Genomic DNA, 46200 nt, shown 5'->3' with positions numbered 1-46200 from the left:
CCAACGCATGGCAGGATCAAAACCTGCTGCCTTACCGCTTGGCGACGCCCCTGTAGAGTTGACGCTAATGCACGATCCGGTTCACGAAACCTCTGGGAGGTTATGGCAGGGGCGGCTGGATTCGAACCAACGCATGGCAGGATCAAAACCTGCTGCCTTACCGCTTGGCGACGCCCCTGTATCGTATAACCGAATGCTAGGCATTCCCTTCCGTTGCTAGTTTTTCGAGCTGCAGATGAGCCGGAGACCGATTGCAACCACGCGCGACGAAACTTGGCAGGGTGGCCGGAAGTTGGCGCGAGACTTTATCAGCATCGGCCCGATTTGGGAAGCTCCCAAATACACAAGCTCCGGTCCCGGTCATCCTGGCGTGAACAAAATTGTTCAGCAAGTTCAAAGCGTTACGCACTTCTGGGTAGCGCTTCTCGACAACCGGTTGGCAGTCGTTATGACCACCCCCCGCGGGAAGGCTGCGAACTGTAATGGCCGGGGTATTCCGTGTCAACTCGGGGTCGGCAAAAACTTCGGCGGTGCTGATGCTGACTTGCGGCACGGCCACCAGGTACCAGGGTTCGGGAAGCGTGACCGGCTGCAGGCGCTCGCCGACGCCTTCGGCAAAGGCCGCGCGGCCGCGCACGAACACCGGCACGTCGGCGCCCAGGCCCAGGCCCAGGGCGGCCAGGCGCTCCTCGTCCCAGCCCAGCCGCCACAGGTGGTTGAGGCCGAGCAGGGTGGTTGCCGCATCCGAGCTGCCACCGCCGATGCCGCCGCCCATGGGCAGGCGTTTGTCCAGCCAGATATCGGCACCCAGCGAGCAGCCGGCTTGCTGTTGCAGCTGGCGCGCGGCGCGCACGATCAGGTTGCTGTCGTGGGGCACGCCGGGAATCTCGCTGTGCAGGCGGATCTCGCCATCGCTGCGCGGGGCGAAACCCAGCAGGTCGCCGTGGTCGATGAACTGGAACAGGGTCTGCAGCTCGTGATAGCCGTCGGCGCGGCGCCCGAGGATGTGCAGCATCAGGTTGAGCTTGGCCGGGGCCGGCAGGATCAATTGTGCGTCATGCATGGCGGTGGCCTTACTGGCCGAGCTGGCGCGGTTGCCAGTCCTTGATCACCAGGGTCACGTCGAGGTTTTCGCCGTGCAGCTTGATGCGCTGGGGTAGGCTGTAGCCGTTCTGTTCGGCGTAGCTCAGGTACTCCACCTGCCAGCCATCCTGTTCCAGGCGGGCCAGCTGGCTGTTGGCGTCGAGGGTCACCCGGCTCCTGCTGTCCGGAGCGGGCAGGCCGCGTACCCACCACAGCAGGTGGGAGACCGGCAGGCGCCAGCCGAGCTGTTCTTCCAGCAGGGCTTCCGGCGATTCGGCTTCGTAGCGGCCCTGGTTGGCCACTTCCAGCAGGATCGCCCCGGGGCGGCCGGTCAGGCGCGCGGCGCCGCGGCCGAGCGGGCCGGACAGGCGGATGTCGTAGTAGTCCTGGCGCTGCAGCCAGAACAGCGTGCCGCTGCCGGAGTCCTTGGGCGCGCGGATGCCGACCTTGCCGTTGATCTGCCAGGCATCCAGGGCGCTGATCTGGGTCTTGTGGGCCTTCCACTGGGCGGCATTGCCCTGGCCTTCGATGGCTTCGCGGCTGGTGAAGCTGGTGCAGCCGCCGAGCAGGGCGAGCAGGGCGATGGCGATGAACTGACGGAGCATGGATCAGAGGGTCTCGGAGCCGGTGAGGCGCAGCAGGGTGCTGCGCAGGATGGCGCTGTCGGGCTGGGCCTTGAGGGCGGCGCCCCAGACCTTGCGGGCCTCGCGCTGCTTGCCCCGGGCCCAGAGGACTTCGCCCAGGTGGGCGGCCACTTCGTGGTCCGGGTATTTCTCCAGGGCCAGGCGCAGGTAGCACTCGGCTTCCTCCAGGTTGCCCAGGCGGAAGTTGACCCAGCCCAGGCTGTCGAGGGTGGCCGGGTCGTCCGGGTTGAGCTGGTGGGCCTTCTCGATCAGCGCCTTGGCCTCGGCGTAGCGCGTGGTGCGGTCGGCCAGGGTGTAGCCGAGGGCGTTCAGGGCGGTGGCGTTGTCCGGCTCGCGCTCGATGATGCTGCGCAGGTCCTTCTCCAGGCCGGGCAGGTCGCCGCGTTTCTCGGCGAGCATGGCGCGGGTGTAGATCAGGTTGGTGTCGCCGGGGAACTGCTGCAGCGCCTGCTGGATCAGTTGCCAGGCCTTTTCCAGCTGGCCGCGGTCGGCCAGGGCCTCGGATTCGATCAGGTACAGCTGGATGGCGTAGTCGGGCTGGCTTTCGCGGGCCCGGGCCAGGCGGCTGGCGGCTTCGTCGGCGCGCTGGCTGTCGAGCAGGATCTCGCTCTGCCGGGACTGGGCGGCGAGGTAGTCGTCGCCCGGGCCGACCAGGCCGTATTCGATCAGGGCGCTTTCCGGGTCGTCATTGCGCTCGTAGATGCGGCCCAGGTTGAAGTGGGCGGCGTCGGCATGGCTGCCGCGGGCGACCAGCTCTTCCAGGTAGATGGCTGCCTCGTCCCAGGCTTCGGCTTCGAGGCAGACCAGGGTCAGGGAGTAGCGCAGGTCGTCGTCGTCCGGGAACTGCTGGAGCAGGCCGGCGAACTCGGACTTGGCTTCTTCCAGGCGGCCCAGCTCGACCAGCTGGCGGGCGTAGGCCAGGCGCAGGCGCTTGTCGTCGGGGTGCTGCTCGATGCCTTTTTCCAGCAGCGGAATGGCCTCTTCGCCGCGCTGCAAACCTTGCAGCAGGCGCGCGCGCAGCAGCAGGGGCGGCACTTGCGTTTCGCTGGCGGCGTGGGCCTCAAGCAGCTCCAGGGCTTCCTGCGGGCGGCCGTCCTGGTGCAGCAGCAGGGCCTTGCCGAACAGCAGCTGGCCGTTCTCCGGGTGCTTCTGCAGCAGGCGGTCGAAGCTCTGCAGCAGGCCGCTGCGGGTGTCCGGGTCGGTTTCCGCGGCGGACAGGGCGAGGAAGTCGAAGTGGGTGTCGCCCTGGGCCTGCAGGACCTTCTCCATATACTGCATGGATTCGTCATAGCGCCCGCCGCGGGCCAGCTGCACGGCGGCGGCGCGCTGGGCGTCGAGGTTGTCCGGGGCGTTCTTGGCCCAGATCAGCGCGCTATCCAGGGCCGCCTGCTCGGCGCCGAGGTATTCGGCGATGCGGAAGGCGCGCTCTGCAACGCCGGGGTCCTGGGTCGCATTGGCCTGCTGTACATAGTTGCCGAGGGCGATGTCGAAGCGGTTGCGCTGCCCGGCCAGTTCGGCGGCGAGCAGCGAATACAGGGTTTCCTCGTTGAACGAGGCATACGCCTTGGGCTTTTCCGGGGCCGGGCTGGCCGCCGCGTCTTCGACCGGCGGAGCGCCATCGGGAGCGGAAGGGGCGAGGGTCTGGCAGCCGCCGACAAACATCAGGGCGGTCAGCAACGCTAAGGATTTATTCATGGGAAAGGGCGACTAACCTGCGGTGTCGGCATCATGACACAAGCGCTCTGGCAAGCCCAATGGGCCATGTCGGTTCCGCGAAGCGCTGGGCGCTAAGAATCTGTTTAGGCTCTTTTGAGCCAGAGCCAGGCAAGGCGTAACGACCACCAGGAGTAACAGCCGCAGGCTGGCCCGAAGGGTGAGCGCCAGCGAATCAATTGGGCGAGGGCGCGGAGTTTACGAGGTGTAAATGAGCAGTCCGAGCCCGATTTCAACACTGCATGGCCGACGATCAAGAGAGCCGAGGCAGGTTCTAGGGCGATGGGGGCAATGACCTGCGACAGTTGTTCTCGCCCCGGTGACGTAGGACAATTGCGCGCTTCCCCTATCCATTAGCGACCCTGCATGGCCTTCATTGCCCTCGGCATCAACCACAAGACCGCCTCGGTGGACGTCCGCGAGCGCGTGGCCTTCACCCCCGAGCAGCTGGTCGAGGCCTTGCAACAGCTGTGTCACGCCACCCTCAGCCGGGAGGCGGCGATCCTCTCCACCTGCAACCGCAGCGAGCTGTACCTGGAGCAGGAGCAGCTGTCGGCCGACGAAGTGCTGCAGTGGCTGGCCGACTATCACCAGCTGAACCTCGCCGAGCTGCGCGCCTGTGCCTATGTGCACCAGGACAACGAGGCGGTGCGGCACATGATGCGTGTCGCTTCCGGGCTGGATTCCATGGTTCTCGGCGAGCCGCAGATCCTTGGCCAGATGAAGTCCGCCTATGCCGTGGCGCGCGAGGCCGGCACCGTCGGCCCGCTGCTCGGCCGCCTGTTCCAGGCCACCTTCAGCACCGCCAAGACCGTGCGCACCGACACCGCCATCGGCGAGAACCCGGTGTCCGTGGCCTTCGCCGCGGTCAGCCTGGCCAAGCAGATCTTCGCCGACCTGCACCGCAGCCAGGCCCTGCTGATCGGCGCCGGCGAGACCATCAGCCTGGTCGCCCGCCACCTGCACGACCAGGGCATCAAGCGCATCGTCGTCGCCAACCGCACCCTGGAGCGCGCCAGCTCGCTGGCCGAGCAGTTCGGCGCGCATGCCATCCTGTTGGCCGATATTCCCGACGAGCTGATCAACAGCGACATCGTCATCAGTTCCACCGCCAGCCAGCTGCCGATCCTCGGCAAGGGCGCGGTGGAGCGGGCACTGAAGAAGCGCCGGCACAAGCCGATCTTCATGGTCGACATCGCCGTGCCGCGCGACATCGAGCCGGAAGTCGGCGAGCTGGACGACGTCTACCTGTATACCGTCGACGACCTGCACGAAGTCATCGAGGAAAACCTCAAGAGCCGCCAGGGCGCCGCCCAGGCCGCCGAGGAGCTGGTCAGCGCCGGTGCCGCCGACTTCATGCAGCGCCTGCGCGCGCTGGCCGCGGTGGATGTGCTCAAGGCCTACCGCCAGCAGGCCGAGCGCCTGCGCGACGACGAGCTGGCCAAGGCCCAGCGCCTGCTGAGCAATGGCGCCCCGGCCGACGAGGTGCTGGCCCAGCTGGCCCGCGGCCTGACCAACAAGCTGCTGCATGCGCCCAGCGTGCAGCTGAAGAAAATCTCCGCCGACGGCCGCCTCGATGCGCTGGCCGTGGCCCAGGAACTTTTTGCCCTCGACGAGGGCGAGCCGAAATCATGAAAGCGTCACTGTTGAACAAGCTGGACATCCTCCAGGACCGCTACGAGGAACTCACCGCGCTGCTCGGCGATGGCGAGGTAATCAGCAACCAGACCCAGTTCCGCGCCTATTCCAAGGAATACGCCGAGGTCGAGCCGGTGATCCTCGCCTACCGCGCGTTCTGCAAGGTGCAGGGCGATCTCGAAGGCGCCCAGGCGCTGCTCAAGGACAGCGACCCGGACCTGCGCGAAATGGCCGAGGAAGAAGTCGCCAGCGCCCGCGCGCAGCTGGAAGAGCTGGAGGGCCGCCTGCAGCGCATGCTGCTGCCGAAGGACCCGAAGGACGGGCGCAACGTGTTCCTCGAAATCCGCGCCGGCACCGGCGGCGACGAGGCGGCGATCTTTTCCGGCGACCTGTTCCGCATGTATTCGCGCTATGCCGAGCGCCAGGGCTGGCGCGTCGAGATCCTCTCGGAGAACCCGGGCGAACACGGTGGCTATAAGGAAGTGATCGCCCGCGTCGAGGGCGACAACGTCTACGCCAAGCTCAAGTTCGAGTCCGGTGCCCACCGCGTGCAGCGCGTGCCGGAAACCGAATCCCAGGGCCGCATCCACACCTCGGCCTGCACCGTGGCCATGTTGCCCGAGCCGGACGAACAGGCGGCGATCGAGATCAACCCGGCCGACCTGCGTGTCGACACCTACCGCGCTTCCGGGGCCGGCGGCCAGCACATCAACAAGACCGACTCGGCCGTGCGTATCACCCACCTGCCCACCGGCATGGTGGTCGAGTGCCAGGAAGAGCGCTCGCAGCACAAGAACCGCGCCCGCGCCCTGGCCTGGCTGGCGGCCAAGCTGCAGGACCAGCAGGACGCCGCCGCGCACAAGGAAATCTCCGAGACGCGCAAGCTGCTGGTCGGCTCCGGCGACCGCTCCGAGCGCATCCGCACCTACAACTTCCCCCAGGGGCGGGTCACCGATCACCGCATCAACCTGACCCTCTACGCCCTCGACGACGTACTGGCCGGTGGCGTGGAAGCGGTGATCGAGCCGCTGCTGCAGGAATTCCAGGCCGACCAGCTGGCCGCCCTGGGCGATTGAATCTGGGTGCCGGCCGTGGCGGCCCAGCCGCCGGCCCGTGCCACGTAGGGTGCGCCGCGCGCACCAGCGGGAACCACCGATGGCCACCATCGAGCAGTTGCTGAACCACCCCGACCTGCCCGACTCGCCCAGCGCTCGCCTGGACGCCGAACTGCTGCTGGCATTCGCCCTGGGCAAGCCGCGCAGCTACCTGCGCACCTGGCCCGAGCGCGAGCCGGCTGCCGAGCAGCAGGATGCCTTTGCCGCCATGTTGCAGCGCCGCCGCGGCGGCGAGCCGGTGGCCTATATCCTCGGCCAGCAGGGCTTCTGGAGCCTGGAGCTGGAGGTGGCGCCGCACACCCTGATCCCCCGTCCCGACACCGAACTGCTGGTGGAGACCGCCCTCGAACTGCTGCCGGCCACGCCGCTGCGCGCCCTCGACCTGGGCACCGGCACCGGCGCCATCGCCCTGGCCCTGGCCAGCGAGCGGCCGGGTTGGCGGGTCACCGGGGTGGACCGGGTGGCCGAGGCGGTGGCGCTGGCCGAGCGCAATCGCCAGCGCCTCAAGCTGAACAATGCCGAATTCCGCCCGAGCCAGTGGTTCAGTGCCCTGGCCGGCGAGCGCTATGGGCTGATCGTCAGCAACCCACCTTATATAGCCGCCGATGACCGTCACCTGGGCGAGGGCGATGTGCGCTTCGAGCCGGCCAGCGCCCTGGTCGCCGGCGTCGACGGCCTCGACGACATTCGCCAGATCATCGCCCAGGCGCCGCGGCATCTCGAACCGGGCGGCTGGCTGCTGCTGGAACACGGCTATGACCAGGCCGCGGCGGTGCGCGAGTTGCTGGCCGCCGCCGGCTTCGCGCGGGTGCACAGCCGCCGCGATCTGGGCGGGCATGAACGGATTTCCCTGGGGAGCCTGGGCACATGAGTGTGGAACTGAACGACGACGAACTGCTGCGCTACAGCCGGCAGATCCTCCTGCCGCAGATCGATATCGCCGGGCAGCTGCGCCTCAAGGGCAGCCGCGCGCTGATCGTCGGCCTCGGTGGCCTCGGCTCGCCGGTGGCGCTGTACCTGGCCGCGGCGGGGGTGGGCGAGCTGCACCTGGCCGACTTCGACACGGTCGACCTGACCAACCTGCAGCGGCAGATCATCCATGACGGCAGCCAGATCGGCGTGAGCAAGGTCGATTCGGCGATCAGTCGGCTGGCGGCGCTCAATCCGCAGATCCGCCTGCTGGCCCATCGCTCTGCCCTGGACGCCGACTCCCTGGCCGCCGCCGTGAGCGCGGTCGACCTGGTGCTGGATTGCTCGGACAACTTCACCACCCGCGAGGCGGTGAATGCCGCCTGCGTGGCCGCCGGCAAGCCGCTGGTCAGTGGCGCGGCGATCCGCCTGCAGGGCCAGCTCGCCGTGTTCGACCCGCGCCGCCCGGACAGCCCCTGCTACCACTGCCTGTTCGGCCATGGCGACGAGAGCGCGCTGACCTGCAGCGAGGCCGGCGTGGTCGGCCCGCTGGTCGGCCTGGTTGGCAGCCTGCAGGCGCTGGAGGCGCTCAAGCTGCTGGCCGGCTTCGGCGAGCCGCTGGTCGGCCGGCTGTTGCTGGTGGATGCCCTCGACTCGCGCTTTCGCGAGCTGCGCATCAAGCGCGACCCGGCCTGCAGCGTGTGTGGCGGGCGGCCGTGAGCAGCAACGCGGCGGTCGGCGTATTCGACTCCGGCGTCGGCGGCCTATCGGTGCTGCGCGAGATCCGAGCGCGCCTGCCGGACGAGTCGCTGCTGTATGTGGCCGACAGCGGCCATGTGCCCTATGGCGAGAAGAGTGCCGAGTTTATTCGCGAGAGAAGTCAGCGCATTGCCGAATTCCTCCTCGCCCAGGGCGCCAAGGCCCTGGTGCTGGCCTGCAACACCGCCACGGCGGCGGCAGTGGCCGAGCTGCGCGAACGTTATCCGCAGTTGCCCATCGTCGGCATGGAACCAGCGGTCAAGCCGGCGGCGGCCGCCACCCGCAGCGGCGTGGTCGGCGTGCTGGCCACTACCGGCACCCTGAAGAGCGCCAAGTTCGCCGCCTTGCTCGACCGTTTCGCCCATGATGTACGGGTGATCACCCAGCCCTGCCCAGGCCTGGTCGAGCAGATCGAGGCCGGCGAGCTGAACGGCCCGCGCACCCGCGAGCTGCTGCGCGGCTGGGTCGAGCCGCTGCTGGCCGAAGGCTGCGACACCCTGATTCTCGGCTGCACCCACTATCCGTTCATCAAGCCGCTGCTGCGCGAGCTGGTGGGCGAGGGCGTAAGCCTGGTGGATACCGGCGCGGCGGTGGCACGGCGCCTGCAACAATTGCTCGACCAGCGTCAGCTGCGCGCCGAGCCGGGCCGTGCCCTGCCGACCCGCCTGTGGTCCAGTGGCGACCCGCAGCAGTTGCAGCGGGTGCTGCCGGTACTGTGGGGCGAGGCGCTGAGCGTGCAGGCGTTGCCAGAGGCAGGCAAGGCTGAGTATTAATACTTAAGCCGCCTTCCACTGATAACAGCTGTTTCTATACTTCTGAATGAGCGTGGTTCAGCCCCATCATTCTTGGATACAGGACGTTTGTATGAACAAGATCCTCACCCTGGCTGCCGCTGCAGCCCTTGGCCTGAGCAGCTTGGCTGCGCAGGCGGTCGATTTCAGCGCCGCCGTTGGGCGCAGCGGCGAGTCCACCAATGTCTATCGCCTGGGCGCCCAGTGGAACTGGGACCGCAGCTGGATGCAGAGCGACGTCGGTCGCCTGACCGGCTACTGGGATGCCGGTTATACCTACTGGGACGGTGACAAGGCGGCCAGCAACCACAGCCTGTCGTTCACCCCGGTGTTCGTCTACGAGTTCGCCGGCGAAACGGTCAAGCCCTACCTCGAAGCCGGCATCGGCGTGGCCTTCTTCGACAGCACCGAGCTGGAAGAGCACGATCTCGGCTCCTCCTTCCAGTTCGAGGACCGCCTGGGCGCCGGCCTGCGCTTCTCCGGCCAGGAGATCGGCATCCGTGCGATGCACTACTCCAATGGCGGCATCAAGGAGCCGAACGATGGCGTGGAGACCTACACCCTGCATTACCGCCTGAGCTTCTAAGAACCTGTTTACGATCTGCTGCGCGTCGGCCATACCGCGTTATAACTGGCCTCGGGATGCTCATTTACAGCTCGTAAACTCCGCTCCCTCGGCCAGTTTTGCCTTGTCTGGCTCTAGCTCGCGAGATCGTAAGCAGGTTCTAACGGCTGGCGGGCATGAACAAACCGGGCCGATGGCCCGGTTTTTTATGGGCGCACATCGGGGCTAGCGGTAGATCGCGCCCATCCCGCGGCGCTCGTCGATGCACTCGGGGGAGCCCGTTTCGAACTCGCGGCAGATCAGCGGGCGCAGTTCGTAGATGGTGCAGCGCATGCTGTCGCGATCCAGCGCCGCGCACCAGCCATCGTCCAGACGGCGCATGACTTCGCCGCCCCAGTCGTCGGTGTCGATGAAACGCTGCGGCACGCCGGTATCGGTGATCAGCATGACCTCCAGCTGGCAGCAGCAGGCGGCGCAGTTGGAGCAGCTGACGCTGGGTTCGTTGGGGAGTTGGGTGAGGGGGATCTGACTCATGCCGTGGAGTTTACGGCAGGCCGGGATAGATGGCTCGCCTGGCCGACCGACGTGGTGCTGGGATAGTGCTGGGGCGTCAGGCTTTGCGATCGGACGCAGCACTTTCCTCGGCTTTGAACTACAGGTTTCGCCTCTCACGGCGAGTCACTTTTGCCAAACGCGGCAAAAGTAACCAAAAACGCTTGCCCCCTGCATCCGGGTCTCGCTGCGCTCGACTTCCCTCACTCCATCATCGTTCCAGGGGCCCGCCGCGAAGGGCCATCCCTGGCCCATCGCGGCTCTCGCGACATCCATGTCGCTCAACCCCTTGCACGATGATTGCGTTCGGCCTCCTGAAAGGGGGCGCTTGGAGTTGCCTGAAGGCTCGTATCAATCCAGGGGAGGACGCGAGCAAAAGCCGACAACACGCATCCTCTCGTAACTCGAAAGCCTCATGCGCGCAGACTCCCCGTCAGGAGGCCGAGCGTAGGTGTTGCGTAGGGGGACGAGCCGCATGGATTCGGCGAGAGGCTTAAAGGGCCAGGGATGGCCCTTGTAAGCCGGCCCCCGGAGCGGCACCGGAGGGAGGGGAGTTTCGCGTAGCGAAACCCGGATGTCGGGCGCGCTTTCTCTTTGGTTACTTTCTCTTTGCGCGCGCAAAGAGAAAGTGACTCGCCGTGAGAGGCGAAATCTGTAGTTCAAAGCCGAGGAAAGCGCTGCGATAAAAGTGCACTGCTAGCGCCCCCCCACGGCGGGGCATACCGATGAAATGCACAGACTCCTCGTAAGAAGGCCGAGCGTAGCGAAGTGAGGCAACCGGTAGGGCGAAACCTGTGGCTGAGCGCATCTCGGATTTTTGCTTCAATGTGAAGCTTTGGCTCGATACATCCCCGCAAACCCATTCACCACCACCATCACTCCCGCCCAGATCCCCGCCAGCAACAGCAGGGTCGGCCACAATCCCAGCGGCATGCCCACGCCCGCCAGTTTTGCGCCGCCCAGATAGGACAACGGCCCGGCCACCGCGCCGAGCAGGCTGCCCAGCCACCAGGGGCGGGCCGTCCAGGCCAGGCTGTGATTGAGCGTGGTGGCGAACAGCGCCCACAGCAGCGCCAGCCAGGCGGGGAGCAGCAGGCTGTCACCGGCGAAGTCGAAGACCCCCAGGTTGAGCAGGAAACTGTCCAGCGCCGCGCCGAACAGCATCACGCTGGCGACCAGGCGGCCTTCCTGGCGCCAGCTGGCAATCCAGAGGAAATGCGCCGCCAGGCACGCCAGGGCGACCAGCAGCAGCCAGGGGCGTTGTGCACCGAACACGCAGGCGAACCAGCCGATCTGGAACAGCGTGGCATTCAGCAGCAGCAGCGAGCGGGGCGGTGACAGCGGCATGGGCAGACCTTGGGCAAGGTGGTTAGTGTCGAAACGATAGGCCGTAGGGTGCGCCGCGCGCACCAGGGGCGCCAGTGCAAGGCTGTCGGTGCGCGCGGCGCACCCTACGGATCAGGCTCAGGCGTTGAAACGGCCGAGCAGCGGCGCCGGCACGGCTTTCTCCTTGGCCAGCAGCAATTGCGCGGTGCCGATGGTGCGTTCGAGGAAGCCGCCTTCGCAATAGCACAGGTAGAACTCCCACAGACGATAGAAATAATCGTCGTAGCCCAGCTGCTCCAGGGCCGGGCGGGCGTGGCGCAGGTTGTCGTGCCACAGGCGCAGGGTCTTGGCGTAGTGCAGGCCGAAGTCCTCCATGTGGTGCAGGTTCATGTCGGTCTCGCGGTTGATGATTTCCAGCATCTTGTGCACCGAGGGCAGCGCGCCGCCGGGGAAGATGTAGCGCTGGATGAAGTCCACCGAACGCTTGGCCTGCTCGTAGCGCTGGTCGCGGATGGTGATGGCCTGCAGCAGCATCAGCCCGTCGTCCTTGAGCAGGCGCGCGCACTGTTTGAAGTAGGTGGGCAGGAAGCGATGGCCGACCGCCTCGATCATCTCGATCGACACCAGCTTGTCGTACTGGCCGGTCAGGTCGCGGTAGTCCTCCAGCAGCAGGGTGACGCGCTCCTGCAGGCCCTGTTCCTCGATGCGCCGCTGGGTGTAGGCGAACTGCTCCTTCGACAGGGTCGTGGTGGTGACCTTGCAGCCGTAGTGGCTGGCCGCATAGATGGCCATGCTGCCCCAGCCGGTGCCGATCTCCAGCAGGTGGTCGCCGGGCTTGAGCTGCAGCTTCTGGCAGATGCGTTCGAGCTTGTTCAACTGCGCCTGTTCCAGGCTGTCGTCTTCACCCTCGAACATCGCCGCCGAGTACATCATGGTCGGGTCGAGGAACTGCTCGAACAGCGCGTTGCCGAGGTCGTAGTGGGCGGCGATGTTCTTCTGCGAGCCCTTGCGGGTGTTGCGGTTGAGCCAGTGCAGGCCCTGGATCAGCGGACGACCGAGGCGGGCCAGGCCGCCTTCCATGGCATCCAGCACATCGAGGTTGCTGACGAACACGCGGATCACCGCGGTCAGGTCCGGGGTGCTCCAGTAGCCGTGGATATAGGCCTCGCCGGAACCGATCGAACCGTTGCCGGCGACCAGGCCCCACACGGCCGGGTCGTGCACGTGGATCTCCGCATGCAGCGGTGAGCCGGCCTGGCCGAACAGCAGGCGCTCGCCGTTTTCGAAGACGGCCAGTTGGCCATGGCGCAACTGGCCGAGCTGGCGCAGTACCGCGCTGCGCAGCAGGCTGGCGCCCAGGCCGCTGCCGGCACGCACGCTGGATTTTGCAGAGGTCAGGCTAGGGCTTTTCATGGCGAGGCTCCTGATCAGAGGGGCTGGCTACGCGGTATTCACCTTGCGCGGCTTGATGGGAAAATATCGGCAGGCGTTTGAGCAGCAGGCGCAGGGCCTGCCAGTAGATGCCGAGCACGGTTTTGCCGGTCATCCAGGGAAAACTCAGCAGGTGGCGGTGCAGGCTGGCGCGGCTGAGGGCCTGGCGCTGCAGGCCGAGGCTGGCGACGAACAGGCGCTCCTCGCCCTGCCAGTCTTCCATCTGGATGCTCAGGCGCTCGTCCGGCAGGTTGAAGCGCATGCGGTATTCCAGCTCGCGCGGCAGGAACGGCGAAACGTGGAAGGCCTTGGCCACGGCGAAGTGTTGAACCCCTTCACCGCCGGCCGGCAGCACGTAGTGATAGCGCTCGCGCCAGGGCGTGTTGCTGACCTCGCAGAGGATCGCCGCCAGGCGCCCGTCGGCTTCGTAGCAGTAGTAGAAACTCGCCGGGTTGAAGGCCAGGCCCCAGCTACGCGGCTGGGTCAGCAGGCACACGCGTCCGTCCGGCACGCGGCCGAGGGCCTCGCCGATGCGCTGGCGCACCGCGTCGATCAGGCGCATGCCCTGGCGGGTGAACTGTGGCAGGTAGTCGGTTTCGCGGAAGGCGAACGGGGCGAAGCGCCCGCGCCCGGCCAGGGGTGACAGGGCCAGCACGGCGTCCTGTTCGTCGAGGTCGAGAAACAACATGCCCATGCGATAGCGGAAGTCGTGGCCACGCGGCAGGAAGCGCCGGTGGCCGACCCAGCCGCTGTACAGGGCGCTGTTCACAGGCGCTCCCCGAAGGCTTCGGCGACGCGCAGGGCACTGACCACGCCGTCTTCATGGAAGCCGTTGGCCCAGTAGGCGCCGCAGAAGTGGCTGTGCTGCACGCCGCTGATCTCGCTCCAGCGTGCCTGCGCGGCGATGCCGGCCAGGCTGTACTGCGGATGGGCGTAGCGGTAGCGGCCGAGGATCTTCGCCGGGTCGATGGCGGCGGTCTGGTTGAGGCTGACGCAGAAGGTGTGCGGCGCCTGGATGCCCTGCAGGATGTTCATGTTGTAGGTGACGGCGGCAGGTTGTTCTGCCGGGCCACCCAGGCGGTAGTTCCAGCTGGCCCAGGCCAGCGGGCGGTCGGGCAGCAGGCGGGTATCGGTGTGCAGCACCACGTCGTTGTCGGCGTAGCGCAGGTCACCGAGGATCTCCCGTTCGGTCTGGCTCGGCTCGGCCAGCAGGGCCAGGGCCTGGTCGCTGTGGCAGGCGAACACCACCTGGTCGAAACGTTCGGCACCAAAGGCGCTGTGTACGGTAACGCCCTCGGCATCGCGCTCGACGCGTTGCACCGGGCAGTTCAGGCGGATCTTCTCGGCAAAGCTGGCGCTCAGCGGCGCCACATAGCTGCGCGAGCCGCCGCTGACCACGTGCCACTGCGGACGGTTGCTGACCGACAGCAGGCCGTGGTTCTTGAAGAAGCGCACGAAGAACTGCAACGGGAAACCGAGCATGTCGGCCAGCGACATGGACCAGATCGCCGCGCCCATCGGCACGATGTAATGGTCGATGAAGCGCTGGCCGTAGCCGCGCTGCTGCAGGTAGGTGCCGAGGGTGGTGTCGGCGGCGATGCGCTGTTCGGCGAGGTCGCCGAGGGCTTCCTTGTTGAAGCGCAGGATGTCGCTGATCATGCCCCAGAAGCGCGGCGACAACAGGTTGCTGCGCTGGGCGAACAGGCTGTTGAGGGTGTTGCCGTTGTACTCGCTGCCGGTCGCTGGGTCATGCACCGAGAAGCTCATTTCGGTGGGCTGCGAGGCGACGCCGAGCTGGCCGAGCAGCTTGATGAAGTTGGGGTAGGTCCAGTCGTTGAACACGATGAAACCGGTGTCGATGGCGTAGTCACGCCCGTCGACCTGGACGTCGACGGTGTGGGTGTGGCCGCCGACCCAGTCGCTGGCCTCGAACACACAGATGTCGTGCTGGCGATTGAGCAGGTAGGCACTGGTCAGACCGGCGATACCGCTGCCGATGATGGCAATTTTCATGCATTGGATTCCGCGTTGGAGGTACGTGCCATGCGCTTGCCGATGGCCAGTTGCAGGCCCTTGGGCAGGTGACCCAGCAGTTTCAATGTGGCGATAAACGGGCCGGGGAAGGCGATTTCGTAGGGCCGCTTGTCCAGGCGCTCGACGATGTGCCGGGCGGCTTTCTCGACCGGCCAGCGCATCGGCATGGGGAAGTCGTTTTTCTGCGTCAGCGGGGTGTCGACGAAGCCCGGGCTGACCAGGGTGACGGCGATGCCCTCGGCGGCCAGGTCGATGCGCAGGGTCTCGAACAGGTAGCGCATGGCCGCCTTCGACGCGCCGTAGGCTTCTGCGCGCGGCAGCGGCAGGTAGGTCACCGAGCTGCCGACGCCAACCAGGTGCGGCTGGGCGCTCTGCCGTAGCAGCGGCAGGGCGGCTTCGATGCAATAGCTGGCGGAGAACAGGTTGGCGCGCATCACCCGTTCGATCATCGCCGCCTCGAAATGGTGGGTGTCCACGTACTCGCAGGTGCCGGCATTGAGGATCACCGTGTCGAGCACGCCCCAGTGCTCGCGGATGCGCTCGCCGATGGCCATGACCTGTTCGGCATCGCTGAGGTCGCCGGGCGCCAGCAGCACTTGCTGCGGGAAGCGTTCGGCGAGGGCATGCAGGGCGCCGGCATTGCGCGCACTGACGGCCAGGTGATGGCCCTGGTGCAGGAGGATTTCCGCCAGGGCAGCGCCGATCCCGCTGCTGGCGCCGGTCAGCCAGATACGCTTCATGCCAGTCTCCCTTTCAGCCACGCAATCACCCGGCCGAGGATCGGCAGGTGTTCATAGAGCAGGGCGCCGGCATCGAAGTAATCGCGATGCTGGTAGACCTTGTCGCGCCAGCGCAGGTGCGAACAGCCTTCGACGCGGATCAGTTCGCCGCCACGCAGGCGCGGATGGCGATAGCTCATGGTCCAGCGCAGGTAGCCTTCGCCCTCGGCGCTCTGGTCGAAGCCATAGAAGTCGAAGCGCAGCTCGCTGACGTTGGCGTACAGCTCGCCGAAGTAGCCGCGTACCGCCGGCAGGCCGCGTACCTCGTGCAGCGGGTCGCGGAACAGGATGTCGTCGCTGTACAGCTCGCGCAGGCGGTCGAGGTTGCTGGCATCCAGGCCGGCGAAGCGTTCGGCGAACTGGCGGAGGAAGTCAGCCATGGGCGGCCTCCAGCTGCGGCAGGTTCTTGAAGGCGGCCAGGGCACGCTCGCGCGAGCGGGCCAGGTCGACGATCGGCCGTGGGTAGTCGGCCAGGCCGAACAGCCCGCCCATGGCCGCCGGGTTGTGGATGTCGCGCTTGTTCAGGCCGACCAGCTCCGGCACCCAGTGGCGGATGAAGCGCCCGTCCGGATCGAATTTCTGCGACTGGCTGAGCGGGTTGAAGATGCGGAAGTAGGGCACCGAGTCAGTGCCGGTGGACGAGCTCCACTGCCAGCCGCCGTTGTTGGCGGCCAGGTCGCCGTCGATCAGGTGGCGCATGAAGAAGCGCTCACCCTCGCGCCAGTCGATCAGCAGGTTCTTGGTCAGGAACATCGCCACCACCATGCGCAGGCGGTTGTGCATCCAGCCGGTGGCCAGCAGCTGGCGCATGGCCGCGTCGATGATCGGGATGCCGGTGCGGCCCTCCTGCCAGGCGGCCAGCTCGTCCGGTGCGTGGCGCCAGGGAAGCGCTTCGGTTTCCGGGCGGAAGGCGCGATGGCGGCTGACGCGCGGGTAGCCGACCAGGATGTGCTTGTAGAACTCGCGCCAGAGCAGTTCGTTGATCCAGGTGATGACGCCCTGGCTGCCGCTGTCGAACTCGCCGTGATTGTGGCGCAGCGCGGCATGCAGGCACTGGCGCGGCGACAGCACGCCGGCGGCCAGGTAGGCGGCCAGCTGGCTGGTGCCGGGCAGGGCGGGGAAGTCGCGCTGGTTGTGGTAGGCGTCGAGCTGTTCGTCGGCAAAGCGCGCCAGGCGTTCGCTGGCCGCGGCTGCACCGGCCGGCCAGAGCTGGCGCAGGCTGTCGCTGGGGCTGGCAAAACCCTCGACCGCGCTCGGCACGGCGTCGCTGGTGATATCCAGCGGCGCTTGCGCCGACGGGGTGCCGAGCAGGGCCGGCAGGGCCGTGTGCAGGCGCTGGTAACAGACCTTGCGGAACTGGCTGTAGACCTGGAAGTAGCCGCCGGACTTGGTCAGCACGCTGCCAGGCTGGAACAGCAACTGGTCGAGGTGATGGCGAAACTGCACGCCTTGCTGCCCGAGGCGCGCGGCCACGGCCTGGTCGCGCTGGCTTTCGTGGATGCCGTATTCCTCGTTGACCTGCACACAGTCGATGCGCCGCTCGTGGCACAGCTCGGCAAGTACGGCGGGGGCATCGCGCCAGTGCGGCGCCGAGCGAATCAGCAGCGGCACATTGAGCGTCGCCAGCTCGGCAGACAGCTCGCGCAGGTTGCGCAGCCAGAAGTCGACCTTGCACGGCGCGTCGTCATGCTCCAGCCACTGCTGCGGGCTGAGCAGGTACAGGGCGATGGTCGGCCCGGCGGCCATCGCGGCCGTCAGGGCGGTGTTGTCCTGTACGCGCAGGTCGCTGCGCAGCCAGATCAGTTGACGCATGGGCATTCCTTATTGGGGACCGAGCAGACCCAGCACTTGCAGACTGTGCTGGGCGGCGAGGGGATCGTTGACCAGGTGCAGGCCGAACTGGTCGTGCATTTCTTCGGCGTGGATCTGCGCCGCCGGCCCGGCCAGCAGCAGCGGTACGCCACAGGCACTGTTCAGGCGCGGCAGCTCGCGGCGCACCTGCTGGCTGTCGAGGGCCTGGCTGGAGTACAGCAACAGCCCGCGCGGGTCGATGGCTTCCACGGCCAGGGCCAGTTCGGCACTCGGCAGCGGCCAGTCGAACACTTCCACCGGGCAGTCGGCGCTGCTGGCCAGCCAGGCGCAGAGCCACAGGCCGGGCTCCATGGGCAGGGCCGAGAGGTTGACCAGCAGCAGCGGTGCGCCGCTCTGCTGGCGGTTGTTGTGGTAGATGCGTGCGCCCAGCTTGCTGCGCAGCCAGGAGTGGAAGAACACGCGCTCCAACTGGTGGCCCAACGCCGCTTGTTGCCAGCGCTGATCGAGATCAGCCAGCAGCGGCAGGATCAGCAGTTCGCACAGGGTCAATGGCGGGTAGAGCGACAGAGCCTGGTTGAACTGTTCATCGAGCTGGCGCTCGGCCTGGTGGCTGATGGCCTGCAGCAGCGCCTGGCGCTGGCGTTGCCAGTCGCTGCTGGCGTCGCTGGCTGGCGCGCTGCGGTTGTCGAGCAGCTCCTTGACCTGGCTGACTGCAACACCACGGCCCAGCCAGGTGAGGATGGCCTGGATCCGTGCGACGTGTTCCGGCGAGTAGAGGCGATGGCCCTTGGGCGTGCGATAGGGCACTACCAGGCCGTAGCGGCGTTCCCAGGCGCGCAGGGTGACCGGGTTGACCCCGGTGCTGCGGGTCACCTCGCGGATCGGCAGGTAGCCGCGGTCAATGGCCTCCAGGTAGGCGTCGAAACCATCGTTCATCAGATGGCGTTCCGCAGGCTGAGGTTTTCCGGGTGCGGCTGCAGGTAGGCCTGGCGCGCGATGTAGTGATGCGGGTGGCGGCGGAAATGGTGCTTGAGCAGGGTCAGCGGCACCACCAGCGGGATGATGCCGCTGCGGTACTGGGCGATCAGCTGCTGCATCTCGGCGCGTTCCTCGCGGCTCAGGGCCTGCTTGAGGTAGCCGGACAGGTGCTGCAGCACGTTGCTGTGGGTGCCGCGGGTGGCGCACTTCTGCAGCGCGGCCATCAGCTGGCTGAAATAGCGCGGGCCGATCTCTGCCGGATCATGCTCGCCCAGGTTGCCCAGCAACTGGCCGAGGGCCTTGTACTGCAACGGGTTGTTGGCCATCAGCTGGTATTTGTAGCGGGCATGGAAGTCGATGATCGCCTTGCGGGTCAGGCCGGCGGCCAGCAGGCGGCGCCATTCGGCGTAGGCGAATACCCGGGTGAGGAAGTTCTCGCGCAGTACCGGGTCGTTGAGGCGGCCGTCTTCCTCCACCGGCAGGTCCGGGTGGCGGGCGCAGAAGACGGCGGCGAACAGGCCGCGGCCACCGCCCTTCTGCGGCAGGCCCTTGGCGTCGTAGACCTTGACCCGTTCCAGGCCGCAGGACGGCGACTTCTGCATGAAGATGTAGCCGCACAGCTCGTCGTGCTGCTCGGCCATGCGCTGGCCGTAGTCGCTCAGCGCCTCGCTGACATCCAGCTCGGCGCGCAGGCTGCCGACCGCGCGCGGCGCCTGCGGGTCGCCGACCAGGCGGATCGGCTGGCGCGGGACGCCCAGGCCGATGGCCATCTCGGGGCACAGCGGGACGAACTCGAAATGCTCGGCCAGCACCTGGCTGCACAGCTGCGATTCCTTGTGTCCGCCGTTGAAGCGCACTTCGCTGCCGAGCAGGCAGGCGCTGATGCCGACTCTGGGCTTCTGGCTGCTGTTGTACATATCAGGCCCCTCGATGAATTAATTGTACAAGTTGGTTTATTTGTACAGCTTGGGTTCATCATAGGTTTTATGTTGTACAAGTCAAATAATTTGTACAGCTTTTCGTGAGGCTTATGAGGCTTATGAGGCTTATGAGGCTTATGCGACTTTGTTGCGGGCGCACGGCAGCGCGCGCACTGGCTGATGCAGGATCAGTCAGTGCCGCGGGTGCGAGGGGCGGAAGGAGAGCTGCTTGGGATCGGGCGATCCGAGCCGGGTTCTCAGGGGTAGCCGAGCAGGCTCTTGATCTGCGCCAGGTGGCTGGCCACCCAGTGCTTGTCGATCGGGCCCCAGGCCTGGATGGCGTAGTGCCCGGCGTTGTTGCGCGCGCCGTCGTGCTGGACGAAGTCGCAGAGGATATCCAGCTCGGCGAGGGCGGCCAGGGTGTCCTGGGCGGTGCGCCGCGGCATGCCGGTGGCCGCCATCAGCGCCGGCACCGTGGTGGCTCTGCCGCTGTCGATCAGCCAGGCCACGTACAGGCGGCGGTAGAAGCTGGTGCGGGTCTTGCTCGCTTCCACGGCTGTGGTACTCACAGGCTGGCCAGGCCGATATAGGTGGCGGCGCCGGCCAGGTAGCCGATCAGGGCCAGCCAGCTGATCTTCTTCAGGTACCAGATGAAGTCGATCTTCTCCATGCCCATGGCCGCCACGCCGGCCGCCGAGCCGATGATCAGGCAGCTGCCGCCGGTGCCGGCGCAGTAGGCCAGCAGCTCCCAGAAGCTGCCGTTGACCACGAAGTTGCCCAGCCAGCCGGCTTCGCTGCTTGCTGCCGCGAGCGTTTCGGGGCTGACCAGCGGGTACATCTTCATCGCACCGGCCACCAGCGGCACGTTGTCGACCACCGAGGACAGCAGGCCGATGGCTATGTTGATGGCGTAGACGTTGCCCAGGCTGTCCTTCAGGGCGCTGGCAACCTGGGTCAGGTGGCCGGCGGTGGCCAGGCTGGACACGGCCAGCAGGATGCCGAGGAAGAACAGCACGCTGGTGGTGTCGATCTTGCGCAGTACGCCGACCACCGAGAGCGGGTGCTTGTCTTCATCGTTCTTGCCGCGGTGGAGGATCTCGGTGACCACCCACAGCACGCCGAGGCCGAACAGGATGCCCATGTACGGTGGCAGGTGGGTCACGGTCTTGAACACCGGGACGAACAGCAGGGCGCCGATGCCGAGGATGAACACCAGGTTGCGCTCGAACGGGGTGGTCGGGTCGCGACGTTCTTCATCGGTTTCCAGCACTTCGGGGCGTTCGAACTCGCCTTTCATGCTCAGGCTGAGGACGATCAGTGGGACCAGCAGGCAGACCAGGCTGGGGATGAACAGCTGGGCGATGATGCCGCTGGCGGTGATCTGGTTGCCGATCCACAGCATGGTGGTGGTCACGTCGCCGATCGGCGACCAGGCGCCGCCGGCGTTGGCGGCGATGACCACGATACCGGCGTAGAACCAGCGTTCGTGCTGATCCTTGATCAGCTTGCGCAGCAGGGAAACCATGACGATGGTGGTAGTCAGGTTGTCCAGGGCGGCGGAGAGGAAGAAGGTGATGAAGCCGATCATCCACAGCAGGTGCACGCGCTTGCTGGTACGGATGCGCTCGGTGATCACCTTGAAGCCCTCGTGGGCGTCGATCAGCTCGACGATGGTCATGGCGCCCATCAGGAAGAACAGGATCTCCGAGACTTCGCCCAGGTGGTGGCGCAACTCGCTGCTGATGCCGTGGCTGGCGCTGTCCAGGGCCGGCAGAATGCTCTCGGCGCCCAGTACCAGTGCGGTCCAGCAGAATACGGCGGTGAGTATGGCCGAGGCCGCTTTGTCGATCTTGAGGGGATGTTCCAGGGCTATGCAGAGGTAGCCGATAACGAAAATGAGAGCCATCAAGGCGTACATGGTGCGATTCCGTCGAAGTTGTTATTAATTATTGCGCCGCGGCAGGATGCCTGAGTTGTCTGGTTCGGGGGAAGTGTCCTGATTGTCGCAAGCGCGATCATGACCGTGCTCAAGTTGCCTGCGCTTCTGTAAGGGCCGGATGCAACAAGCCCCGGCAGGGCCGGGGCTTGTCAGTACCATGCAGTCGCCATCAACCGACGAAGTTGAGCAGCACGCCAGCCGCCACCGCCGAGCCGATCACGCCGGCCACGTTGGGCCCCATGGCATGCATCAGCAGGAAGTTCTGCGGGTTGGTCTCCAGGCCGACCTTGTTCGATACCCGGGCTGCCATGGGCACCGCCGAGACGCCGGCGGAACCGATCAGCGGGTTGATCTTGTTGCTGCTGAAGGCGTTCATCAGCTTGGCCATCAGCACCCCGGCCGCCGTACCGGCGCAGAAGGCGACCATGCCCAGCAGCAGAATGCCCAGGGTCTTCATCTGCAGGAAGCTGTCGGCCGACAGCTTGGAGCCCACGGTCAGGCCGAGGAAGATGGTGACGATGTTGATCAGCGAGTTGCGCGAGGTGTCGGCCAGGCGCTCGACCACGCCGGCTTCACGCAGCAGGTTGCCCATGGCGAACATGCCGATCAGCGGGGCCGCATCCGGCAGCAGCAGGCCGACCAGCAGGCACAGCACCAGCGGGAAGATGATCTTTTCGGTCTGGCTGACATGTCGCAGTTGCTGCATGACGATGCCGCGTTCTGCCTGGGTGGTCAGGGCGCGCATGATCGGCGGCTGGATCAGCGGTACCAGGGCCATGTAGGCGTAGGCCGCCACGGCGATCGGGCCGAGCAGATGCGGCGCCAGCTTGGAGGTCACGAAAATCGAAGTCGGGCCGTCCGCGCCGCCGATGATGGCGATGGAGGCGGCTTCCTTCATGGTGAACTCCAGGCCGGGGATGCCTATTGCACCAATTGCCAGTGCGCCGAGCAGGGTGCCGAAGATGCCGAATTGCGCGGCGGCGCCGAGCAGCAGGGTCTTCGGGTTGGCCAGCATTGGGCCGAAATCGGTCATGGCACCCACGCCGAGGAAGATCAGCAGCGGGAAGATGCTGGTCGGCAGGCCCACTTCATAGATCAGGTGCAGGAACCCCGCACCTTCGGCCATGTTGGCCACCGGGATGTTGGCCAACAGGCCACCGAAGCCGATCGGGATCAGCAGCAGCGGCTCGAAGCCTTTCTTGATGCCGAGGTAGATCAGCAGCAGGCAGGTCGCCATCATCAGCGCCTGGCCCGGCTCCAGGTGGTAGAGGCCGGTGCTTTGCCAGAGTTGCAGAAGCTTGTCCATGTGTGCCCCTTAGCCGATGGTCAGCAGGCTGTCGCCCACTGCCACTGCGTCGCCCATCTTGACGTTGACGCTGCCGATGGTGCCGGCGCGGAAGGCGCGGATCTCGGTTTCCATCTTCATCGCTTCGAGGATCAGCACCAGCTGGCCTTCCTCGACGTGCTGGCCGGGTTGCACCAGGACCTTGAAGATGTTGCCGGCCAGCGGCGCCTTCTGTGGCTCGCCGCCACCGGCCGGCAGTGGCGCGGCGTGGCTGGTGGCATGCGCTGCACCGCCCAGCGGCTTGATGCCGGTAAGGTCGCCGCCTTCGTTGACCTGCACCACGAAGGACTGGCCGTTGACGGCCACGGTATAGGTCTCGGCCTGGCCGGCGCTGCGTTCGGCTTGCTCGTTGCCGGTCGGGGCCGGTTCGAAGGCCGCCGGGTTGCCGCGGTTCTGCAGGAACTTGAGGCCGATCTGCGGGAACAGGGCGTAGGTGAGCACGTCATCGATGGCGTTGGCGGCCAGGGTGAAGCCCTGGGTGCGCGCCAGTTCGTCGAGTTCTTCGCTGAGCTTGTCCATTTCCGGTTCGAGCAGGTCGGCCGGGCGGCAGGTGATGGCTTCCTTACCGTCCAGCACGCGATCCTGCAGCACCACATTGAATGGCGCAGGCGCGGCGCCGTATTCACCCTTGAGGATGCCGGCGGTTTCCTTGGTGATCGACTTGTAGCGCTCGCCGGTGAGGATGTTGATCACCGCCTGGGTACCGACGATCTGCGAGGTCGGGGTGACCAGCGGGATGAAACCGAGGTCTTCACGCACCCGCGGGATTTCCGCCAGCACTTCGTCGAAGCGGTCCTGGGCGCCTTGTTCCTTGAGCTGGCTTTCCATGTTGGTGAGCATGCCGCCGGGCACCTGGGCGACCAGGATGCGCGAGTCGACGCCCTTGAGGTTGCCCTCGAACTTGGCGTACTTCTTCCGCACTTCGCGGAAGTAGGCGGCGATTTCTTCCAGCAGCAGCAGATCCAGGCCGGTGTCGCGCTCGGTGCCCTGGAACATGGCGACCACCGACTCGGTTGGCGAGTGGCCGTAGGTCATCGACAGCGAGGAAATCGCCGTGTCGACGTTGTCGATGCCGGCTTCCACGGCCTTGAGGATGGCGGCGCTGGAGAGGCCGGCGGTGGCGTGGCACTGCATGTGGATCGGAATCGACAGGCTTTCCTTCAGGCGCGTGACCAGCTCGAAGGCGGTGTAGGGCGTGAGGATGCCGGCCATGTCCTTGATCGCCAGGGAGTCGGCGCCCATGTCCTCGATCTTCTTGGCCAGGTCCAGCCACATCTCCAGGGTATGCACCGGGCTGGTGGTGTAGGAGATGGTGCCCTGGGCGTGCTTGTCCTGGCGCTTGACCGCCTGCAGGGCGGTTTCCATGTTGCGCGGATCGTTCATCGCGTCGAACACGCGGAACACGTCGACGCCGTTGATCGCCGCGCGTTCGACGAACTTGTCCACCACGTCGTCGGCATAGTGCCGGTAGCCGAGCAGGTTCTGCCCGCGCAGGAGCATCTGCTGGCGGGTGTTGGGCATCGCCGCCTTGAGCTGGCGGATACGCTCCCAGGGGTCTTCGCCCAGGTAGCGGATGCAGGCGTCGAAGGTGGCGCCGCCCCAGGATTCCACCGACCAGAAGCCGACCTGGTCGAGTTTCGGGGCGATGGGCAGCATGTCTTCCAGGCGCACACGGGTGGCGAGGATCGACTGGTGGGCATCGCGCAGGACGACGTCGGTGATACCAAGGCGGGACTTGATCATCTTGTTGGGCTCTCTACTGAAGGGCTACTCAGCCGCGCTTGTTGCGGTGCTGGTGAATGGCGGCCTGGATGGCGGCAATAAGATCGGGGCTGACATCGGCGCTGGCCGTCGTCTGGGGCCGCGGGCTTGACGCGCTGGCCACGGGGTGTGGCTCCGGGGCGAAGCGGGCGATCAGTACGGACATGCCGCGGATCGCGTAGACCAGTAGGGTGAGGAACAAATAGACGCAACCTATGCCGATCAGCATAAGTTCAACGCCCTCCATCAGAAGATCGGTCGGGGTCATGTGAGGCTCCGAGAGTGCCGCCGTAGGTTCGGCGATTATTTGTAGTTATGGCGGCCGCGCTTGTGGCTGCGGCAACTGCGGAACCTTACGTGGATGCGGTCGTTGCCGCAATTATCATGCCGCAATTTAGGACATTTTTTGTTGCAATGCCGACGCGAAGGCCTCTGGCGCGGGTTTTCCGTGGTGAGGTCGGCGCCAACCGCTGTCCACGCGGGTTGGCGCATTCGGGGCGGAGGCGCAGGGCTTCGCCGCGTTGCTTTTCGGTGATGATTCCGCTGCGCAGAAAAAAGGCCCGCGGTCTGGCGACGGCGGGCCTTTTTCACTGGGCTGGCTTAGAGGTTGGCGATCTTCTTGCGCTGCTCGACCATCTTGCTCAGGGCCTGTTCGGCCTCGGCCAGCTTGGCGCGCTCCTTGTCCAGCACTTCGGCCGGCGCCTTGGCGACGAAGCCTTCGTTGCTCAGCTTGCCGCCGACGCGCTGTACTTCACCGGTCAGGCGCTGGATTTCCTTGTCCAGGCGCGCCAGTTCGGCGTCTTTGTCGATCAGCCCGGCCATCGGCACCAGCACCTGCATCTCGCCGACCAGGGCGGTGGCGGACATCGGCGCTTCCTCGCCGGATGCCAGCACGCGCACCGACTCCAGCTTGGCCAGCTTGCTCAGCAGCGGCTCGAAGTCGGCCAGGCGGCGCAGGTCTTCGGCGCTGGCGTTGGCGACGATGATGTCGATGCGCTTGGCCATGGAGATCTTCATCTCGCCACGGATCTGCCGCACGCCGAGCATCAGCTGCTTGACCCACTCGATGTCGCCTTCGGCGCTCGCGTCGATACGGCTTTCATTGGCCACCGGCCAGGCCTGCAGCATGATGGTCTCGCCACTGACGCCGGCCTGGGCCTTGATCCGCTGCCAGATTTCTTCGGTGATGAAGGGCATGAACGGGTGGGCCAGGCGCAGGATCACTTCCAGCACGCGCACCAGGGTACGGCGGGTGCCGCGCTGGCGTTCGGCCGGGGCGTTCTCGTCCCACAGCACCGGTTTGACCAGCTCCAGGTACCAGGCGCAGTACTCGTCCCAGATGAACTCGTAGAGGGCCTGGGCGGCCAGGTCGAAGCGGAAGCCGTCGAGGTGGCGGGTCACGTCCTGCTCGCAGCGCTGCAGGGCGGAGATGATCCAGCGGTCGACCGGCGACAGCTCGACGGCTTCGCCATTGATGCCGGTGTCCTGGCCATCGGTGTTCTCGATGACGAAGTTGGCGGCGTTCCACAGCTTGTTGCAGAAGTTGCGGTAGCCCTCGACGCGACCCATGTCGAACTTGATGTCACGCCCGGTGGAGGCCAGCGCCAGGTTGGTGAAGCGCAGGGCGTCGGTGCCGTAGGCGGCGATGCCTTCCGGGAACTCGGCGCGGGTCTGCTTGGCGATCTTCTCGGCCAGCTTGGGCTGCATCATGCCGCTGGTGCGTTTGGCTACCAGGGATTCCAGGTCGATGCCGTCGACGATGTCCAGCGGGTCGAGCACGTTGCCCTTGGACTTGGACATCTTCTGGCCCTGGCCGTCGCGCACCAGGCCGTGCACGTACACGGTCTTGAACGGGATCTGCCCGGTCAGGTGGGTGGACAGCATGATCATCCGGGCGACCCAGAAGAAGATGATATCGAAGCCCGTTACAAGAACATCCGTGGGGTGGAAGGTCTTGAGGAAGTCGGTCTGCTGCGGCCAGCCGAGGGTGGAGAAGGTCCACAGGCCGGAGCTGAACCAGGTGTCCAGCACGTCTTCGTCCTGGCGCAGGTTGGCGTCGCCGAGGTTGTGGGTGGCGCGCACTTCCGCTTCGTCACGACCGACGTAGACGTTGCCGGCGTCGTCATACCAGGCCGGGATGCGGTGACCCCACCAGAGCTGGCGGCTGATGCACCAGTCCTGGATGTCGCGCATCCAGGAAAAATACATGTTCTCGTACTGCTTGGGCACGAATTGGATCTCGCCGCTCTCGACCACGGCGATGGCTTTCTCGGCCAGCGGCTTGGTGGAGACGTACCACTGGTCAGTCAGCCACGGCTCGATGATGGTGCCGGAGCGGTCGCCCTTCGGCACTTTCAGCGCGTGGTCGTCGATGCTTTGCAGTAGGCCGGCGGCCTCGAAAGCGGCAACGATCTGCTTACGGGCGACAAAGCGGTCGAGGCCGGCGTATTCGGCCGGCAGGCTGCCGTCGATCTCGCTGTTGACGCTGCCGTCGATGTTGAACACCTGGGCCTTGGCGAGAACCTTGGCGTCCTTGTCGAAGATATTCAGCAGCGGCAGATTGTGGCGCTTGCCGACTTCGTAGTCGTTGAAGTCGTGGGCCGGGGTGATCTTCACGCAGCCGGTACCGAACTCGGGGTCGCAGTAGTCGTCGGCGATGATCGGGATACGCCGGCCAACCAGCGGCAGCTCGACGAAGGTGCCGATCAGGGCTTTATAGCGCTCGTCTTCCGGGTGCACGGCCACGGCGGCGTCGCCGAGCATGGTTTCCGGGCGGGTGGTGGCGACTATCAGGTAATCCTTGCCGTCGGCGGTCTGGTTGCCGTCGGCCAGCGGATAGCGCAGGTTCCACAGGTGGCCTTTCTCGTCGTGGTTTTCCACTTCGAGGTCGGAGATGGCGGTGTGGAACTTGGTGTCCCAGTTGACCAGGCGCTTGCCGCGGTAGATCAGGCCGTCGTTATGCAGGCGTACGAAGGCTTCTTTAACGGCTTCGGACAGGCCTTCGTCCATGGTGAAGCGCTCGCGCGACCAGTCCACCGAGGAGCCCAGGCGACGGATCTGCCGGGTGATGGTGCCGCCGGACTGCTCCTTCCACTCCCAGACTTTCTCCAGGAACTTCTCGCGGCCCAGGTCATGGCGGCCGATGCCGTCGGCGGCCAGCTGGCGCTCGACCACCATCTGCGTGGCAATGCCCGCGTGGTCGGTGCCCGGCTGCCAAAGGGTATTGCGACCCTGCATGCGGCGGAAACGGATCAGGCAGTCCATGATCGAGTTGTTGAAGCCATGGCCCATGTGCAGGCTGCCGGTGACGTTCGGCGGCGGGATCATGATGCTGTAGGGCTCGCCGGAACCTTGCGGGGCGAAGTAGTTGTTCTGCTCCCAGGTCTGGTACCAGGAAGTTTCGATGGCGTGGGGCTGGTAGGTCTTGTCCATGGGTGCGGCGGGACCGTATTGGCAACTGAGCGGGAAAGCCGGCAAGTATAACGGCAAAGGGCAGGCGGCCAAAGGCCGGCGCTACGAGAGGCGGATGGCGGGCGTTTATCGGGCTCTTTCAGGCTGGTGGTTGGTGCTGCCGGCTATGGGGCGCGTAGGTTGTGCCGTGCGCACCGAAGGCCATGGTGCACGGCGCACCCTGCGGGATCAGGGTTTGCGCTGGGCCAGCAGGCGGTCGAGGCGGGCGTCGAGGCGGCGCTTGAGTTCGGCCTCGATCTGCGGCACGAAATCGTCGATCACGTCCTGCAGCAGCAGTTGCGCGGCGGCGCGCAGTTCGCCGTCGAGACGGCTCAGCTCGCCGCTGCCCTGGGCGCCGAGGCTGCGCTGGAGGGCGCTGCCGATGGTTGAACTGGCGGGCACGGCCGGGCGCAGCGGCGGGGTTGGGGTGACCGGCGCGGGCGCGCCCATGTTGCCGGGTTGTAAGGCGGGGTCGGGCAGGCTGACGGCCGGGCCGGGCTCGATGATGTCGGAGAGCAGGGGGATCTGCAGTTCGCCGTCGAGGCTGTCGGTGAGCAGCGGCGGCTCGAGCTTTTCGTCCTCCAGCAACTGACGGATCGACTCGAGGTCGTCCAGCAGGAGGTCGGGCTTGGGTGGTTTCGGGGTGTCCATGATGCGATTAGAGCCTGTTCATGAGCTCGCGAGCTAGAGCCAGGCAAGGCGAAGACAGGCGAGGAAGCGCAGTTTACGAATGGTAAATGAGCATTTCGAGCCTGTTTTCAACGCCGCATGGCCGACGCGCAGCAGATCATGGACAGGTTCTCAGAGCTCTACACGCTGCGGATCATAGCCTTTCTGCCGGTACAGGCGGAAATTCTCGCGACACAAGGCCAGCAGCTGCGGCTCCTGGTTGACGATCTCGATGACCCGGCCGAACTGCTCAAGATGCGGCGACAGCGCCGGATTGAGGTTGATCAGCAGGCCCTGGCTGGCGGCCGGCGCCTGGTCCAGGCCGAGCACCACCGGCGCCTGCGGGTTGTGCTGGTGCAGGTCGTGGGGCACGAAGCTGTCGCCCTTGAAGCGCCACAGCAGCTCGTCCAGCTCCTCGCACTGGACCTGGTCGCTGCCGCGCAGGAACACCGGCAGGCCGGCACGCCAGGCCTTCAGTGCCAGCTGGCAGGCCGCGCGCAGGCGGCCTTCCGGCGTGGTGGAGGAGAGGACGTAGAACTCGACTCTCACTTGACCCTGTCCAGCAGGTACTGGGTCAGCAGGGGCACCGGGCGGCCGGTGGCGCCCTTGTCCTTGCCGCCGCTGATCCAGGCGGTGCCGGCGATATCCAGGTGCGCCCAGTGGTACTTCTTGGCGAAGCGCGAGAGGAAGCAGCCGGCGGTGATGGTGCCGGCCTTGGGCCCGCCGATGTTGGCGATGTCGGCGAAGGGACTGTCCAGCTGTTCCTGGTATTCGTCGTGCAGCGGCAGCTGCCAGGCGCGGTCGTCGGCGTGCTCGCCGGCCTTGAGGAGCTGCTTGACCAGCGCGTCGTTGTTGCCCATCAGGCCGGAGACCTGGCTGCCCAGGGCGACGATGCAGGCGCCGGTGAGGGTGGCGATGTCGATCACCGCTTGCGGCTTGAAGCGTTCGGCATAGGTCAGGGTGTCGCACAGCACCAGGCGGCCTTCGGCGTCGGTGTTGAGGATTTCCACGGTCTGCCCGCTCATGCTGGTGACGATGTCGCCGGGGCGGGTGGCGCCGCCGCTGGGCATGTTCTCGGCGCAGGCCAGCAGGCACACCAGGTTGATCGGCAGCTGCAGGTCGAGCACGGCCTTGAGGGTGCCGAACACGCTGGCGGCGCCGCACATGTCGTACTTCATCTCGTCCATGCCGGCGGCCGGCTTGATGCTGATGCCGCCGGTGTCGAAGGTGATGCCCTTGCCGACCAGGGCGAAGGGCGCCTCATCCTTGGCGCCGCCGTGGTAGTGCATGACGATCATCCGCGGCGGCTGCGCGCTGCCCTGGGCCACGGCGAGGAAGGCGCCGGCGCCGAGTTCCTTGAGCTTCTTCTCGTCGAGGATCTCGACCTTGAGGTTCTTGTGCGCCTTGCCCAGGGCCTTGGCCTCGTCGGCCAGGTAGCTGGGGTGGCAGAGGTTCGGCGGCAGGTTGCCGAGGTTGCGGGTGAACGCCATGCCGCTGGCGATGGCCTGGGCATGCAGGCTGCCGCGCTCGGTGTCGGCCTGCTCGGCCTTGTCGGCGATCAGGGTGATCTTCTTCAGCGCGCGGGCTTCGGCCTTCTGGCTCTTGAACTGGTCGAACAGATAGTCGCCGTCGGCCAGGGTCTCCACCAGCAGGCGGGCCTTGCCGTAGGCGTCGCGGCCCTTGACCTTGAGTTCGCCGAGGGCCAGCACCGCGTCGCCGCCGCCCAGGCCCTTGAGCACGCCGTGCACCGCTGCAACCAATTTGCGGTACTGGCGGTCGGATAGCTCGCCCTTGCCGCTGCCGACCAGCAGCACGCGCTCGGCCTTGAGGCCCGGCAGGCTGTGCAGCAGCAGGGTCTGCCCGGATTTGCCGGCGATATCGCCGCGCTTGAGCAGGGCGCTGATAGCGCCGGCGCTGGCCTCATCCACGGCCTTGGCGGCCAGGCCGAGCTTGCGGCCCTCGCCAATGGCGACCACCAGGGTGGCGGTCTTCAGGGTTTCCGGGCGGGTGCTTTTGACGAGGAATTCCATGCTGAGCTGTCCCCAAGACAAAGAGTCGGGTTTGGCGGATAATGGCCGCTATTTTTTCGAGGGCCTGCACGTGCTGCAGGCCGGCAAAGGTGCCGGCTAGTTTGAGCGTAGCCACCTGAGCCTGACAACCCTGGAGTGTCTGGTTTGATCGTCTTCCGTTACCTGTCCCGTGAAGTGCTGCTTACCCTCAGCGCGGTCAGTGCCGTGCTGCTGGTGATCATCATGAGCGGGCGTTTCATCAAGTACCTGGCCCAGGCGGCGCAAGGCCTGCTCGACCCCAGCGTGCTGTTCATGATCATGGGCTACCGCCTGCCGGGCTTCCTCCAGCTGATTCTGCCGCTGGGCCTGTTCCTCGGCATCCTGCTGGCCTACGGGCGCCTGTACCTGGACAGCGAGATGACCGTGCTGTCGGCCACCGGCATGAGCCACAAGCGCCTGCTGACCTACACCATGGCCCCGGCGCTGCTGGTCGCCCTGCTGACCGCCTGGCTGAGCCTGGGCCTGGCGCCGCAAGGGGTGGCCGAGGTCACGCGGATCTTCAACCAGCAGGATGCCCTGACCGAGTTCGATACCCTGGTGCCCGGCCGCTTCCAGGCGATGAAGGACGGCTCGCGGGTGACCTATACCGAAAGCCTGTCGGCGGATCGTGGCCAGCTGGCCGGCGTGTTCATCTCCGAGAAGCGCCTGAGCCGCGACAAGGACGAGAAGAACAAGGAGCGCGGCATCACCGTGCTGGTCGCCGAAAGCGGACGCCAGGTGATCCAGGCCGACGGCAGCCGCTACCTGATCCTGGAAAACGGTTACCGCTACGACGGCAACCCGGGCCAGGCCGACTACCGGGCGATCCAGTACGAGACCTACGGCGTGCTGCTGCCCAAACCGTCGGTGAGCAACGAGATCGGCGAGCGCGAAGCCATTCCCACTCGCGAGCTGTTCGGCAGCGACAACCCCAAGCACCAGGCCGAGCTGCAGTGGCGCCTGTCGATTCCGCTGCTGGTGTTCGTCGTCACCCTGCTGGCCGTGCCGCTGGCCCGGGTCAACCCGCGCCAGGGTCGCTTCCTCAAGCTGCTGCCGGCGATTCTGCTGTACATGGCCTACCTGGCGCTGCTGATCGGCGCCCGCGGCCAGCTGGACAAGGGCAAGATTCCCCAGGACCTGGGGCTGTGGTGGGTGCACGGCCTGTTCCTGCTGATCGGATTGGGGCTGTTCTTCTGGACGCCCGTGCAACTCAAGCTGGCCAGCCGCCGCGCAGTGAAGGAGATGGCCCATGGTCAGGCTTGATCGTTACATCGGGACCAGCGTGTTCTTCGCCATCATGGCGGTGCTGGGGATCATCGTCGGCCTGGCGCTGCTGTTCGCCTTCATCGACGAACTGGGCGATCTCGGGGACTCCTACGGCACCCTCGAGGCGCTGGTCTACGTGCTGCTGACCCTGCCGCGGCGGATCTACGAGATGCTGCCGATGGCGGCACTGATCGGCTGCCTGATCGGCCTCGGCAGCCTGGCCAGCAACAGCGAACTGACCATCATGCGTGCCGCCGGGGTCTCGGTCGGACGCATCGTCTGGGCGGTGATGAAGCCGATGCTGGTGCTGATGCTGGTCGGCCTGCTGATCGGCGAATACCTGGCGCCCTGGAGCGAGAACCTGGCCCAGGCGCACCGTTCGATGGCCCAGGGCGGCGGCGAGGCGCAGAGTTCCAAGCGCGGCCTGTGGCACCGCCAGGGCCAGGAATACATCCACATCAACGCCGTGCAGCCCAATGGCCGGCTGTACGGGGTGACCCGCTACCAGTTCGACGACCAGCGCCATCTGCTGTCTTCCAGCTTCGCCCGCCGCGCGCTGTACCAGGGCGACCATTGGCAGCTGGAAGAGGTCAAGACCACGCATTTCCGCGAACGCACCACCGAGGTGATCGAGGAGCCGAACCAGCGCTGGGACATCGAGCTCAACCCGCAGCTGCTCGGCACCGTGGTGATGGCGCCGGAGGCGTTGTCGGTGAGCGGGCTGTGGCGCTATATCCAGTACCTGGGCGAGCAGGGCCTGAACAACGGCAGCTACTGGCTGGCGTTCTGGACCAAGGTGCTGCAGCCGCTGGTGACCGCCGCGCTGGTGCTGATGGCGATTTCCTTCATCTTCGGCCCGCTGCGTTCGGTGACCCTCGGCCAGCGCGTGTTCACCGGAGTGCTGGTGGGCTTCGCGTTCCGCATCGCCCAGGACCTGCTCGGCCCGTCGAGCCTGGTGTTCGGCTTCTCGCCGCTGCTGGCGGTGCTGGTGCCGACCCTGATCTGCGCGGGGGCGGGCTCCGTGCTGCTCAGGCGCGCCGCCTGACGCGCGCGGGATGGCAAAAGGCCGGGCTTAGCCCGGCCTTTTTGTTGGCTATGTGCCAGTTCCGTGTTGCACAAGCCATCGAGCTTGAGTGGGAGCGGATTTATCCGCGATAAACAGGCGGCTCGGCGTAGGCCCTGATCGCGAATGAATTCGCTCCCACGAACAGCCAGAGCAGCCACCGCGAGCGTTTGAGCCAAACAACAGCGCGGCATAGCAGCGCGTAACAGGTACATGGCTTTTTTGTTGGTGCTGTCCCCGGCATGTGGCACATGGGCTTGGCCGGGCCTGGAAGGCCCCGCTATTCACGGCTGCAGTCCGCGGCACTGGCGCATGTGCCGGTAGGTTGGCGTTGAGCACAGCGAAGCCCAACAACCGGGGCAGGCTCGTTGGGCTTCGTCGCGCCGCTCCTCAACCCAACCTACGGCTTGTCGCCTGGCGGTGCCTGTCGGGTTGCTGGCTTAGAGGGTGGCGGGGTTGCTGGCGATATTCAGGCGGCGGGCCTGCTTCAGGTACAGGGTCACTTCGCGCGCCGGCAACGGCTTGCTGTACAGGTAGCCCTGGCCCTCGTTGCAGCCCTGGGCGATGATGTAGGCCTCCTGCTCGGCCGTTTCCACCCCTTCGGCGATGACCTGCATGCCCAGGCTCTTACCCAGCTGGATGATGGCGCGCACGATGGTGGCGTCATCCTCGTCTTCCAGCACGTCCTGGACGAAGCTGCGGTCGATCTTGATCTTGTCCAGCGGCAGGCTCTTCAGGTAGCTCAGCGAGGAGTAGCCGGTCCCGAAGTCGTCGATGGCGATCAGCGCGCCGGCGCGGCGCAGGCTGAGCAGGTGCTGGGCGGCGGTGGTGATGTCTTCCATCAGGCCGGTTTCGGTGACTTCCAGCTCCAGGCTGCGCGCCGGCAGGCGGTAGACCTGCAGCAGGTTGTTGACCATGCGCGGCAGCTCGGCGTGGTGCAGCTGCACGGTGGACAGGTTGACCGCCATGCGCAGGTCGCTGAAGCCCTGGTCGTGCCATTCGCGCAGCTGGCGGCAGGACTGGTCCAGCACCCATTCGCCGATGGCGATGATGCTGCCGTTCTGCTCGGCCAGGGGGATGAACAGGTCCGGCGGGACGAAGCCGTGTTGCGGGTGCTGCCAGCGCAGCAGGGCCTCGACGCCCACCACCTGGTGGTCGCGGTAGTCGATCTGCGGCTGGTAGACCAGGTGCAGCTCGTTGCGCTTGAGGGCCTCGCGCAGGTCTTTCTCCAGTTCGCGGCGGCGGCGCATTTCGCTGTCGACGCTGGCGATATAGAACTGGTAGCGGTTGCGCGAGCGGCTCTTGGCCAGGGTCATGGTCTGTTCGGCTTTCTGCAGCAGCTTCTCGGTGCTGTCGCCGTCCTCCGGGAACAGGGTGATGCCGATGGTGGCGCGCAGGCGCACTTCCTGCTGTTCCAGGGAGAAGGCGGTGTCCAGGCTGTCGAGGATGCTCTGCGCCAGTTCGGCGGCTTCGTAGGGCTGCTCGATATCGGCCTGGACCAGGGCGAACTGGTCGCCACCCAGGCGGGCCAGGGCGCCGAGCTTGCCGCTGTGGCTGCGCAGGCGGTCGGAGAGGGCCAGCAGCAGCTGGTCGCCGGTCTGGTAGCTGAACTGCTCGTTGATGCCCTTGAAGTCATCCAGGCCGACGCACAGCACGGCGACGCGGCGCTGCAGGCGGCCGGCATCCTCGAGGATCTGGTCGAGCTGCTGCTGCAGTTGCTGGCGATTGGGCAGGCCGGTGAGGAAGTCGTACTGCGACATGCGCAGCAGGCTGTTTTCCGCCTCGTGGCGCAAGTGGGTGTTGCGCTCGATGGATTCCAGCAGCTGGTTGGCGGTGTTGATCCACAGCCCCAGTTCGTTCTTCTCGTTGCCGCGCAGCATCGGCAGCTTGTGCTCGCTGGGGCGGTCCGGGTTGATGCTGGTCAGGTGCTCGATGATCTTCGACAGCGGCTTGGTCAGCAGCCAGTGGTAGACCAGGTACAGCACCAGGCCCATGGCCAGGGCGCGCAGCACGCCGGAGATGAAGATGATCACCGAGGTGGTGATGAAGTTCTCGCCGTAGCTGGCGGTGTCCAGGGTGATGTTGAGGTCGCCGTAGTACTCGCTGTAGGGGCCCTTGCCCACCAGCTGGGTACTGAACATCTGTTCCTTGCCGAGAATCGGGTCGGTCAGCCAGCGGCTGGGGGCGTCGAGCAGCTCGCGCGAGCGTTCGGCCAGCATCGGCTCGTTGGGGTGGCCGATGGCGGCATAGCGCACGGCTTCGTGCTGGAACAGACCTTCGATGACCTGCATGCCCATTTCCCGGTCCAGGCTGTAGACGGCCTGGGTCGAGGGGTCGCGGAACATGCCGAGGATGCGCTGGGCATCGCTGGCCACCGCCTGACGGGTCTTGTAGATATCGAAAACGATTTGTGCACAACTGAGGACCACGCCTACGACCAGGGCCGAAAGCAGGACAACACGGAGCAGTTTGAGCGACAGGCTGTTTTTCAATTCCAGCTTCAAATGCTTATTCCTTGTTCTCTGCCGGAGGCTGCTGACCGGTGTGAGTATTGGCAAATGCGCGTGAGCCGTCAAAGGGCCATTACTGCATCGGCAGAACTTTTGCCGACTGAAGCATTCGTCGGGCGGTCGCTGTCGCGGGTGGGCTGGGCGGCGGGCCCAAAAGCAAGAAACCCGGCATTAGCCGGGTTTCTCGTGAACGCTGGGGGTGACTCAGGCGGCGAAGTTCTTCGCCACGAAGTCCCAGTTGACCAGGTTCCAGAACGCCTCGACGTACTTCGGACGCAGGTTGCGGTAGTCGATGTAGTAGGCGTGTTCCCACACGTCGCAGGTCAGCAGCGGGGTGTCGCCGCTGGTCAGCGGGCAGCCGGCGCCGATGGTGCTGGCCAGGGCCAGGGAGCCGTCGGCCTTCTTCACCAGCCAGCCCCAGCCGGAGCCGAAGGTGCCGATGGAGGTCTTGCTGAACTCTTCCTTGAACTTGTCGAAGGAGCCGAAGGTGGTGTTGATCGCGTCAGCCAGGGCGCCAGTCGGTTGGCCGCCGCCGTTCGGGCTCAGGCAGTTCCAGTAGAAGGTGTGGTTCCAGATCTGCGCCGCGTTGTTGAACACGCCGCCGGAGGAAGTCTTGATGATTTCTTCGAGGCTCTTGCCTTCGAATTCGGTGCCCGGCACCAGGTTGTTCAGGTTCACCACGTAGGCGTTGTGGTGCTTGCCGTGGTGGAATTCCAGGGTCTCGGCGGACAGGTGCGGCTCGAGGGCGTTCTTCTCGTACGGCAGCGGCGGCAATTCGAAAGCCATGGTCTATCTCCTACTCAGGTCGGGGGCGCGATGCGCTCATGGGCCGTTCACGGGCGGCCGGACTGGCGGCGGAGAGTTTGTCCTCTTTGCGCCGCGAGCCCCGGATCATAGCACCCGAGCCGGGCCTTAACCACGCAGCAAGTGTGTGGGAAAGCCGGTGCCAGGGCCTCTGCCGCGCCTTACATGGAACGTATTAGCTGATAGGCCATGGCGAACATCATCAGCGCCACGCCGAGGTCGAGCAGGCGCCAGGTCGTGGGGCGGGCCAGCCAGGGGGCGAGCCAGGCGGCGCCCAGGGCCAGGCTGAAGAACCACAGCAGGGAAGCGCTGGCCGCGCCCAGGGTATAGGCGCCGGGCTCCGGCTGCTGGGCACCGAGGGAGCCGATCAGCAGCACGGTATCCAGGTAGACGTGCGGGTTGAGCAGGGTCACCGCCAGCGCGGCCAGCAGCACCGCGCGGCGTGAGCGCGGCCCCTCGCTCTCGCCCTGCTCCAGGGCCTGGGGCTTGATCGCGCGCAGCAAGGCCTTGGCCCCGTACCAGAGCAGGAAGGCGGTGCCGCCCCAGCGGGCGATGCCGAGCAGCAGCGGGTTCTGCGCCAGCAGGGCGGCCAGGCCGAACACTCCGGCGGCGACCAGCAGGCCATCGCACAGCACGCACAGCGCGGCGACCGGCAGGTGATGCTCGCGGCGCAGGCTCTGCGCCAGGACGAAGACGTTCTGCGCGCCGATGGCGATGATCAGGCCGGCGGCCACCAGCAGGCCGTTCAGGTAGCTCTGCCACATGGCGTTCACTCCCGGGCCCGGCTGGCGGCGAGTTGGCTGGGATGGTGCTGGCGGGTCATGGATGCTTCCTTAATAGAGCAGGGGTGAAGGATGGTGGGCAGTTTCCGGTCTGCTGCTGTATAAGGAAAACAAATCATGCTGATCTCCCATTAGGAAAACTGATTTGTTCGATTACAAACTCCTGGCGGCGCTGGCGGCGGTGGTGGAACAGGGTGGTTTCGAGCGCGCGGCGCAGTTGCTCGGCCTGTCGCAGTCGGCGGTGTCGCAGCGGATCAAGCTGCTCGAGGCGCGGGTCGGCCAGCCGGTGCTGGTACGCGGCACGCCGCCGAGCCCCACCGAGATCGGCCGGCGCCTGCTCAACCATGTGCAGCAGGTGCGCCTGCTCGAGCGCGACCTGCAGGGCCAGGTACCGGCGCTGGACGAAGGCGGCCTGCCCGAGCGCCTGCGCATCGCGCTGAACGCCGACAGCCTGGCGACCTGGTGGGCGCTGGCGGTGGCCGACTTCTGCGCCGAGCACCGGGTGCTGCTGGATCTGGTGGTGGAGGACCAGGACGTCGGCCTCAAACGCATGCGCGCCGGCGAGGTGGCCGCCTGCGTGTGCGCCGCCGAACGCCCGGTGGCCGGGGCGCGCTCCTTGCCGTTGGGCGCCATGCGCTACCGGGCGCTGGCCAGCCCGGCATTTATAGCGCGGCACTTTCCTCAGGGTGTGCAGGCGGGCAGCCTGGCGCGGATTCCGGCCATCGTCTTCGGCCCGGACGACCTGCTGCAGCATCGCTATCTGGCGCAGCTGGGCGTGGAAGGCAGTTTTGCCCATCACCTGTGCCCGTCGTCGGAAGGTTTCGTGCGTCTGACCGAGGCCGGCTTCGGCTGGGGCCTGGTGCCTGAGCTGCAGGTGCAACGCGAGCTGGCCAGCGGCGCGCTGGTCGAGGTCATTCCCGACCGGCCGCTGGATGTGCCGCTGTACTGGCATCACTGGCGCAATGGCGGCGAGCTGCTGGCTGCGCTGACCGAGCATCTGCACCGCGGTGTGGCCGGCTGGCTGGTCAAATCCTAGAGCGCGCCGTGCCTTGTGCTGCGCCCGGCGTACCCTGTGGCGACCCGGAGCAGGATCTCAGAGCTGAAAGTGCGCCACCAGCTGCTCCTGGCAGCCCGCGACCTTGCGCAGCTGTTCGCCGCAGTCGCGGGTGTGGGCAGCGGTCTGGCGATTTTCTCCGGTCATTTCGTGCAGGCGATGCATGTGCTGGTTGACCTCCTGGGTGGTGGCCGCCTGCTCTTCGGCTGCGGCGGCGATCTGGAAGGCCAGGGCATGCACGCCTTCCAGTGACTGGCTGAGCTGATCCAGCGAGCCGAGCACGGCCTGGGTTTCGTCTTCCAGCGCGCGGGCCTGCTCGGTAGAGCCCTGCATGCGCTGCAGGGCCTCGTCGGAGGAGTCGCCGAGGGCGCCGATGATCTGCACGATTTCCTCGGTGGCGGTACGGCTGCGCAGGGCCAGGCTGCGTACTTCGTCGGCCACCACGGCAAAGCCGCGGCCCTGTTCGCCGGCCCGCGCCGCTTCGATGGCGGCGTTGAGCGCGAGCAGGTTGGTCTGCTCGGCGATGGCGCCGATCACGCCGAGTACCGAGGCGATCTGCTGGCTGTCGCCGGCCAGGGTCTGCACCACCCGGTCGGCCTGGCGCAGGCCGTCGAGCAACTGGTCCTGGCGGCCGATCATGTGCTGCAGGGTGCTTTGCATGGTGGCGAAGGCGTCCCGCGCGGCGGCGCTGCCAGCGGCACTCTGGCTGGCGTTGCTGGCGATTTCCTGGACGGTGGCGGCCATCTGGTCGACTGCGCTGACCACCATTTCCAGGGCTTCCTGCTGCTGGTCGAGGCGCTTGCTGGTCTGCCCGGCGGCGCCGAGGATGTCGCCACTGGCATCGCCCACCGCACTGCTGGCCAGGCGCAGGCGCTCGATCACTTCGCGCCAGGCCCCGGCCATTTCATGCAGGGCCTGCATCAGGCCGCTGTGCGGGGTGTCGTGGCTGGCCAGGCGCAGCTCGCCGGCTGCCAGGCGTCGGGCCAGGTCGGCCATGTTGCTCGGTTCGCCACCCAGCGGGCGCATCACGCTGCGGCTGACCAGCCAGGTGGCCAGGGCCACCGCCGCGACGGTCAGCAGGCCGAGCAGGAGTACCCGCCACATCAGTTCGCGCACCGGGGCGAAGGCCTGGGCTTGGTCCATCTCGGCGATCAGCGCCCACTGCTGGCCATTGAACTCCAGCGGCACGAAGGCCTTGAGGGCCGGTTTGCCGTCCAGCCCCGGCTCGCTCAGGCGCCCCTGCTGGCCTTGCCGGGCCAGGCTGACGGCCTGCCCGCCGATGCTGCCGGCGGTCTGCGCATCCCGCTCGACCTGCTGCGTGGCGAAGCGCACCGAATCGGAGCGCAGCTTGCCATCGGCACCGACCAGATAGGTTTCCCCGGACTCGCCCAGGCCCTGGCGCGTCTGCATCACCGCATTCAGCGCGGCGATCGGCAGCTCCAGCATCAGCAGGGCCTGCAACTCGCCCTCGGCGAGTACCGGGGCGACCAGGAACTGGCTGGGTTCGCCGGTTTGCGGGTTGCTCGCCAGGTCACCGATCAGCACCCGCCGGTTGCTCAAGCCGCCTTGTGCCAGACGGCCCATGGGGGTGTCGCGCCAGGCGGCATCGTTGAGGTTCTGTTGGTAGTCGCTGTCGCGCAGCACGCTGAACACCACCTTGCCATCGGCGGTGACCAGCTTCAGGTCGCGGTAGCCGAAGGTCTTGATGAAGTTTTCGAAGATCGGCCGGTCATAGTTGGCGGTGCTGATCAGCGCCTGGGCATCCAGCCCGGCGTAGCTGGTGCCGAGGTTGCTGGCCAGGGTGCTGAGCTGGTTGTGGCGGGACTGCCAGTTGTCCTGCAGTTGTCGCTGTTTGATATTCGCAACGGCTTCCAGGGCGTTAAGGGTCTGCTCCTGCAAGGCCTGGCTGGCTTGCTGATAGACGGTGAACGCCATGGCCATGACTGGAATCAGGCCGATCATCAGGTAACTGAGCGCTAACTTCAGGCGTAACGGCATTTCCTGTGGCTCCGCGGGTAAAAGGGTTACAGAAATTCAGGGTGTTGAATATTCTGCAAGAAGCGTGCGAATTGTTTGACGGCTGTAAAGGATATTAAGCGGCCGGTTTGCAGGGCCGGCGTTCTGGCCGCGCCGGTCACGGTTCTCGCCGGCAGGGCCTGCTAGAGTCGCTGGCACAACAAGAACGCTGGGGGAGGCGGGGCAATGAGAATTCTGGTGACGGGGGCAAGCGGCTTCATCGGTGGGCGCTTTGCCCGTTTCGCCCTGGAGCAGGGGCTGCTGGTGCGGGTCAACGGGCGCCGGGCGGACGGCGTGCAGCATCTGATCAAGCGCGGCGCGGAATTCATCCAGGGCGACCTGGCCGACCCGGACCTGGCCCATCGCCTGTGCCGCGACGTCGATGCCGTGGTGCATTGTGCCGGCGCGGTCGGCGTGTGGGGCAGCCGCGAGCACTTCCAGCAGGGCAACGTGGTGCTGACCCAGAACGTCATCGAAGGCTGCCTGGGGCAGAAGGTGCGGCGCCTGGTGCACCTGTCCTCGCCCTCGGTGTATTTCGATGGCCAGGCGCATGTCGGCCTGAAGGAAGAACAGCTGCCGTCGAGGTTCGTCGATCACTACGGCGCGACCAAGTACCGGGCCGAACAGAAGGTCTTCGAGGCCCAGGAGTTCGGCCTGGAGGTGATCGCCCTGCGCCCGCGCTTCGTCACCGGCGCCGGCGACACCAGCATCTTCCCGCGGCTGATCGAGATGCAGCGCAAGGGCCGCCTGTTCATCATCGGCAACGGCCTGAACAAGGTCGACTTCACCAGCATGCAGAACCTCAACGACGCCCTGTTCAGCAGCCTGCTGGCCGCCGGCCCGGCGCTGGGCAAGGTGTACAACATCAGCAACGGCGCACCGGTGCCGCTGTGGGACGTGGTCAACTTCGTCCTGCGTCAGTTCGACCTGCCGCCGGTGACCCGGCACATGCCCTATGCCCTGGCCTATGCGGCGGCGACCCTCAACGAGACGCTGTGCAAGCTGCTGCCCGGGCGCCCGGAGCCGAGCTTGTTGCGCCTCGGCGTGGCGGTGATGGCGCGCGACTTCTCCCTGGACATCGGCCGCGCCCGGCAGTACCTGGATTACGACCCGCAGGTGCCGATCTGGACCGCGCTGGAGGAGTTCTGCACCTGGTGGAAGGTGCAGGGGCGTTGAGGTCGTAGAGGGCGGCGCGGCGGTTATCAGGGCTGGCCGCCTTATGCCCAGCCTGCCCAGCCAATCCCGGCGGCCTACCTATACTGGCCTGTAAAGCCAGCAAGGAAATCCGCATGTTCGCCATGATGGAAAGCGCACGGCTCGAAGCCTTGCACCTCGCCCAGGACCCGGTCACCGGCCTCAGGGCCATCATCGCCATCCACAGCAGCCGCCTCGGCCCCGCGCTTGGCGGTTGCCGCTACCTTCCCTATGCCGATACCGACAGTGCCGTGCGCGACGCCATCCAGCTGGCTCGCGGCATGAGCTACAAGGCGGCGCTGGCCGGCCTGGCGCAGGGCGGCGGCAAGGCGGTGATCATCCGCCCGGCGCATGTCGACAACCGCGCCGCGCTGTTCGAGGCCTTCGGCCGCATGATCGAGTCGCTGGGCGGCGCCTACATCACCGCGGTGGACAGCGGAACCTCCAGCGCCGACATGGACTGCATCGCCCAGCACACCCAGCACGTGACCAGCACCACGGCCGCCGGTGACCCCTCGCCGCACACCGCCATGGGCGTGTATGCCGGGATTCGCAGCACCGCCCTGGCGCGCCTCGGCAGCGCCGACCTGGACGGGCTGCGCGTGGCGGTGCAGGGCCTGGGGCATGTCGGTTTGGCCCTGGCCGAGCAGCTGGCGGCGGCCGGCGTGGAGCTGCTGGTCAGCGACCTCGATGCCGGGCGGGTGCAACTGGCGGTGGAGCAGCTGGGTGCCCGTGCGGTGGCGCCCGAGGCGTTGCTGGGCAGTCCGTGCGACATCCTCGCTCCCTGCGGCCTGGGCGGCGTGCTCAATGCGCAGACGGTGGCCGGCCTGCACTGCGCGGCGGTGGCCGGCGCGGCCAACAACCAGCTGGCCAGCGGCGAGATCGCCGACGAGCTGGACGCGCGCGGCATCCTCTATGCGCCGGATTACGTGATCAATTCCGGCGGGCTGATCTACGTGGCGCTGCAGCACCGTGGCGAGGAGTTGCCGGCGATCACCGCCCATCTGGCGCAGATCGGTCTGCGCCTGAACGAGCTCTACGCCCACGCCCAGGCCGAGAAGTGCTCGCCGGCGCGGGTTGCCGACCGGCTGGCCGAGCGCCTGCTGTACGGCGCCTAGCGCTAGGCTGCTCAGGAAACGCCCGTGGCATCACTGCCGCGGGCGTGCTGCCTGGCGGGTGGCACCCACGGCCACCCGGAGAGCGGCTGCAGGGCAAGTCCCGCCGCTAGGTTTTGCGAAACACCAGCAGCAGGCCCAGCACGATCGCCGCCATGCCCAGCAGGCTCAGCCCGCCCATGGCATTGCCGAGGAACAGGTAGTCCATCGCCGCCGTCACGCCCGGCACCAGATAGAACAGGCTGGTGACGTTGACCAGGTTGCCGGCCTGGATCAGGCGATAGAGCAGCAGCTGCGCCGCCACCGAGATCACGATGGCCAGCCACAGCAGTGGCAGCAGCAGGTCCAGCGACCAGTCCACCACGAACGGCTGGAACGGCAGCAGTGCGGCGCAGGCCAGCAGGCTCATGGCGTATTGCAGTGGCAAGGTGTGCAGGGGCGTCTGCCTCAGGCCTTTCTGCAGGATCGCCCCGCCGGTCATGCAGGCCAGTGCCGCCAGGGCATAGCCCAGGCCCGTTGCGCTCAACGTCGCCTGCTGCAGGCTGTGCCACGCCACCAGAACCAGGCCGGCCATGGCCAGGCCGAGGCCGAGCAGGCGCAGTGCGGCGAAGCGCCGTTCCAGCAGGAGCAGGGTGAGGATTGGCTGCACGCCGAGCAGGGTGGCCAGCACGCCTGGCGTCACGCCGTGGTCCAGCGCCAGCAGATAGCAGATGGAGTAACCGCCGATCAGCAGCAGGCCGGTCACGGCCGTGCGCCAGCGCTGGCCGCGCGCCGGCAACCAGGTCCGGCTGAGGCTGCCGATCAGCAGCAGAACGCCGAGGGCCAGGGCGAAGCGCAGGGTCAGCAGGGCGAAGGCGGACGCATGGTCCAGGCCGAGCCGGGCGAAGATCGCGCCGCTGCTCCAGAGCAGGACGAACAGCGCAGTCGAGGCGCAGGCGCCCCAGAAGGTCTTGTCGAAATACATGGTGAATCACCTGTCGCAAAGGCTTAACAGGCTCCACCGGCTCGTCACGCGGGACGGGCCGGCCAGAAGGCGAAGCGGAGCCGGGAGTCGGGCTGGGTATTAGCCCGCAGCGGAGCACGCAGGGGGCGGCGGGGGAGTGCCGGCCCGGCGTGCAGCGGGAGGTGCGACAGGTGGGGCAGTCAGCGACAGGCACGCAGCAGCATCCCGCTCAGCGCTGAGCTGAAGAGCGGGAAGAGAGCTGTGCGTGGGCTGGGTCATGGTTCGGTTATCGGTCGAGCTGAAGGACTGGGCAGGCTTTTGCCTGCCATGGGCAGCCTGGAGTATGGCGCTTTCCTGGTCGCGGCTTCAACCGCAGCTCGTCACTGCCACGCACAAAGGTGTAACGGGGGCCTGGCGCCGAGCAGCGGCGATTGGCGCCAGGTGCTCGTGCTTACTCGGCGGCTTCGGCGCCCAGCTCGGCCAGGGCTTCGGGCTGGTTCTTGAAGGCCTTGGCGAAGGTGTCGCGGTTCTTCGCCATGTAGATGCCGAGTTCTTCCACCTGCTGCTCGCTGAGCGAGGGCACGGCCTTGTGCAGCGCCTCGGAGAGCGCTTCGGCCAGTTCCAGCATCTTGTCGTAACGATCGGCTTCGGCCTTATCCATGAACAAGCGCTCCGGGTCGCGGCTGCTGCGGTACACCACTTCGACGGCCATTCATCACCTCATTCCTGTATCGGTTCAAGTTTGCTGTATGTGCATACAGTATTGGAAAGTGGTGGCCCAGTGCAAGTCCGGCTTCTCCTCCCATGGAAGCATTGCCTGTCGCCGCCGCGGGCGGCAGGCTGGCCTCCATTCTGCATAACCGTCATCTGTCGGGGCCAGCATGGCCTTTCCAAGCCAGTCAGGAGTGAACGCGTGAAACTGCAACAAGTCGATTCCTTGCGGGAGGGCATGCATGCCCTGGCGCAGTCCCTGGGCAATCTGCTGGTGGAGGCCTTCCACTACCTGGCGCTGTTCGGCATCGGCGCGATCACCGCCTGGGCCTCGGTGGTCGCCTTTCTCGGCATGCTGGAAAAGGGCCACATCACGGTCGACGACATCCTGCTGCTGTTCATCTACCTCGAACTGGGGGCCATGGTCGGCATCTACTTCAAGACCAACCACATGCCGGTGCGCTTCCTCATCTACGTGGCGATCACCGCGCTGACGCGCCTGCTGATCTCCGACGTGTCGCACCACAATCGCCCGGACATGGGCGTGGTCTATGTCTCCGGCGCCATTCTGCTGCTCGGCCTGGCGATCCTGGTGGTGCGTTTCGCCTCGGCGCGCTTCCCTTCGGTGCAGGTGTCGTCACGCCGGGGGCGGGAGCCGGAGGCCGGGGAGAGCTGAATTCGAACGCGCGCCATCAGTCGGCCAGGGGCAGGCGCCGCTCCACCTGCAGCGGGCCGAACAGCTGCTGCGCCTGGTAGCTGCAGTAGTGCAGCTCCCTCACGGCCAGAGGCAGCGGCGGCAACTCGGCCAGGGCGGCCGCCCGTTCGCGCCAGGCCGCCGCGGTGATGCGCTGGCGGTATAGGCCGAGGGTCAGGTGTGGGTGGTAGGGCGCCTGGCGAATTTCCCTGGCGCCGCCGGCCAGCTGGCGGCGCAGCAGGGGCAGCTGCTGCCGCTGATCCGCGACCTGCAGGAACGCGGCGCTGGCGAAGCTGTCCAGGCCGCCGATCTGCAGGCTGAAGGCGCGCGGGCGCAGCTGCGCCAGGGCCTGGCTCTGGCGCTCCAGCTGGGGCGCGGTGAAGTCGTCCGAGTGCTGGCGGCGTGGGGCGGGGAAACCGCAGACGAACAGGGTGATGTGCGCCTGGCGCTGGTAGGCCGGGTGCAGCCAGTCGCCGAGCAGCTCGTGCGCGGCCTGCATGCGCGCCAGCACGGCCGGGCACTCGACGGGGATCGACCAGACGGCGTAGCGCTGGCGCCCGCGGTGCCACTGCGGGTAGTCGCGCAGTTCGCAGGGCAGCGTGTGCGCGGGGCCGGCCTGGGCTTGCGAGAGCAGCACCGGGCGCTCAGTCCGCGCGCCGGCCCAGGTGTAGGGCGAGCCCCAGGCTGAGGGGGTAGGTCAGGTAATGCACGACGAAGATCAGCTGGCCCATGCGCCCGGGCTCGTCCTTCAGCCACATCAGCCCCCACAGGCCCAGGTACAGCAGGCCGAGCACGCCGCCGTAGAGCAGCGCCAGGCCCCAGGCCTGGCCGCGGTGGGGCAGGTGGCCTTCGAGGCGGGCGAACAGCCAGCGCAGGCCGAGGGCGACGGCGATAGCCACCAGCAGGGTGGCGGGATAGCCGCCGAGCTTGAGCAGGCCGCGCACCAGCAGGTTGAGGACGAACACCGCCGCGGCGGCGCCCAGGGCGTAGCGATAGAGGGCGAAGTGGTGGAACCTGAGCATGGCGTCGGTCGAGCCTGTGGTGGCGGCCGAAGCCTTTCTTCGGCGGGGCTGGTGAGGGTCTGTTGCCGTTTCGTTCGCGAGCCGCGTTGCTGCGCAAAATCGCGCCAGGCTAGGCGTGGGACGCAGGCAATGGTCATTCCCTTGGCAAGTCCCGCAACGACGCATGGCGCGATTTTGCGCGCAACCCGAAGGGACGGGCCTGTTTTTGCGCGGAACGTCGTTACTCGACGGCTCATTTGGAAGACCAAACCTCGCGTCTCGCGCCTAGCTCCGCGCAAAAACAGGCTCCGTCGCGGCCGTGAACGAAACGGCAACAGACCCTAGTGTGCGCGGCAGCCGGCGAGCCGGCAATGCCGAGCGCCGCGTTGCTGGCCGGCGGGGAACCCCGGCGGCGTTGGCGCGGTCAACCGCTAACCCCGCCAAGAGGAGTCTCGCCATGCTTACCCATGCCTTCGTGCGTCGCCTGGCCGCCGTGCTGGTGGCCCTGCAGTTTTCCCTGTTCGCCCTGCTGCCGTTGGCCCAGGCAGCCATGCTCGGGACGCCGCAAGTCCTGCAGGAGCAACGCCAGCCGGTCGACCGGCAACAGTTGCTGAACATGCTGGAGGATCAGCAGGTGCAGCAGAAGCTGGAGGAACTGGGGGTCGATCGGCAGCAGGTGGCGGCGCGCATCAACCGCCTGACGACAGCCGAGCTGGCCCAGTTCAACCAGCAACTGGCGCAGGAACCGGCCGGTGGCATCATCGGCGTCATCATCCTGCTGCTGGT

42 protein-coding genes, 2 tRNA genes and 2 pseudogenes (2 of these 46 cut by a window edge) are annotated in these 46200 nt (G+C 66.6%); 13 read left to right on the top strand and 33 right to left on the bottom strand.

The window, feature by feature from the left end; genetic code table 11:
* The 5 genes from F3I16_RS21100 to F3I16_RS17290 all read right to left on the bottom strand — a co-directional run.
* Nucleotides 1-52: transfer RNA gene (locus F3I16_RS21100), tRNA-Gln, on the bottom strand; it reaches 123 nt to the left of the window's first position.
* 51 nt (nt 53-103) lie between these two features.
* Nucleotides 104-178: transfer RNA gene (locus tag F3I16_RS17305), tRNA-Gln, on the bottom strand.
* 18 nt (nt 179-196) lie between these two features.
* Nucleotides 197-1063 (bottom strand): 4-(cytidine 5'-diphospho)-2-C-methyl-D-erythritol kinase, encoded by an 867-nt coding sequence (gene ispE / locus F3I16_RS17300; RefSeq protein WP_160494797.1) that lies wholly within the window; start codon nt 1061-1063, stop codon nt 197-199.
* A gap of 10 nt (nt 1064-1073) precedes the next feature.
* On the bottom strand, nt 1074-1688 hold the full coding sequence (gene lolB, locus F3I16_RS17295) for a lipoprotein insertase outer membrane protein LolB (RefSeq protein WP_160494796.1): 615 nt from the start codon (nt 1686-1688) through the stop codon (nt 1074-1076).
* A 3-nt stretch (nt 1689-1691) separates the two neighbouring features.
* Entirely contained in the window at nt 1692-3422 is a 1731-nt protein-coding gene (locus F3I16_RS17290; RefSeq protein WP_160494795.1) for a tetratricopeptide repeat protein, read from the bottom strand.
* A gap of 384 nt (nt 3423-3806) precedes the next feature.
* Here F3I16_RS17290 and hemA point away from each other — a divergent pair, with 384 nt between their 5' ends.
* The 6 genes from hemA (at nt 3807) to F3I16_RS17260 (ending at nt 9238) form a co-directional block, all read left to right on the top strand.
* Nucleotides 3807-5075 carry a glutamyl-tRNA reductase gene (gene hemA / locus F3I16_RS17285; RefSeq protein WP_160494794.1) on the top strand — a complete coding sequence of 423 codons (1269 nt, stop codon included), beginning with the start codon at nt 3807-3809 and terminating at the stop codon, nt 5073-5075.
* Nucleotides 5072-6154, top strand: a complete 1083-nt coding sequence (gene prfA, locus F3I16_RS17280; protein ID WP_160494793.1) for a peptide chain release factor 1 — start codon at nt 5072-5074, stop codon at nt 6152-6154. The genes hemA and prfA overlap by 4 nt, the downstream gene beginning before the upstream one ends.
* A gap of 79 nt (nt 6155-6233) precedes the next feature.
* Nucleotides 6234-7064 carry a peptide chain release factor N(5)-glutamine methyltransferase gene (prmC, locus tag F3I16_RS17275; protein ID WP_160494792.1) on the top strand — a complete coding sequence of 277 codons (831 nt, stop codon included), beginning with the start codon at nt 6234-6236 and terminating at the stop codon, nt 7062-7064.
* Complete coding sequence (locus tag F3I16_RS17270; RefSeq protein ID WP_160494791.1) at nt 7061-7822, top strand: molybdopterin-synthase adenylyltransferase MoeB; 762 nt, start codon at nt 7061-7063, stop codon at nt 7820-7822. The genes prmC and F3I16_RS17270 overlap by 4 nt, the downstream gene beginning before the upstream one ends.
* Nucleotides 7819-8634, top strand: coding sequence for a glutamate racemase (murI, locus tag F3I16_RS17265; RefSeq protein ID WP_160494790.1), 816 nt, complete (start codon nt 7819-7821; stop codon nt 8632-8634). Before F3I16_RS17270 ends, murI begins: the two co-directional genes overlap by 4 nt.
* Before the next feature lie 91 nt (nt 8635-8725).
* Entirely contained in the window at nt 8726-9238 is a 513-nt protein-coding gene (locus F3I16_RS17260; RefSeq protein ID WP_160078589.1) for an acyloxyacyl hydrolase, read from the top strand.
* 204 nt (nt 9239-9442) lie between these two features.
* Here the strand turns inward: F3I16_RS17260 and F3I16_RS17255 are convergent, their stop codons facing one another.
* The 19 genes from F3I16_RS17255 to F3I16_RS17165 all read right to left on the bottom strand — a co-directional run bounded on the left by F3I16_RS17255 (nt 9443) and on the right by F3I16_RS17165 (nt 30243).
* Complete coding sequence (locus tag F3I16_RS17255) at nt 9443-9751, bottom strand: YkgJ family cysteine cluster protein (RefSeq protein WP_160494789.1); 309 nt, start codon at nt 9749-9751, stop codon at nt 9443-9445.
* An 840-nt stretch (nt 9752-10591) separates the two neighbouring features.
* A complete protein-coding gene (locus F3I16_RS17250) occupies nt 10592-11116 on the bottom strand; it encodes a DUF2878 domain-containing protein (protein WP_160494788.1) in 525 nt (174 codons plus the stop codon).
* A gap of 117 nt (nt 11117-11233) precedes the next feature.
* On the bottom strand, nt 11234-12508 hold the full coding sequence (locus tag F3I16_RS17245) for a cyclopropane-fatty-acyl-phospholipid synthase family protein (protein WP_160494787.1): 1275 nt from the start codon (nt 12506-12508) through the stop codon (nt 11234-11236).
* Nucleotides 12495-13295, bottom strand: coding sequence for a DUF1365 domain-containing protein (locus F3I16_RS17240; RefSeq protein ID WP_160494786.1), 801 nt, complete (start codon nt 13293-13295; stop codon nt 12495-12497). Before F3I16_RS17240 ends, F3I16_RS17245 begins: the two co-directional genes overlap by 14 nt.
* On the bottom strand, nt 13292-14539 hold the full coding sequence (locus tag F3I16_RS17235) for an NAD(P)/FAD-dependent oxidoreductase (protein ID WP_160494785.1): 1248 nt from the start codon (nt 14537-14539) through the stop codon (nt 13292-13294). Before F3I16_RS17235 ends, F3I16_RS17240 begins: the two co-directional genes overlap by 4 nt.
* The gene (locus F3I16_RS17230; protein WP_160494784.1) at nt 14536-15300 is read right to left on the bottom strand and encodes an SDR family oxidoreductase; all 765 of its coding nucleotides are present in this window, start codon (nt 15298-15300) and stop codon (nt 14536-14538) included. The genes F3I16_RS17235 and F3I16_RS17230 overlap by 4 nt, the downstream gene beginning before the upstream one ends.
* Entirely contained in the window at nt 15297-15719 is a 423-nt protein-coding gene (locus tag F3I16_RS17225; RefSeq protein ID WP_160494783.1) for a nuclear transport factor 2 family protein, read from the bottom strand. Before F3I16_RS17225 ends, F3I16_RS17230 begins: the two co-directional genes overlap by 4 nt.
* Nucleotides 15712-17151, bottom strand: coding sequence for a deoxyribodipyrimidine photo-lyase (gene phrB / locus F3I16_RS17220; RefSeq protein WP_160494782.1), 1440 nt, complete (start codon nt 17149-17151; stop codon nt 15712-15714). The genes F3I16_RS17225 and phrB overlap by 8 nt, the downstream gene beginning before the upstream one ends.
* 9 nt (nt 17152-17160) lie before the next feature.
* Nucleotides 17161-18087: a MerR family transcriptional regulator gene (locus F3I16_RS17215; protein ID WP_160494781.1), complete on the bottom strand. Its 927-nt coding sequence runs from the start codon at nt 18085-18087 to the stop codon at nt 17161-17163.
* Complete coding sequence (locus tag F3I16_RS17210) at nt 18087-19046, bottom strand: DUF523 and DUF1722 domain-containing protein (protein ID WP_160494780.1); 960 nt, start codon at nt 19044-19046, stop codon at nt 18087-18089. Before F3I16_RS17210 ends, F3I16_RS17215 begins: the two co-directional genes overlap by 1 nt.
* Before the next feature lie 260 nt (nt 19047-19306).
* The gene (locus F3I16_RS17205; protein ID WP_160494818.1) at nt 19307-19603 is read right to left on the bottom strand and encodes a winged helix-turn-helix domain-containing protein; all 297 of its coding nucleotides are present in this window, start codon (nt 19601-19603) and stop codon (nt 19307-19309) included.
* 11 nt (nt 19604-19614) lie between these two features.
* Entirely contained in the window at nt 19615-20967 is a 1353-nt protein-coding gene (gene nhaD, locus F3I16_RS17200) for a sodium:proton antiporter NhaD (protein ID WP_160494779.1), read from the bottom strand.
* Between the two features lie 190 nt (nt 20968-21157).
* Nucleotides 21158-22294 carry a sodium ion-translocating decarboxylase subunit beta gene (locus tag F3I16_RS17195; protein ID WP_160494778.1) on the bottom strand — a complete coding sequence of 379 codons (1137 nt, stop codon included), beginning with the start codon at nt 22292-22294 and terminating at the stop codon, nt 21158-21160.
* Nucleotides 22295-22303: 9 nt separating this feature from the next.
* Nucleotides 22304-24076, bottom strand: a complete 1773-nt coding sequence (oadA, locus tag F3I16_RS17190; RefSeq protein ID WP_160494777.1) for a sodium-extruding oxaloacetate decarboxylase subunit alpha — start codon at nt 24074-24076, stop codon at nt 22304-22306.
* A gap of 28 nt (nt 24077-24104) precedes the next feature.
* The gene (locus F3I16_RS17185) at nt 24105-24362 is read right to left on the bottom strand and encodes an OadG family protein (protein WP_160494776.1); all 258 of its coding nucleotides are present in this window, start codon (nt 24360-24362) and stop codon (nt 24105-24107) included.
* Between the two features lie 332 nt (nt 24363-24694).
* Nucleotides 24695-27526, bottom strand: a complete 2832-nt coding sequence (locus F3I16_RS17180; protein ID WP_160494775.1) for a valine--tRNA ligase — start codon at nt 27524-27526, stop codon at nt 24695-24697.
* A gap of 207 nt (nt 27527-27733) precedes the next feature.
* Complete coding sequence (locus F3I16_RS17175) at nt 27734-28195, bottom strand: DNA polymerase III subunit chi (RefSeq protein WP_160494774.1); 462 nt, start codon at nt 28193-28195, stop codon at nt 27734-27736.
* Between the two features lie 150 nt (nt 28196-28345).
* Nucleotides 28346-28762 carry a DNA polymerase III subunit chi gene (locus F3I16_RS17170; protein ID WP_160494773.1) on the bottom strand — a complete coding sequence of 139 codons (417 nt, stop codon included), beginning with the start codon at nt 28760-28762 and terminating at the stop codon, nt 28346-28348.
* Complete coding sequence (locus F3I16_RS17165) at nt 28759-30243, bottom strand: leucyl aminopeptidase (protein ID WP_160494772.1); 1485 nt, start codon at nt 30241-30243, stop codon at nt 28759-28761. Before F3I16_RS17165 ends, F3I16_RS17170 begins: the two co-directional genes overlap by 4 nt.
* 144 nt (nt 30244-30387) lie before the next feature.
* On the opposite strand from F3I16_RS17165, the gene lptF reads away from it, so the two are divergent.
* Entirely contained in the window at nt 30388-31524 is a 1137-nt protein-coding gene (gene lptF, locus F3I16_RS17160) for an LPS export ABC transporter permease LptF (protein ID WP_160494771.1), read from the top strand.
* Nucleotides 31511-32572 carry an LPS export ABC transporter permease LptG gene (lptG, locus tag F3I16_RS17155; protein WP_160494770.1) on the top strand — a complete coding sequence of 354 codons (1062 nt, stop codon included), beginning with the start codon at nt 31511-31513 and terminating at the stop codon, nt 32570-32572. Before lptF ends, lptG begins: the two co-directional genes overlap by 14 nt.
* 458 nt (nt 32573-33030) lie before the next feature.
* On the opposite strand, the gene F3I16_RS17150 is transcribed toward lptG, so the two are convergent.
* The 3 genes from F3I16_RS17150 to F3I16_RS17140 form a co-directional block, all read right to left on the bottom strand.
* Entirely contained in the window at nt 33031-35094 is a 2064-nt protein-coding gene (locus tag F3I16_RS17150) for a bifunctional diguanylate cyclase/phosphodiesterase (RefSeq protein ID WP_160494769.1), read from the bottom strand.
* A gap of 210 nt (nt 35095-35304) precedes the next feature.
* Nucleotides 35305-35886 (bottom strand): superoxide dismutase [Fe], encoded by a 582-nt coding sequence (gene sodB, locus F3I16_RS17145; RefSeq protein WP_160494768.1) that lies wholly within the window; start codon nt 35884-35886, stop codon nt 35305-35307.
* A gap of 179 nt (nt 35887-36065) precedes the next feature.
* On the bottom strand, nt 36066-36668 hold the full coding sequence (locus F3I16_RS17140; protein WP_160494767.1) for a LysE/ArgO family amino acid transporter: 603 nt from the start codon (nt 36666-36668) through the stop codon (nt 36066-36068).
* A gap of 163 nt (nt 36669-36831) precedes the next feature.
* On the opposite strand from F3I16_RS17140, the gene F3I16_RS17135 reads away from it, so the two are divergent.
* The gene (locus F3I16_RS17135) at nt 36832-37722 is read left to right on the top strand and encodes a LysR family transcriptional regulator ArgP (RefSeq protein ID WP_160494766.1); all 891 of its coding nucleotides are present in this window, start codon (nt 36832-36834) and stop codon (nt 37720-37722) included.
* 57 nt (nt 37723-37779) lie between these two features.
* Here the strand turns inward: F3I16_RS17135 and F3I16_RS21455 are convergent.
* Both F3I16_RS21455 and F3I16_RS21450 read right to left on the bottom strand, forming a co-directional pair.
* Nucleotides 37780-38310 (bottom strand): annotated as a pseudogene (locus F3I16_RS21455) (methyl-accepting chemotaxis protein); the annotation flags it as partial.
* A 636-nt stretch (nt 38311-38946) separates the two neighbouring features.
* A pseudogene (locus F3I16_RS21450) lies at nt 38947-39675 on the bottom strand (cache domain-containing protein); the annotation flags it as partial.
* A 267-nt stretch (nt 39676-39942) separates the two neighbouring features.
* Between F3I16_RS21450 and F3I16_RS17125 the strand changes: the two are divergent.
* A complete protein-coding gene (locus F3I16_RS17125; RefSeq protein ID WP_160494764.1) occupies nt 39943-40932 on the top strand; it encodes an NAD(P)-dependent oxidoreductase in 990 nt (329 codons plus the stop codon).
* Between the two features lie 113 nt (nt 40933-41045).
* Nucleotides 41046-42068: a Glu/Leu/Phe/Val dehydrogenase gene (locus F3I16_RS17120; protein ID WP_160494763.1), complete on the top strand. Its 1023-nt coding sequence runs from the start codon at nt 41046-41048 to the stop codon at nt 42066-42068.
* Nucleotides 42069-42174: 106 nt separating this feature from the next.
* Here the strand turns inward: F3I16_RS17120 and F3I16_RS17115 are convergent, their stop codons facing one another.
* On the bottom strand, nt 42175-43029 hold the full coding sequence (locus tag F3I16_RS17115; protein WP_160494762.1) for a DMT family transporter: 855 nt from the start codon (nt 43027-43029) through the stop codon (nt 42175-42177).
* Between the two features lie 430 nt (nt 43030-43459).
* Nucleotides 43460-43720, bottom strand: coding sequence for a YebG family protein (locus F3I16_RS17110; RefSeq protein ID WP_160494761.1), 261 nt, complete (start codon nt 43718-43720; stop codon nt 43460-43462).
* Nucleotides 43721-43957: 237 nt separating this feature from the next.
* On the opposite strand from F3I16_RS17110, the gene F3I16_RS17105 reads away from it, so the two are divergent.
* Nucleotides 43958-44395 carry a phosphate-starvation-inducible protein PsiE gene (locus F3I16_RS17105; protein WP_218573300.1) on the top strand — a complete coding sequence of 146 codons (438 nt, stop codon included), beginning with the start codon at nt 43958-43960 and terminating at the stop codon, nt 44393-44395.
* 16 nt (nt 44396-44411) lie between these two features.
* Here F3I16_RS17105 and F3I16_RS17100 read toward each other — a convergent pair whose 3' ends face one another.
* Together F3I16_RS17100 and F3I16_RS17095 are read right to left on the bottom strand one after the other, a co-directional pair.
* The gene (locus F3I16_RS17100) at nt 44412-45050 is read right to left on the bottom strand and encodes a 2'-5' RNA ligase family protein (RefSeq protein WP_160494760.1); all 639 of its coding nucleotides are present in this window, start codon (nt 45048-45050) and stop codon (nt 44412-44414) included.
* A gap of 7 nt (nt 45051-45057) precedes the next feature.
* Nucleotides 45058-45435, bottom strand: a complete 378-nt coding sequence (locus tag F3I16_RS17095) for a hypothetical protein (RefSeq protein WP_160494759.1) — start codon at nt 45433-45435, stop codon at nt 45058-45060.
* A 436-nt stretch (nt 45436-45871) separates the two neighbouring features.
* On the opposite strand from F3I16_RS17095, the gene F3I16_RS17090 reads away from it, so the two are divergent.
* Nucleotides 45872-46200, top strand: the 5' portion of a protein-coding gene (locus F3I16_RS17090; protein WP_160494758.1) for a PA2779 family protein. The gene runs 67 nt beyond the window's last position; only the first 329 of its 396 coding nucleotides appear in the window; it begins with the start codon at nt 45872-45874; its stop codon lies off the right edge, out of view.

Origin of the sequence: Pseudomonas sp. L-22-4S-12 (assembly GCF_009799935.1) — a bacterium.
Lineage (GTDB): Bacteria > Pseudomonadota > Gammaproteobacteria > Pseudomonadales > Pseudomonadaceae > Aquipseudomonas.
This window is presented reverse-complemented; position numbering and strand designations above follow the sequence as displayed.

Bases quoted from the DNA above. Each gene is read 5' to 3' on its own strand.
- F3I16_RS17250 (WP_160494788.1), bottom strand. From the start codon at position 11,116: ATGCCGCTGTCACCGCCCCGCTCGCTGCTGCTGCTGAATGCCACGCTG.
- F3I16_RS17185 (WP_160494776.1), bottom strand. From the start codon at position 24,362: ATGACCCCGACCGATCTTCTGATGGAGGGCGTTGAACTTATGCTGATC.
- nhaD (WP_160494779.1), bottom strand. From the start codon at position 20,967: ATGTACGCCTTGATGGCTCTCATTTTCGTTATCGGCTACCTCTGCATA.
- F3I16_RS17290 (WP_160494795.1), bottom strand. From the start codon at position 3,422: ATGAATAAATCCTTAGCGTTGCTGACCGCCCTGATGTTTGTCGGCGGC.
- prfA (WP_160494793.1), top strand. From the start codon at position 5,072: ATGAAAGCGTCACTGTTGAACAAGCTGGACATCCTCCAGGACCGCTAC.
- sodB (WP_160494768.1), bottom strand. From the start codon at position 35,886: ATGGCTTTCGAATTGCCGCCGCTGCCGTACGAGAAGAACGCCCTCGAG.
- F3I16_RS17255 (WP_160494789.1), bottom strand. From the start codon at position 9,751: ATGAGTCAGATCCCCCTCACCCAACTCCCCAACGAACCCAGCGTCAGC.
- F3I16_RS17140 (WP_160494767.1), bottom strand. From the start codon at position 36,668: ATGTGGCAGAGCTACCTGAACGGCCTGCTGGTGGCCGCCGGCCTGATC.
- F3I16_RS17110 (WP_160494761.1), bottom strand. From the start codon at position 43,720: ATGGCCGTCGAAGTGGTGTACCGCAGCAGCCGCGACCCGGAGCGCTTG.
- F3I16_RS17195 (WP_160494778.1), bottom strand. From the start codon at position 22,294: ATGGACAAGCTTCTGCAACTCTGGCAAAGCACCGGCCTCTACCACCTG.
- F3I16_RS17165 (WP_160494772.1), bottom strand. From the start codon at position 30,243: ATGGAATTCCTCGTCAAAAGCACCCGCCCGGAAACCCTGAAGACCGCC.
- F3I16_RS17125 (WP_160494764.1), top strand. From the start codon at position 39,943: ATGAGAATTCTGGTGACGGGGGCAAGCGGCTTCATCGGTGGGCGCTTT.
- F3I16_RS17115 (WP_160494762.1), bottom strand. From the start codon at position 43,029: ATGTATTTCGACAAGACCTTCTGGGGCGCCTGCGCCTCGACTGCGCTG.
- F3I16_RS17260 (WP_160078589.1), top strand. From the start codon at position 8,726: ATGAACAAGATCCTCACCCTGGCTGCCGCTGCAGCCCTTGGCCTGAGC.
- phrB (WP_160494782.1), bottom strand. From the start codon at position 17,151: ATGCGTCAACTGATCTGGCTGCGCAGCGACCTGCGCGTACAGGACAAC.
- F3I16_RS17175 (WP_160494774.1), bottom strand. From the start codon at position 28,195: ATGGACACCCCGAAACCACCCAAGCCCGACCTCCTGCTGGACGACCTC.
- F3I16_RS17245 (WP_160494787.1), bottom strand. From the start codon at position 12,508: ATGAAAAGCCCTAGCCTGACCTCTGCAAAATCCAGCGTGCGTGCCGGC.
- F3I16_RS17210 (WP_160494780.1), bottom strand. From the start codon at position 19,046: ATGTACAACAGCAGCCAGAAGCCCAGAGTCGGCATCAGCGCCTGCCTG.
- lolB (WP_160494796.1), bottom strand. From the start codon at position 1,688: ATGCTCCGTCAGTTCATCGCCATCGCCCTGCTCGCCCTGCTCGGCGGC.
- F3I16_RS17235 (WP_160494785.1), bottom strand. From the start codon at position 14,539: ATGAAAATTGCCATCATCGGCAGCGGTATCGCCGGTCTGACCAGTGCC.
- F3I16_RS17095 (WP_160494759.1), bottom strand. From the start codon at position 45,435: ATGCTCAGGTTCCACCACTTCGCCCTCTATCGCTACGCCCTGGGCGCC.
- ispE (WP_160494797.1), bottom strand. From the start codon at position 1,063: ATGCATGACGCACAATTGATCCTGCCGGCCCCGGCCAAGCTCAACCTG.
- F3I16_RS17230 (WP_160494784.1), bottom strand. From the start codon at position 15,300: ATGAAGCGTATCTGGCTGACCGGCGCCAGCAGCGGGATCGGCGCTGCC.
- hemA (WP_160494794.1), top strand. From the start codon at position 3,807: ATGGCCTTCATTGCCCTCGGCATCAACCACAAGACCGCCTCGGTGGAC.
- F3I16_RS17120 (WP_160494763.1), top strand. From the start codon at position 41,046: ATGTTCGCCATGATGGAAAGCGCACGGCTCGAAGCCTTGCACCTCGCC.
- F3I16_RS17225 (WP_160494783.1), bottom strand. From the start codon at position 15,719: ATGGCTGACTTCCTCCGCCAGTTCGCCGAACGCTTCGCCGGCCTGGAT.
- F3I16_RS17105 (WP_218573300.1), top strand. From the start codon at position 43,958: ATGCATGCCCTGGCGCAGTCCCTGGGCAATCTGCTGGTGGAGGCCTTC.
- lptG (WP_160494770.1), top strand. From the start codon at position 31,511: ATGGTCAGGCTTGATCGTTACATCGGGACCAGCGTGTTCTTCGCCATC.
- F3I16_RS17270 (WP_160494791.1), top strand. From the start codon at position 7,061: ATGAGTGTGGAACTGAACGACGACGAACTGCTGCGCTACAGCCGGCAG.
- oadA (WP_160494777.1), bottom strand. From the start codon at position 24,076: ATGATCAAGTCCCGCCTTGGTATCACCGACGTCGTCCTGCGCGATGCC.
- prmC (WP_160494792.1), top strand. From the start codon at position 6,234: ATGGCCACCATCGAGCAGTTGCTGAACCACCCCGACCTGCCCGACTCG.
- F3I16_RS17180 (WP_160494775.1), bottom strand. From the start codon at position 27,526: ATGGACAAGACCTACCAGCCCCACGCCATCGAAACTTCCTGGTACCAG.
- F3I16_RS17215 (WP_160494781.1), bottom strand. From the start codon at position 18,087: ATGAACGATGGTTTCGACGCCTACCTGGAGGCCATTGACCGCGGCTAC.